This window comes from Staphylococcus sp. EZ-P03 (assembly GCF_003344575.1).
Lineage (GTDB): Bacteria > Bacillota > Bacilli > Staphylococcales > Staphylococcaceae > Staphylococcus > Staphylococcus simulans_B.
This window is the reverse complement of record NZ_QPMO01000001.1, coordinates 231,028-287,331: the sequence shown is the minus strand read 5'-3', so window position 1 is coordinate 287,331 and position 56,304 is coordinate 231,028. Positions and strand designations below refer to the sequence as shown.

Below are 56,304 nucleotides of genomic sequence, written 5' to 3'. Positions count from 1 at the left end.
TTCTTCTACTGATTTGCCGCGTAATTTCGCAACTTCTTCAGCACTTTTTAGATTTTCTAAACCATTGATTGTCGCACGAACCATGTTAATTGGTGTGTTTGAACCTAATGACTTACTTAAGATATCAGTGATACCTGCTAATTCTAATACGGCACGAACTGGTCCACCGGCGATAACACCAGTACCAGGTGCTGCTGGTTTCAATAATACACTTCCTGATCCGAACTGACCAGTAATAGTGTGTGGAGTAGTACCTTCTACACGGTTAACAGATACTAATTCTTTTTTAGCAGCTTCTACTGCTTTTTTGATCGCTTCAGGCACCTCTTGTGCTTTACCTGTACCGAATCCAACACGACCATTTTTGTCTCCAACAACTACTAATGCTGTGAAACGGAAACGACGTCCACCTTTTACAACTTTCGCAACACGGTTAATCGTAACAACGCGTTCTTCAAATTCTTTGTTTTCTTCATCTCTGCGAGCCATTAATTGTCCCTCCTTTTATGATTAAAATTCTAAGCCATTTTCACGTGCTGCATCTGCTAATGCTTTAACACGTCCATGGTATAAGTAACCTCCACGGTCGAAGACGATTGCAGTGATACCTTTATCAACTGCTTTTTTAGCGATTGCTTCGCCCACTTTGGCAGATAATTCAACTTTTGAACCAGTTTCATTTTCGAAATCTTTATCTTGAGTTGATGCTTGAGCTAAAGTTACGCCTTTTGAATCATCAATGATTTGTGCATAGATGTGTTTGTTTGAACGATATACGTTTAAACGAGGTTTTTCAGATGTACCTGATAAGTTCGTACGTACACGTGCATGTCTTTTTAAGCGTACTTTATTTTTATCAATTTTGCTGATCATGCTTTATTCTCCTTTCTTTAGAGAGTTATTTATTATTTACCAGTTTTACCTTCTTTACGACGAACATATTCGCCTTGGTAACGGATACCTTTACCTTTATAAGGTTCTGGTGGTCTTACGGCACGGATTTTAGAAGCTGTAGCACCAACTTGTTCTTTAGAAATACCTTCTACTTTAACTGTTGTGTTTTTCTCAACTGTGAATGTGATTCCTTCTTCTGGAATGAATTCAACTGGGTGAGAGTAACCAACGTTAAGAACTAAGTTTTTACCTTGCAATTGTGCACGGTAACCTACACCGATCATTTCTAAAGTTTTTTCGTAGCCTTTAGAAACACCTTGTACCATATTGTTAATTAACGCACGAGTTGTTCCGTGAACTGTTCTGTCTTTTTGAGAATCAGATGGACGAACAACTTCTAATGTGTTGTCTTCTTGTTTATAAGTCATGCTATCGTCAAAAGTTCTAGTTAATTCACCTTTAGGACCTTTAACTGTAATAACATTACCTTTGATGTCTACTGTTACATCACTAGGAATTTCAATGATTTTCTTACCTACACGGCTCATTTACGGGCACCTCCTTAATTATTTATTACCAAACGTATGCTAGTACTTCTCCGCCTACATTACGTTTTCTTGCTTCTCTGTCAGTTAAAATACCTTCAGAAGTTGATACTAATGCAATACCTAAACCGTTTAATACTTTAGGTACTTCTTCAGCTTTAGCATAAACACGTAAACCTGGTTTAGAAATACGTTTTAAGCCTGTGATAACGCGTTCGTTGTTTTGACCATATTTAAGGAATAAACGTAAAACACCTTGTTTATCGTCTTCTACGAACTCAACGTTTTTGATGAAACCTTCATTTTTAAGGATTTCAGCGATTTGTTTTTTAATATTTGACGCAGGCAACTCGATTTTTTCATGACGCACCATGTTTGCGTTTCTTACACGAGTTAGCATATCTGCGATTGGATCTGACATTGTCATAGATTGTTGCCTCCTTTCAAGACTCTCTTTAATTACCAGCTAGCTTTACGAACGCCAGGGATTTGGCCTTTGTAAGCTAATTCACGGAAACAGATACGGCATAATTTAAATTTGCGGTATACAGAATGTGGACGGCCACAGCGTTCACAGCGAGTATATTCGCGAACTGGGAATTTTTGCTTTTTAGCTTGTTTTGCAACCATTGATTTTTTAGCCACTTAATTAGCCTCCTTTATATTAGAGCTTACTTTTGAAATGGCATACCGAATTGAGTTAACAATTCACGAGCTTCTTCGTCTGTGTTAGCAGTTGTAACAATAACGATATCCATTCCTCTTACTTTACTTACTTTATCATAATCGATTTCTGGGAAAATTAATTGTTCTTTAATACCTAATGTGTAGTTGCCGCGTCCATCAAATGCTTTCTTAGAAACTCCGTGGAAGTCACGTACACGTGGTAATGATACTGAGATCAATTTATCTAGGAATTCATACATTCTTTCACCGCGAAGTGTAACTTTTGCTCCGATTGGCATACCTTCACGTAAACGGAATGTTGCTACTGATTTTTTAGCTTTTGTGATTAATGGTTTTTGACCAGTGATTAAAGTTAACTCTTCAACAGCATTATCTAATACTTTAGAGTTTTGAACTGCGTCACCTACACCCATGTTCACAACGATTTTATCGATTTTAGGTACTTCCATTACTGAACTGTAATTGAATTCTTTCATTAAGTTCTCAGTAACTTCAGTATTGAATTTTTCTTTTAAACGGCTCAAAGTGGATCCTCCTTTCAACTAGTTATTAATTATTAGATTTGATTTCTTCGCCTGATTTTTTAGCGATACGAACTTTTTTACCATCAACAAATTTGTAACCTACACGAGTTGGTTCATTTGTTTTAGGGTCCAATAATTGTACGTTAGAAACATGAATTGCTGCTTCAGTTTCTAAGATTCCACCTTCTGGGTTAAATTGAGTCGGTTTTTGGTGCTTTTTAATGATGTTGACACCTTCCACAACGACACGGTCTTTTTTAGGTTCTGTTGCTTGTACAACACCTGTTTTACCTTTATCTTTACCTGAGATAACGATTACGTTGTCACCTTTCTTGATATGCATGTGGGCACCTCCTTAGATTTTATTATTTAAAATTATAGTACTTCTGGTGCTAATGAAATAATTTTCATGTAGTTGCTATCACGTAATTCACGTGCAACTGGTCCGAAGATACGAGTTCCGCGTGGACTCTTGTCGTCACGAATAACTACACATGCATTTTCATCAAATTTGATGTAAGAACCGTCTTTACGACGTACTCCTGATTTAGTACGTACAACAACAGCTTTAACAACTTCACCTTTTTTAACAACGCCTCCTGGTGTAGCATTTTTAACAGTACACACAATTACGTCGCCGATGTTCGCTGTTTTGCGACCAGATCCGCCTAATACTTTAATTGTAAGAACTTCACGAGCACCTGAGTTGTCAGCTACTTTCAAGCGTGTCTCTTGTTGGATCATGAATTAAACCTCCCTTATCTATTAATGATTAAATAATTACTGATTCTTCAACAATTTCTACTAAACGAAAACGTTTTGTTGCTGATAAAGGACGAGTTTCTTGAATCTTAACGATGTCTCCTAATTTAGCTGAATTGTTTTCATCATGAGTTTTATATTTTTTAGAATATTTTACTCGTTTACCATATAATTTATGAGTTTTGTAAGTCTCTACAAGTACAGTTACAGTTTTGTCCATTTTGTCTGATACGACTCTACCTACATAAACTTTACGATCATTTCTTTCGCTCACTTTTGTAACCTCCTCTTTCAATTATTATTGATTAGCCTTACTTTGTTCAATTTCTCTTTCACGAGCAACAGTTTTTAGACGTGCGATTGTTTTTCTCACTGTACGAATACGTGCAGTTTCCTCTAATTGTCCTGTAGCTAACTGAAAGCGTAGGTTAAAAAGTTCTTCTTTTGAAGATTTGATTTGCTCTTCGATTTCTGAAGTGGTTAAGTCTCTAATTTCCTTAGCTTTCATTTGATTCACCACCCAATTCTTCACGTTTTACAAACTTAGTTTTAACTGGAAGTTTGTGACTTGCTAAACGTAATGCTTCACGTGCAACTTCTTCTGACACGCCTGCAACTTCAAATAAGATTCTACCTGGTTTAACTACTGCGATCCAGCCTTCTACTGCACCTTTACCAGCACCCATACGTACTTCTAAAGGTTTTTTAGTATAAGGTGTATGAGGGAAGATTTTAATCCAAACTTTCCCGCCACGTTTCATATAACGAGTCATCGCAATACGAGCAGATTCGATTTGACGAGATGTGATCCAAGACGTTGTGATTGCTTGTAAACCATACTCACCAAATGTTACAAAGTTACCGCCTTTAGAACGTCCTGTAGTTTTTGGACGATGTTGACGACGATATTTAACGCGTTTTGGTAGCAACATTATTATTTTCCTCCTTCACTATTGTTCTTAGTAGGAAGAACTTCTCCACGATAGATCCATACTTTAACACCAAGTTTACCGTATGTTGTATCAGCTTCAGCATGTGCGTAATCAATGTCAGCACGTAATGTGTGAAGTGGAACAGTTCCTTCTGAATATTGTTCAGCACGAGCGATATCAGCTCCGCCTAAACGACCTGAAACTTGAGTTTTAACACCTAAAGCTCCTAGTTTCATAGCTCTTGTAATAGCTTGTTTTTGTACACGACGGAATGAAGCACGGTTTTCTAATTGACGTGCGATGTTCTCAGCAACTAAGCGAGCATCTAAATCAACTTTTTTGATTTCAATCACGTTAATGTGTACACGTTTGTTTGTTAAATTGTTTAATTTGTTACGAAGTTTTTCAATTTCTGAACCGCCTTTACCAATTACCATACCTGGTTTACCAGTGTGGATTGCGATGTTGATGCGGTTAGCAGCACGTTCGATTTCTACGTGAGAAACTGACGCTTCTTTTAATTCGTTATCGATGAACTTACGGATTCTTAAATCTTCGTGTAGTAAAGTTGAGAAATCTTTCTCAGCATACCATTTTGCATCCCAATCACGGATGACACCAACACGAAGTCCGATTGGATTAATTTTTTGACCCACAATATTCCCTCCTTAAGATAGTTTATTAAGCTTCTTTAGCTTCTTCTTTGCCGTCACTTACGACAATTGTAATGTGGCTTGTACGTTTGTTAATTGCACTTGCACGTCCTTGAGCACGTGGACGGAAACGTTTTAAAGTTGGTCCTTCGTTAGCATATGCTTCTTTAACAACTAATTCATCTGTATTCATGTCATAGTTGTGCTCTGCATTAGCTAAAGCGGACATTAATAATTTTTCAACAACTGGTGATGATGCTTTGTTAGTTAATTTTAAAATGGCAACAGCTTCACCAACGTTTTTGCCTCTGATTAAGTCTAATACTAATCTGACTTTACGAGGTGCGATTCTGATAGTTCTAGCAACCGCTTTTGCTTCCATTTGGTCTTCCTCCTCTACTTATAGAAAGTTATTATCTTCTTGTTTTCTTGTCGTCTACAGCATGTCCTTTGAAAGTACGTGTTGGAGCAAATTCACCTAATTTGTGGCCAACCATATCTTCAGTTACATAAACAGGTACATGTTTACGTCCATCGTATACTGCAAATGTAATACCGATGAAGTTAGGGAAAATAGTTGAACGACGTGACCAAGTTTTAATCACTGTTTTTTTCTGATTACCTTCCTGAGCTTCCACTTTTTTCATCAAGTGATCGTCGACGAAAGGTCCTTTTTTAATACTACGAGCCATTTTGGCGCCTCCCTTCTTATTATGTGCGTGCAGCACTAGGCCGCACACCCAAATAAGTTGTTATTATTTTCTTTTACGTTTACGTACGATAAGTTTATCTGATGATTTTTTACCGCGACGAGTTTTCTTACCAAGCGTAGGTTTACCCCATGGTGACATTGGTGATGGCATACCGATTGGAGCACGACCTTCACCACCGCCGTGAGGGTGATCGTTAGGGTTCATTACAGAACCACGAACTGTTGGACGGATACCTTTCCAACGTGAACGTCCGGCTTTACCAACGTTAACAAGTTCATGTTGAATGTTACCAACTTGACCTACTGTAGCACGGCAAGTTGAAAGAATCATACGAACTTCACCTGAGCGAAGTCTTACTAATACGTATTTACCTTCTTTACCAAGTACTTGTGCACTTGCACCTGCTGAACGAGCGATTTGTCCACCGCGGCCAGGTTTTAATTCGATATTGTGGATAGTTGTACCCACTGGGATATTTGCTAATGGTAAAGCGTTACCTACTTTAATGTCAGCTTCTTCACCATTTTCGATTGTTTGTCCTACAACCAAACCTTTTGGAGCGATGATGTAGCGTTTTTCACCATCTGCATATACTAACAATGCAATGTTAGCTGAACGGTTTGGATCATATTGGATAGAATCAACTTTTGCTGGGATTCCATCTTTGTTACGTTTGAAATCAATAACACGGTATTGACGTTTGTGTCCGCCGCCATGATGGCGTACTGTCAATTTTCCTTGGTTGTTGCGTCCCGCTCTTTTCGGTAGCGGTTGTAATAATGACTTTTCTGGAGTCGTTTTAGTGATTTCAGCGAAATCCAATGAAGTCATATTACGACGACCATTTGTAATTGGCTTATAATGTTTAAGAGCCATTGTCGTTTACCTCCTTATTGGTAATTTTATTTTTTATTAGTTGAATAGATCGATTGATCCTTCTTTTAAAGTTACGATCGCTTTGCGTCGTTTGTTTGTATAGCCTTGGTAACGGCCCATACGTTTTTTCTTAGGTTTATAGTTGATGATGTTAACGTTAGCTACTTTAACATCGAAGATTTCTTCAACTGCAATTTTGACTTGTGTTTTGTTCGCACGAGTATCTACATCAAAAGTGTATTTGTCTTCAGCCATTGCTTCTGAAGATTTTTCTGTGATTACGGGGCGCTTAAGAACGTCTCTTGCTTCCATTATCCGAGCACCTCCTCAACTTTTTTAGCAGCTGCTTCTGTAATTAATACACTGTCAGCGCTAGTGATGTCTAATACGTTTAATCCAGTTACAGTTGTGATTTGAACACCAGGGATGTTACGTGCTGATAATTCAACATTTACATCTTCTGATTCAGTTACAACTAAAACTTTCTTAGGTAATTCTAAGTTTGATAAAACTTTAGTGAATTCTTTTGTTTTTGGAGCTTCGAAACCGAAAGCATCAACAATTTTGAATTCATTTTCTTGTACTTTGAAAGATAATGCAGAACGTAATGCTAAACGACGCATTTTCTTAGGCATTTTGTATGCATAGCTTCTTGGAGTCGGTCCGAATACGATACCGCCGCCACGCCATTGCGGAGCACGGATAGTACCTTGACGCGCACGTCCTGTACCTTTTTGTCTCCATGGTTTGCGTCCACCGCCGCGTACTGCTGAACGATTCTTAACAGAATGAGTACCTTGGCGTAATGAAGCACGTTGTAAGTTAATTGCTTCGAAAAGAACATCTTTGTTTGGTTCAATAGCGAATACAGCATCGCTTAATTCAACTGAACCTGCTTTTGATCCGTCTACTTTTAATACATCATAATTTGCCATTATGCATTTTCCTCCTTTCGTTAATTAATTATTTATTACCTTTTTTAATTGAAGTTTTGATTTCTACTAATCCTTTTTTAGGACCAGGCACATTACCTTTAACTAAGATAACGTTGTTTTCAGCGTCGATTTGTACAACTTCTAAGTTTTGTACAGTCACTGTGTTGCCGCCCATACGACCAGGCATTTTGTGACCTTTAAATACTTTAGATGCGTCAGACGCCATACCTACTGAACCAGGTGCTCTGTGGAAATGAGAACCGTGAGCCATTGGTCCGCGACCATGTCCATGACGTTTAATGTTACCTTGGAAACCTTTACCTTTAGATACTCCAGTTACGTCAATGATGTCGCCAGCTTCAAATGTATCTACTGAGACTTCTTGACCTACTTCGTATTCATCAACATTGATGTTTCTGAATTCACGAATGAAGCGCTTAGGTGCTGTGTCAGCTTTTTTAGCGTGACCTTCAGCTGGTTTGTTCGCATATTTATTAGACTTGCTGTCTTTTTTGTATGCTTGTTTGTCTTCAAAACCTACTTGGATAGCGTTGTAACCGTCTACCTCTTCAGTTTTCTTTTGTAATACTACGTTTTGTCCTGCTTCTACTACAGTTACTGGGATTAAGTCTCCGTTTTCACCGAATACTTGTGTCATCCCGATTTTTCTTCCTAAGATTCCTTTGGTCATCGAAAGTCCACCTCCTATGATTTTCTATTATAATTTAATTTCGATGTCTACACCTGATGGTAAGTTTAAGCCCATAAGAGCGTCAACAGTTTTTGGTGTAGGGTTTACAATGTCGATTAAACGCTTGTGAGTACGTTGTTCGAATTGTTCACGAGAATCTTTGTACTTATGCACCGCACGGATGATAGTGTAAATTGATTTTTCAGTTGGTAATGGAATTGGTCCAGAAACTTCTGCACCAGAACGTTTTGCTGTTTCAACAATTTTCTCAGCTGATTGATCAATTACTCTGTGATCATAAGCTTTTAATCTGATTCTGATTTTTTGTTTTGCCATAATTTTCCCTCCTTATTTCGTCTACATTTAGTGATAGACTTCTCCACGAAAACTATCTCACACAACGCCATGGCAAAGCGGCCGGGTGTGTCAGTAACCTTTCGCTTCATCGCGTATTCAAAGTCCAACATTAGATATGTTACACGAATCGTCGCTCAGTTGCAACCATTTACTGTAACTTTTTTATGAAAGACTTTTTTCTCTAACACATACCAGTATATTTTACTTCAAATGTCTTCTTACTTCAACCCGTATATAGAAATTTTTCACTAAGTCCTCAAATTTTTTCTAATGCCTCTTATCCTATATAATAGTAAACGATAGGTGGTGAAGAAAAATGAAACACAGTATCAGACTTTCATTAATCATTTTAAGTATCATACTCTTGCTTTCTGAATTAGTATACGGTATTCCGTTCTTAGGCGGATCCATTATATTATCATTTGGATGGCAGCCTTTGATTATTAATGCTTTCTTCTATTTATTAATCGTCGTTACTCTGCTTGTCGATAGTCAAAATTCTATTCGTCCAATGGTCATTATTCCATTACTCGGTATCGCTGGGTCATTTATTGCGATTATCCCGTTTGTCGGTATGATTGCACACTGGATTTTATTCTTCTTAATGCTTTTCTTCCTATTAGTAGTAATGAGTACTCCAATCTATGTCGCAAACCGAAGTGCCAGAGCTGTTTATGATGAACATGGCAGAAGAATCAAATAGATGAAAAATCACCGGCTTAACGCCGGTTTTTTCATGCCTTGCAATATTCTATACTTTATCCTTGCTATCGTTTATTATTTTTCTAAAGAGATATAAATAGTATATGACCACTAAATGGAGGGATAGTTATGAAAAATATTGGATTTATTTCTGGAAGTTTGAGAGAAGCTTCATATAACAAGGCAATTATTAATTCCATGTTAGAAGCTGCACCAGAGGATTGGAATACTTACATTATTGATTATAAAGACTTGCCTGTTTATAACTTTGATATTGAAGGTGAAAATGAACCTGAAGCAGTCACAGCATTCAGAGAGAAAATTAGAGAAAGCGACGGCGTCATTATCGTAAGCCCTGAATACAACTCTGGTATTCCCGGCGGTTTGAAAAATGCGATTGATTGGGCATCACGTTCTAGAACACCTGACGAAAAGTCTCCATTAATATGGAAACCTTTCGCTGTAGCTGGAGGTTCACCAGGTTCTATCGGTACTGCGCTCGGCCAAATGCAAATCAGACAATCATTGCTTGCTATGAATGCACATGTTATGACGGGTCCTAAGTTTATAGTCGGAAAAGTACATGAAAAAGTGAACACAGATACAATGCGCTTAGAAGATGAACGTACATTAAAACGTGTTCCTTCCTTCTTAAAGGCTTTTGATACTTGGGTAGATCATTTCAAAAATTAATAAGCGGTAAAACTACTTTATATTAATTTTTTCGTTTGTTTTCAACAATCTACTGCTGGGTATATTTCCATTAGCACGTATAAAAAGTATAGGTGGTGGAATTGTTGGATATACTCATTGCACTGTTGCCTGCATTATTTTGGGGCAGTGTTGTACTGATTAACGTCTTTATCGGTGGCGGTCCCTATAACCAAATCCGAGGTACGACACTGGGTGCGTTAATCGTAGGTATTATCGTATTGTTCACAGGTAATACTTCCTTTAACCCTATTGTTATTTTCGTAGGTATTGTATCTGGTGCCTTTTGGGCATTAGGTCAGGGTAATCAATTAAGATCCGTACAGATTATCGGTGTTTCAAGAACTATGCCTATTTCAACCGGAATGCAATTAGTCGGAACTACTTTGTTCAGTGCCATCTTCCTTGGTGAGTGGAGCACAGGTACACAAGTTGTTTTAGGGCTTATTGCTATGGTGCTGTTAGTAGGCGGTATCGCATTAACATCATTGAAAGCAAAGCACGAAGCAGCGGATAATTCTGGTTCAATCGCTAAAGCATTCCCTATTCTCTTAATTTCTACATTAGGGTATGTCGTTTATGTTGTGATTGCCCAAATTTTTAATGTCAACGGTCTGCAAGCGCTATTCTTCCAATCTATCGGAATGGCAATCGGAGGTTTCTTGCTATCAATGAAACACGAAACTTCTGTGAAGTATACATTATGGAATATCATTCCAGGTGTAGTTTGGGCGATAGGTAATTTATTCCTATTCTATTCACAACCAAAAGTCGGAGTTGCGACCAGCTTCTCCTTCTCACAATTACTCGTTATTGTTTCTACACTCGGCGGAATATTCCTATTGAAAGAGAAGAAAGACAAACGTCAAATGATCGGTATATGGTCTGGTATAGCTTTGATCATTATCGCATCTATTATTCTAGGTCAGCTTAAAGCCTAATCATAATATAGATATAAAGGAGCGCTTTAATATGTATCAAGATTTAGAAAGTAAAGTAGTAATTATCACAGGCAGCGGCAGCGGAATCGGAAAAGCTTACGCTGAAGCATTCGGTAAAGCCAAAGCAAAAGTTGTTTTAAACTATCGTTCATCAAAACATGAACAAGAACTTAAAGAAATGATAAAAGAAATCGAAAACAACGGCGGAAAAGCAATAGCTGTACAAGGTGATGTAGCAGTAGAAGAAGATGTAATTAACCTAGTCAATCAAGCAGTCGAACAATTCGGCACTTTAGATATTATGATTAATAACGCTGGTTTTGAAAAACCGATTCCATCACACGAAATGTCAGTAGATGAGTTCAAAAAAGTCATCGACATTAACTTAACAGGTGCTTTCATCGGTTCAAGAGAAGCCGTGAAATACTTCCTTAAAGAAGATAAAAAAGGTGTTATTTTAAATACTTCAAGTGTTCATGATACCATTCCTTGGCCATATTACGTGAACTATGCAGCAAGTAAAGGCGGCCTTAAGAAAATGATGGAAACGATGTCTATGGAATATGCACAATACGGTATCCGTATTAATAATATTTCACCAGGTGCCATCGTAACTGAACACACGAAAGAGAAATTCTCAGACCCTGAAACACGTGAAGAAACATTAGCAATGATTCCAGCAAAAGAAATCGGCAATACTGATCAAGTCGCAAACGTTGCCCTCTTCTTAGCTTCAGATGTTTCAAGCTATGTTCATGGTACAACAATATATGTTGACGGCGGTATGACAAACTACCCTGCTTTCATGGGCGGTAAAGGTTAATAGCAAATCAACCATTAAGGCACTTGTCTGTTCCAGGCAAGTGCTTTTTGCATGCATAAAAAAAGCAAGCCCATCAAATGAGCTTGCCGCAAAAGGTTTTATCCATGTACAAAGACAAAGTATAAAATGAATAAGACCATTAAAATGTACATAATAGGATGTACTTCTTTATGACGTTTCGTCATTAACATTGTAATAGGATAGAAGATGAAACCGCATGCTATCCCTGTCGCAATAGAATAAGATAAAGGCATCATGATAATTGTGATAAATGCAGGTACTGCAAGTTCGAATTTCTTCCAATCGATTTCAGATAAGTTGCCGGCCATCAGCACACCTACCACAATCAATGCCGGTGCTGTCACAGCACTTGTTACAACTGCCATCAATGGACTGAAGAACAATGCGAGTAAGAAACATATACCTGTCACAATACTAGCAAAACCAGTTCTTGCCCCTACTGCTACACCTGAAGTCGATTCGATATAAGAAGTCGTTGTTGTTGTACCGAAAATAGAACCTACAATTGTCGCAATCGAATCTGAGAATAACGCACGTCCTGCACGCGGTAATTTATTATCTTTCATAATTCCTGCTTGTGATGCTACAGCAACTAATGTACCTGCTGTATCAAAGAAGTCGATGAATAAGAATGTCAGAATTACAATTAAAAATTGAACTGTAAATAACTGACTCGGATCTTTAAATGCTTCAAAGGCTGCACCGAATGTCGGCGCAATACTCGGTACTTTACCTACAACCGCATGTGGCATTTGAATCAACCCTGTAATCAAACCGCCGACAGACGTCAAAATCATACCGATAAAGATCGCACCTGGTATTTTCTTAGCATACAATACTACCGTAACTATAATACCAAAGACAGCTAACAGTACTTTGCCGTCTGTAATATGTCCAAGTGTTACAAGTGTAGAATCATTATTGATAATAATACCTGCACCTTGCAGTCCGACAAAGGTAATAAATAAACCAATACCTGCTGTCACTGCCATCTTCATCTCATAAGGAATCGCATTGATAATGGTTTCCCGGAGTCCGGTTACTGTCAGTATTGCGAAGAAGATACCAGAACAAAGTACGCCGGATAAACCGATTTGCCAAGGAATTCCCATCGTTAATACTACTGTGAAGGCGAAGAAGGCATTAAGCCCCATACCCGGTGCTAATGCAATCGGATATCTGGCAATCAATCCCATGAACAAAGAACCGACAAAAGCAGCTAACGCTGTAGCCACAAAGACAGCACCTTGATCCATTTTCATATCGTCAGGAATACCCTTAACACCTGCTAAACTTAAAATCTGCGGGTTAACAGCTAATATGTAAGCCATAGATAAGAAAGTTGTTAATCCACCTAAAATCTCTCTGCGATAATTCGTTTGATACTTATCAAATTGGAAATATTTTTTCACTTTGCATTCTCCTTAAATGAAATACCTTAATATTCTAATCCCTATATTAAAAAAAGACAATGCGGTTTTAACTAAAATGCATACATTTTATAGAGAAAATTAAAACACACACTTATGTTTGCCTTCTAACGCACTATTTTTAAATATGGCTCGTTAAAATTCATAGTTTCATAAGTGTGTGTGATTTAATTACAGTTTCAAATTCTTCAATGCATCTTGGAATGGATTATTATCTATTTCTTCTTTACCCATATATTTCTTCATTTCACGTTTTGAAACTTTTCCTTTGCCTTTGTTTTTATGTCTTTGATCCATTTGTTCTTGTGTTTCTGAATGACCGCATACACAGCGGTACGTTGCTTTCTTGCCTTTGCCGAACAACGTCATTTTCTTATGACAGTTTGGACAGCGGGCATTGGTTTTGCGCTGTACATTTTTCTTCGTTTTGCATGCTGGATCCTGACATACGAGCATTTGTCCGTTTTTCGTTTTCACTTTAATCATGAATTTACCGCATGTCGGACATTCTGTAGTTGTTAAATTATCATGCTTGTATTTTTGTTCGCTTTGTTTGATTTCATCTACGATAGATTGCGTGAATTGTTTCATCTCTTTGATAAATTGTCTTGAGTCGTATTTACCCTTTTCAATTTGTGTCAGTTTCTCTTCCCATTCTGCAGTTAATAGCGGTGATGTCAGTGCCTTTGGTGCCAATTCTAAAATCTGGCGTCCTTTTGAAGTCACTCTGATGTGGCCGTCTCTTGCTTCAATCGCATTCATATTAAAGAGTTTATCAATAATATCTGCACGTGTTGCTACCGTTCCGATACCGCCTGTTTGTTTTAACGTATTGGAATGTTTCTTATCTTTTAAATCAAAGAATTTTTGAGGGTTCTCCATCGCTTTTAACAATGTACCTTCATTAAAGTATGCAGGCGGTTGTGTTTCATGTGTTTGAATTTGAAAGCGCGAAACTGAAGCGCGTTGACCTTTTTCAAATGCAATACGTTCAGACTGTGCACTCTGTTCATTGCGCAGCTGCTTGAAACCGAGTTGTTTTGCGACTTTATCTTGCAGTTCAAATGTTTTATTGCCGACTTTAGCAACTACTTTTACCGCTTCAAATTCATATGGCGGCAGCAGGTTCTCAACAAATCGTTCTGCAATCATTAAATACAGCTTTTGTTCACGCTGACTTAAATCGTTCATATTCGGTCTGATTTCTGTAGGTATAATCGCATGGTGGTCAGATACTTTCTGATTATTGACGATACCCATTTTCGGACTGAACGTCTTATTGACCAACGGACGTACTGCATCTTTATACTCTGTCGCAAGCAATGCTTGAAGGCGCTCTTTGAAAGTCTCTACCATATCATCTGTTAAATAATTCGAATCCGTTCTTGGATACGTCACTAATTTATGACGTTCATACAAATTCTGCAGCGTATTTAATGTTTCTTTCGCACCCATGCGGTAACGCTGATACGCTTCTTGCTGCAAGTCAGTCAAACTGAACAATTTTGCCGGATACTGTTTCTTATGTTTTGAAGAGACCGATACAATCTCTGCTGTCTCCTCTTTCAGTTTGTCGACAAGTTGTTCCAATTGCTGCTTGTCATGAATACGGCGCTGGCTTTCCAATTTGAATACTTGGCCGTCAATAGTTGCTTCTAATGTGTAATATTCAGAAGGTCTGAAATGCTTGATTTCGTCTTGTCTCATTTGTACAAGCTGAATCGTCGGTGTTTGTACACGCCCTAAAGAAAGCTGCGCATCATATTTAGTCGTTAATGCACGTGTCGCATTAATCCCTACAATCCAATCCGCTTCACTGCGTGCTAAAGCCGCACGATACAGCGGCAAGTATGTTCTGCCGTCTTTTAATTGTTTAAAGCCGTTGCGGATTGCTTTAGCTGTAATCGAACTGATCCAAAGTCTTTTTATCGGTTTCTTATTATGCACTTTATCTAAAATCAAGCGTGCGACTAATTCCCCTTCTCGTCCGGCATCTGTCGCAATAATAATATCTTTGACATTCTCTTTTAACATTAACGCTTTTACAGTATTAAACTGCTTTTTCGTTTTAGGAATCACGATAGTCTTCATGTGTTTAGGAATAATCGGCAATTCCTGCAAATTCCACGTTTTATATTTCGCATCGTATTGTTCCGGTGTCGCATTCGTTACTAAATGACCAAGTGCCCAAGTCACGATATAGTCTTGGCTCTCGAAATAACCATTGCGCTTTTGATTTACATTCAACGCACCGGCAATATCACGTGCAACAGATGGTTTCTCTGCTAGAATTAATGATTTCATATTTACTGTCCTTTCCAAAAAATCGTATATCTATTGTAACACGATTTATTGTCCTTGTTTCCCCACCTTTCCTTTTATCTCACCTCAAAACACAGTATAATAAAGGCAAAGCTGCTGTTTATCAGACAACCAAGGAGGTTCTTATGAAAGCAATTCAGATAGATTCTGCTCAAGACATCCAAAGCTTTATCCACCAAGCCGATACGTCCATGTGTTCGTATATTTACAAGCTGCATCAAAAGAATGTTGCTTTATCGCAAAGTATTGACGCATTAAAACATGATACAGGTGTATATGCCTTAGTTAATGATGCTGATGAGATACAAATGCTGATGGGCGGTTTTTCTTATGATACACAACACTTTAAAATGGTCGGACCTTTTCTCGCTCCAAATTATCAACTCGATGCTCAAGCATTCAAACAGTTATTCGAAACATTGGCCGACGCACAACCAAAAGGTGCACATTTCAACTTTTCATTCGATGTAACAAGCGACTATAAAAGTTCATTGATGAAAGCAATTGATGCACATTATACGTTTACGGATTACTACCTTTCAACTGATCATACGATTGAAACAAGTAATGAAGCACAAAGGCATATTATTCCTTATCACAAAGCCTTTTTCACACATTTCGAACCGTTGCATCATAAAATCTTCAGACGTGAAGCGATGACAGCTTCTGAAATCGTCAATACTATTGATGAGAATAATCAATTGTTCTTCTTCGTTTCTGAAGGCATCTTAAAAGGTTACCTTTATTTGCAAATCAAACCTGATAAACAATCAGCAGAAATCAAATACTTCTCGTCGCATACGGATTACCGCAACGAAGGTATTGCTTTCAACTTGTTAAGTTACGCAATCAACTATGCTTTTAAACGAGATACTATCCGAAAAGTTTATTTCAAAATCCGCAGTAAAAACGATCGCTTAGTGGATCGTTTCAGTGAACTCGGTTTTGACATCCGTTCTGAACGCAAAAAATTCAAATACATTAAAGACTAAAACAAGTTTGCTGAGAGGTGACCCCTTTCAGCAAACTTTTTATTTTCATTTTATTTGCTGATGTTTTATTCTATTTCTAACAAAGGGGAAGTTTAGTATAGAAAGGAAAGAAAACTAAATGGATTTACTTATTGCATTGCTTCCTGCACTCTTTTGGGGCAGCGTTGTCCTGATTAACGTACTTGTTGGAGGCGGACCTTATAATCAAATCCGAGGCACGACACTCGGCGCTTTGATTGTAGGTATTTTATTGCTCCTCACAGGGCATGCCAGCTTTGAACCGAAAGTCGTCATTGTCGGCTTGATTTCCGGTGCATTTTGGGCGCTTGGCCAAGGCTATCAATTACGTTCGGTTCAGTTGATCGGCGTTTCTAAAACAATGCCGATTTCAACAGGTATGCAGTTAGTCGGAACTACACTCTTCAGTGCTGTCTTCTTAGGTGAATGGAGTACAAGTACTCAAGTCATGTTAGGTATTTTTGCTATGATTCTCTTAGTAGCCGGTATTGCATTAACATCGCTGAAAGCGAAACATGAAACTTCAGAAGGTTCTAAATCTCTAGGCAGAGCGATTCCAATCTTGCTGATTTCTACGATAGGCTATGTCGTTTATGTAGTCATCGCACAAATCTTTGGCGTCAATGGTTTAGACGCATTGTTCTTCCAATCAATCGGTATGGCTATCGGCGGATTTTTATTATCTGTCAATCACCAAACTTCAAAACGCTATACCATCCGAAATATTATACCCGGTGTAGTATGGGCTATCGGTAACTTGTTCTTATTCTTTTCACAACCGAAAGTCGGCGTTGCGACAAGTTTCTCATTCTCGCAATTATTAGTCATCGTCTCTACACTCGGCGGTATCTTCTTATTGAAAGAACGTAAAGACAAACGCCAATTAGTCGGAATCGGATTAGGCATCGTCTTAATCGTTGCGGCTGCCTTTGTACTTGGAGGATTGAAAGCTTAATAAGTTTCGATGAGCAAGCATTCAAATGAATATACGTCAGCATCAAGCTTTAATATATGTATTAAAGAAGGGATGGTATAACAGCTGCACCAGTTGTTATACCATCCCTTTCTCTTATACAAAGAACATTTGATAAAAATAAAGAATAAAAATACTGATAATAATAGTCATATTGGTCGTCATACCTATCAAAGGCAACGTTCGATATCTCAATTGAATCGAATATGGAATGACAGCTACACCAATCGGCAAGAGCCAAATTACCATTAATGTTGTTTTAATCATTTGATCTGATACAGGCAGGAAGAAATAGACTAACAGACCTGCAACCAAACCAAAACCATAGTGTATAGTTAAATACTTCAATGCGACGGGCAAGAATTTGCGTTCTACTCTGAAGTTGAGCATTAGACCAAGTAAAATCATGGATAACGGCATGTTGGCTTGAGATACCACATCAAAGAATCGAATCATAGCATCCGGCAAATGAATCTTGCTCATATTTAAGCCGAACATAATCAAATACGTCATGAGCGGAATAGAACGTACCAAATTCAGTAATAGGAACTTCACATTGAAAGTATTACCTTCTGCATTACTGAAATAGTTGCCTACAAAATAAGTCACACCAAACATAATGATGGCACCGCCGATATCTGCCATACCAAAATAAATCATACCGACTTTTGGCCAGATGGCTTGTACTAAAGGATAAGCAAATAATCCTATGTTTAACGATGCCATCATCATACCGATAGTACCGCGCATTTCATTATCATATTTTAAGAAGAAGCTGATTGCGATAATTTTTGCGATTATACCATAAATAATCATCATTAATGGCAGTACTGATAATGAGATATCTAAATCAGCTTTATTCAGATTGACGATGACTAACGCAGGTAATGTAACATTTAGGACTAGCTTGGCTAAGACTTGACTGTCTTCTTCTTTTAATATATTAATTCTTTTTAATACATAGCCGAGTATAATCAACAAGACTATGATTACGAATTTGCCTGTCATAAGTCATCCTTCTTTCTCTTTTTATTTAAATTTCAAACGTCGACTGACAAATGTCATTTTTCTTCAATTACATCTATAAAGTTTCCATGCTATACTATTACTATTGATAATAAAAATCAATAAGGTGGTGTTTCTATTGAATTTGGAAAGTCAATTAGCAGAATTAAAACAAGATTACGTACGCTTGCAAGATGATTTGGAAAAGCGCGAATCTACTGGTCAAGAAGTCGACCCGCTGATTAAACAGCTTGAACAAATTGAACAAGAAATCGCACACGTACGTTCGCAAATAAATCAACAATAGTGCTTTGCACCTTTGATATGCTGAGGCATCCATCAATGTGTGCCCAGAAAGGAAGTTCGCATGATGCAACTGTATATGTTATTATTACCCGTTTTATACCTGTTCGTAAGTTACATCAGTATCTATAAGATGCGCTCTGTTTTCAGCAGTATCTTGCGTATGGTAATGGGTGTTTTGCTGATACTTGTCGCAGCGATGACAAGTTTAACTGTCCCTCCTGCAGCATGGTGGGAATTTGCGGTCATTGTAATGCTTGTCGGCAACGTGGAAATTACAGCCTTCAAGTATACAAAAGGTGATAAAAAAGGTGTATCTATCTTAAATATGATGACCCTTTTCATTTTTGTAATCAGTGTTATTCTAACATTTATCGTTTATTAATAAAGAAAATCCCCTTGACGCTCTTTTTACGGCGTTGAGGGGATTCTCTTTATATTTAATTAACGTGCAACTTTATGTCCTTTTTTATACACTGTCTTCTCGCCTTGCAGCACTTTGATATCTTCTAATGGATTATGGTCTAGTACAATGAAGTCTGCTAATTTGCCTTCCTCTATTGAACCTGTATCCTCACTGATATTCAATAACTCTGCTGCATTGATCGTTGCGGCTTGCAGTGTCTGCAAGTTCGTAGCGCCGGTACGTGTCATCAACTCCATTTCGAAAGTAGAGTGCGTATCAAAGTTATTCATTGCAGTACCTGAATCTGTACCTAAGGCAAGTTTCACACCTGCTTTAGCTGCTTTTCCGATACTTTCAAAATGTGCCGCTTCAATTTCTAATGATTTCTTAACCATGAAATCCGGCAAAATCTCTTGATGCTGATTAATCGCATACGGTGCAATCAATGTCGGAACAATAAATGTATGATGCTCCAAGCATAATTGAATCGCTTCATCATCTAAATATACTGCGTGTTCAATCGAATCCACACCTGCTAATACAGCATTTTTAATGCCTTCTGTACCTTGCGCATGTGCACAAGCGGTTCTGCCTTTATGATGTGCTTCAATTACCGCAGCTTCCATTTCTTCTTTTGACATTTGAACATCATGCGGTGTTTCGCCGCTGAAAGAAACTCCTCCGGTCGCCATCAATTTCAGATTATCTGCGCCCTTTTTCAATAATTTTCTCGCATATTTACGAACTTCATCCACACCATCTACTTCATAACTGCCTTCGCTGAAGTGGCCGCCTGTCATTGTTAATGGACTCCCTGAAGCAACAATGCCTGGTGCAGTGAACTCGCCTTGCTTTTCAAGTTCAGATAATTTCAAGTCAACATCATAAATAGAACCCACATCTCTGATATACGTTACCCCGTCGTTTAAGAGTGCTTTTAAATTCTTTAATGCTGAATACGTTGCTGTGACTGCATCATTTTCTGGAGAACCTAATTGAGAGACTTTCCCTTCAGGATCAGCAACGATATGTGTATGCGCATTGATAAGTCCAGGTACAACGTATTTGCCTTTTAAGTCTATTGTTTCATCCACTGCTTCTGATGGGCTGATAAATCTGCCGCTGTTGGTATCCAGCGCAAATTGTGCGTCTTGTTCCATCGTTTCTCCATTGAATACATGTGCATGTGTAAAAAGTACTTTAGTCACTTTAAATCTACCCTTTCTCTATAGTAATTTTAAGAATATCGATGCGATAATAATCGATGCGACTGATACTGTCGCAAAGCCGCCTACAAGCATCTTAGGCATCATATAATCCAATAAATAAGCACGCTGCTTTTGATCATGAGTTAAGTTATTGACCACTTCTTTCGTTAAGATGTAGTCAGCAGGAAAACCGAATAGTGCAGTAAGCGAAGTCGCAAACGCCATATCTTTGCTGAGCTTTAAAGGTTTGGCTAATAAGAATGAAGCTAAATACATACCCATAATACCTAACACAATCAATACTAAAATTTGAATCATAATACCGCTTAACACTTTAGGTGTGGTCATGCTTAACTGTGAAAATACAAATGCCAGCAAGCCATACATCAGCCAATTAAATACTTTTGCCTTGTTGAGAATTTGTTTTTCTAAGAAGCCGAGCTGATGAAAGATCACGCCGAGTACTAATGCAATCACATTACCATTCACTGCTTTATTAGTAAGTTTCTCAAGTAACACAGCCAAGACTGCTACCACAGCTACTTTTGCAAGCAAGAATGCAGGTGTCTGCAATTTCTCGCTCTTAAATAATGACGGCTGCTTATCTTCACGCTCAAATGTGTCAGATTGTGTCTCCTGTTGTACAGCTGAATGCATATCTGCTTCTTTTAATAACCGTTTCCCTTCTCTCTTTAACACCACTGATGTTAAAGGATAACCGATAATACTGTGAGTAATATACATAGCAACCGGAATGGCTACTAAAGCCGTTAACCCTTCTGCCTTCAAACCATCTGACATCAATGCGACTGAAATCACACCGCCGGTTAATGGCGGAACTGCAGCCACAACAGTATGCCAATCAAATATCAATGTCCCGATAGTTAATGTCAACACCATTGTTCCAAGAGTACCTGACAGTGCGATAACGACAGCTTTCCACTGTGCCAATAATTGTTTTAAATCCATCATTGTTCCTAAATGCACCAATAATAAAGGAATTGCGATTGTCACAAACTCTGTCCCAAATGAGGCATGACTTACCATATCCTTAGGCAAAAATGTCCAAAAGCCGATGGTAAATAAAGCGGCAGTGATAAATACAGAAGGTATGTATGCCTTTGAAAAATTAGACCCCCACTCCCCGATAAAAATAAATACCATTACTACTAAAAACGCGATCAATAACTCCATATGTTACCTCCGTTTCCTTTCTATTTATATTTAAACAATTATAGAACCTTTATAGAGATATGTGAAGATAACATTCAAATTTTTCAGAATTTTTTGAGTTAATTAATCCTTTTCATGTACATCTACTCGAATTCATAAGAAAACGCACACCCTGTTTGAATCTAACAGAATGTGCGCTGCTATTATTCTGCGACTTTCGTCAGCAGTTTATTTAGTGTTTATTTTTATCTTTTGATTGAAACATGCCTGCTAATTTAGCTTTCATTGTAAATAAAATTTCATAAATCACAGGTACTACAATCAGAGTAAGTAATGTTGATGAAACCAATCCGCCGATTACCGTTGCGGCTAGACCTTTTGAAATCAAGATAGAACTATCTTGACCAAACAACATCGGTGCTAAGGCTCCGATTGTCGCAAGTGCTGTCATTAAGATTGGACGAATTCTCGTTCCGCCCGCTTCAAGCAATGCCTCTTTCATCGACATACCGCTATGCTCATTATTGATAACACGGTCGATCAATACAATCGCATTCGTCACAACAATACCTATCAGCATCAGTACCCCGATCATACTAGGTACAGATAATGTCTCGCCGGTTAATACCAGTGCGACGACTACGCCGATTACAATGTATGGTAATGAGAAGAGAATCGTAAACGGTGCTAAACCGCCTTTGAATGTCAATACTAGGACTAAGTACACAATGATGACCGCCGCAAGCATCGCTAAACTTAATTGCGTAATGGCTCTATCAATATCATCAGATGCACCGCCGGAATTGATTTTCACATTCGCAGGTTTATCGATTTTATCCACTTTATCCATCACTTTTTGTGAAATACCGCCGACGTCTTTACCGCTGATTGTTCCTGTAACTGTTGTGGTATAATCGCCGTCTTCTTTAATTAACTTGCTTGGTGTCTGTGTTGCTTTTAAAGTTGCGATTTCATTTAATTTAACTTTTTCGCCTGTTGGTGTCGGAATTTCTAAGTTGTTCAGTTTTTCTTTGGTCCAGTTGGTTTGTTTTTCTTGTTCTACTTTCACGTCGACTTTATGACCCTTTTCATTAATCGTCGTGATTGTTTTCTCTGGAATGTTTTGATTTAGACCCATCGCAAGCTGTCCTGCAGATAAGCCTTTTTTTGTTGCTTCGTTTTTATCTACATCTACAGTGTATTGCTGATAAACTTCTGTTAAATCTGATTTAACGTTGACTAAACCAGATGTCGCTTTCATTTCTTTTTCAATCGCTTTGACTGTTTTTTCCATAGCTTTTGATGAAGGACCGGAGACTTTGACTTCCATTGAGTTGTTTCCGCCGCCAGTACCCATGTCTAAGTATTTCCATTCGCCTTCTTGTTTAAAGCCTGCGATATGTTTTAATACTTTATCTGGTTCTTGATCGAAGTTTTGCGTATCTTTATCGTATTCAATCATCACTGCCATGTTATTCGTACTGCCTGTCGGGTCAATCGGTGAAGGACCGCCGAGCGAGTATTGTACGATTTTCACTTTATCTTTACTATTAAGATATTTTTGTACTTGTTCCGCATTTTTAAGGACTTGTGCTTTCGTTTCGCCCGGTTGCGGTGTATAAGTTAAAGCCATAAACTTGTCTTCCCCAGTCGAAATGAAGCTTGTGCCGATTTTTGCAGCACCTAAAAAGATACTGCCGACTAGTATTAATGTCGTTAATAATAAGACAATCCATTTATGATTTAACGACCATTTCAAGACATGCTTGTAACCTCTGCCTACTGCACCTAACGAACGTTTTTGTTTAGATTTAATACCTTTTTTGAAGAATGATGATGCTAATGCCGGCACAATAGTAATAGAAACCAGCAAGGATGCTAATAAACTAAAGGTAATCGCAAGCGCGAACGGCCTGAACATCTCGCCTACTGAACCTGATACAAATACCAGCGGCAAGAAAACAACAATCGTTACTAAAGTGGACGACATAATCGGTTTGAAGACTTCTGCCGTTGCACTGATAACTAAACTATTGCCTTTTTCGCGTTCATTCGGATCTGACATCCGTCTGTATATATTTTCAATAACAACAATGGAATCATCAATCACACGTCCGATAGCGACGGTTAATGCGCCAAGTGTCAAAATATTTAACGAAACATCAGAAAGTTTCAATGCAACCATCGCAATTAATAATGACATTGGAATTGAAACGATAGAAATAGCTGTTGTTCTGATATTGCGCAAGAATAATAAAATGATAATGATAGCCACAATTGTACCGAGAATTGCTTTTTCTAACATTGTATAGATAGAATCTTCAATCGGTTTTGCTGTATCCATGACTTTCGTATACGAAATGTCTTTGTTATCTTTTGCGAACGCTTTGATTTTATCAATAGTATCTTTTTTAACTTGTACTGTGTTCGCATCTTGTGCTTTTACAATTTGAACATCGACTGCATCTTCACCGTTGGTTCTTGAAATCGATTCACGTTCTTGCCCGATCTTCACATCCGCAATATCTGATAGTTTCACCATCTCATTGCTTTGCGGACCTTGGCTGCTGCTTGGCATGCTGCCTGACATCGCACTGCTTTCTGAACCTTCATCACCTGCTTGTCCTTGGCTGCCTTGTGCAGCACTGACCGGAATCACAAAATTCTTCAAGGCATCCGCTGATTTAAACTCTCCGTTAACCACAATCGATTTTTCTGTTTTACCGAATTGGAATAGACCCAGCGGCGTTTTGCCGGATGCATTTTTAATGTAGTCTTCTACTCCGCTTGCACTCATACCGCGTTCTTGAAGTTCTCGCTGCTTGAATTTAATCGTTGCTTGTCGTGCTGTTTGACCATTTAACTGAACATTTTGCACACCTTCTACCGTTTCTAATTTCGGTATCAGCTGAGATTCAATTGCTTTGGTTGCTTTTTCTAAATCACCATGTTTCTCAGAGAATGAAAAGACAACGACAGGGAATGCATTCATACTATTGCGTGTTAATTCTGGTTCTTGTGCATTCTCAGTAAGTTTAAGCTTATCAATTTCTTTCTTTAATGCTTCTTCTGCTTTATCCATGTCTGTCCCGTCATCATAACTGACTTGTACCATCGACACATTCTCTAAAGATTGTGTCTTAACGGTTTTGACATGCGCCATCCCTCTGACTTGGTTATCTATTTTATCACTGATATCTTCTTGTACTGTTTCAGGTGTTGCTCCTGGTAATACAGTATTGACAGATATCATCGGTTCTTCTACATCAGGCAGTAATTCAAGCCTCATTTTCACACTGGAATAGACACCGCCGAGGATGACTAAAATTACCATTAATAAGACTGCGAATTTATTGCCTAAAGAGAACTTCAGCAAACGATTAATCATGCGTATATCCCCCTATTTTCTACTTACTTTAAATGTAACACAACCAGTTAAAAAGCGTCCCTTTTTTCACTAAATCTCCAAGTTTTTTACACTAAAAAAGATTGAGATCTGAAAAGACCTCAACCTTTTGTATATTGTTTCATGTTGTCTTCTTTTATTATTTTTTGCCTTTAAGTTTGCGTGACGCTTTGATTTTAGCCTTTGTCAACGCTGGTTTTAAATGTTCGATAACATAGAATAATGGTTGGTTGAGCGGATAATCGAACTCACCGATTTTCTCGCTTAAATACGTACCCCATGTTTTCTTGAAGGCCCATAAGCCATAGTGTTCTGAATCTTTATCCGGATCATTGTCTGTGCCGCCGAAGTCATAAGTTGTTGCGCCTTTTTCACGTGCATAACGCATCATTTCAAATTGCATATGGTGGTTCGGCAAGAAGTCACGATAATCATTTGAAGATGCACCATATAAATAGTATGATTTCTGACCGCAGAACATTAACAGTGCGCCTGATAAATAGACACCTTCAGGATGTGTGCTTTCTAGTTCTTTCATTTGATCGATCAATTTTTGGTTGCGTGCAATTTTCGCTTCTGCATCTTTGATTTTATTTAATGTTTTCTTGTCTTGTTTTTTCTGTTTCAAACGTTCGATATCTTGTTCGACTTCCGCATTTTCGCCGTTTAATTCTTTTAATACAGGTGCAGGCTCTAATTTCACTAAGAATAATTCAGCGTCGCCGTCCGGATGCAGCGCATCATAGATATTTTCGAAGTAGCTGATATCACGTGTTAAGAAACCATCGCGTTCACCTGTAATACGCATTAAATCAGCAAAAATTTTCAAATCTTCGCGGCCTTTGCGTTCTACTTTTGTACCGCGTTTCAATGCTAGACGTACCTTTGAACGGTTTCTGCGTTCAAAACTTTGAATCAGTTCTTCATCTGATTTATCAATCGGTGTAATCATTGTCATACGCGGTTGGATGTAATCTTTAGATAAACCTTCTTTAAAGCCTTTATGTTTGAATCCTAATTGTTTCAAGTGTGTTAAAGCTTGTCCTGCTTTATCTACTTCAACATCCGGATCGATTTTTATCGTATATGCTTTTTCGCTTTGTGCTGCAGCTTTTGTATGTTCAAGGAGGGCTTCGATGACTGCTTTATCATCATAATCTGCGACGAACCCTCGAGATACATAACAAAGTGTGAACGGCAATTTCGGTACTTTTTTGAAAAGGAGTTGTGCTACCCCTTTGATTTCACCGTTTTCTCCGACAGCTACACGTCTTGAGTACCACCCTGTCAATTTCTTCGTTTCTGCCCATTGTGTGAGTTGAAGCAAATCACCATTCGGATGAGATTTAACAAATGCATCATGTTCTTGGTTCGTGATATTCATCTTTTCCATAAAATAAAAATCTCCTTTATTTTCCTTACGCTATCTAGTTATTATACAATGAAACCAAACGACTTTCATGTTGTATCCTCACACAGGATCCTTTTAAACATTAAAGACATCGAGGTGAGAAATGTGAGAAATATCTTTTTAGGTATCATGATTGTATTCAACTTCATTGTTATTAGTATAACATTAGCTAACCATGTTCAAATAGATAATTTAAGCTTGCGCGTATTCTTTACTGCATTCTCTGCAGTCATCGCAGTTTATCTTGTCCTCTTGCACAGGTCAAAGCTCGACTTAACATTAGCCGTAATATTATTGGTCGTTGCTTTAACACATGCGGTTATGATTGCAAATGCTGTGTATCATTATATTTATTAATACTTATGGGATAAAGTGGTATTCTCCGCCGCGTGTCACAATATTATAAGGTGTGTCTGTATCGCTGTCTTGAATCACGATTGAATACTTATTTTTGCGGCCTTCTTTAATACAGTATTCAATCTCTTCGCCAGGCAATGCCAAAACAGTCATCCCTTCATCTTCTGAGACCACTTCCATATCAAACCAATCTCGCCATTGATTCACAACGAGTGCTTGTTTCGTTGCTTGAATTTCAATGGCTTTTATTTTGAACTGCGGCTGAAATTTGTTTGCCAGCAGCTCTTCTCTTTGTGATTCGGATTTTTTCCATTCAATAAAGAAAGGCGGTTTTAATTCCGCGTCGGGCTGATTCAAATATAATAAACGCCAAGAAGTTTGTTCTCCCTTTTTATTCTCACGACCCATTTCAATCGGTCCGACAACATCTAATCCTTTTGATTCGAAATCATTCTTTAATTGGTCGATATCATCTGTACGTAAAGCAATGGCTTTAAAGCCTTGAATGAAATTATCCTGTACAATTTTTGCGACGAATGAAACACGGCCTTCATTTGTTTTAATAACACGTTTTAATTTCTCTTCATCATTCACACCGATTAATTCAATATAAGCAAGGTCTGTATAAGCAAGTTTGTTATGTGTACCGTAACGATTATGCAATCCGCCTGGTGAAAGCTTCATCACTTCTCCAGGATATTGGAACTCATCAATGTGTTTAATGTAATGGATGATATGATCAAATTTTAAGTGCGGCATTACAACCATCCTCTCTTATTTTTCTCCATCTTATCAAATAATGTACACGAATGCTTTTTTTAGGAACAAATTCAAAAAAGAACTTGATTTTTACTTTCAGATTCTCTACAATGGAAAAGTAAATTAGTTAGCTAAGCTAACCTTTTATAGATTGTACGAAGTCTTTTCAAACTACCCTGCAAAATAAAATGTTACTTCGTGCGTTAGGAGGTTGTGCCTTTATCGAAAGGTTTGCAACCTCTATCTTAATTTAAGGAGCCGCATCTTATGGAAACCAATCAATTATTCAATAGTTTTACAGAACTTTACAGACCTTATATTAAACAAGTACAACCTTTGCTCGATAAGTATCATTTGCATACTGCACAATTTTTAGTGTTGAAAGATATTTATCTGCACGCACCTACAACGTTAGTTGAAATCTCAAAACGCCGTTCTATTGAGAAACCTTCAACACGCAAATTATTAAAAGTCTTGCACGAATTTGATCTATTAACTGTCACTCCAGGGGAAGATAAGAGACAGAAATTATTAGGACTTACAGACAAAGGCAATACTATCTATCACGAAGTGATGGAACAAGTAACAGCCTTTCAGCAAAACAGCATTAAAGCAGCGGGTATTTCACAAGAAGACATGGAATGTACAATCAAAACACTTCAATCTTTAAAAAACATTTTATAGGGAGGTATCAGCTTGAACCAAAGCCACGCACAACACGCACCGATTTGGACTAAAAGTTTCAATATGAACTTCATGGTCAACTTTTTCGTATATCTTTGTATGTATCTCTTAATCGTCGTGATTGCAGGATACAGTAAAAGCGAATACGGTGTTTCAGATAGTTTATCCGGTCTGGTAACCGGTTTATTCATCGTCGGATCTTTAATCGGACGTTTTATTACGGGGAAATATGTGAACGCTATCGGTCCGAAGCGTACATTGCTCATCGGACTTGTCTTTTTAATTATTACACAAGCACTTTACTTTATCGAAGGTTCGCTTGGTTTTTTAATGTTCACACGACTTATCAACGGTATTGCGACAGCTGTAGCAACCACAGCAACAGGTACGATTGCGGCTTATATCACACCGCCAGAACGTAAAAGCGAAGGCATCAGCATGTTCTCGCTCAGTCTTGTTTTAGGTACAGCTGTAGGACCTTTCTTTGGTTTATTACTTTCAAACCACTTCTCAATCGATGTATTATTCGGTTTATGTCTCGCATTAGGCATCATCGGACTCTTGCTTTCATTCTTGATTCAAATCAATTTCGAAACAACATCAGAGCCAGCACAAACAAAATCTAAAGGCTTCAGCTTGAGTCAATTTATCGCTAAAGATGCCGTACCGATTGCGATAGTTATTTTAATTACAGGTGTGACTTACTCATCTGTACTGACATTCTTGAAGTTCTTTGCGGAAGAACGCAACTTAGTTGCTGTATCTAGTTACTTCTTTATTTTCTATGCTTTGACTTCATTAGTCACACGTCCTGTAACTGGACGCTTAATGGATAACAAAAACGAAAACGTTGTCGTTTATCCATCTTACTTATTCTTATTACTCAGCTTCGTGCTGTTATACTTCTCACATTCAGGCTGGATGTTACTGCTTGCCGGTGCAGCATTAGGTGTCGGCTACGGCAACTTGTCATCACTCATGCAAGCCATTGCCATCAAAGTTACTACACCTGAAAAATACGGACTCGCAACATCCACATTCTTTATCGGTATTGACTTCGGTATCGGATTCGGCCCTTCTGTATTAGGCGCCTTTACTTCAATGATTACGTATGCACAGCTTTATGGTTACATGGCTGTCCTTACAATCATTACCGCAATCGTCTACTACTTCTTACACGGCCATAAAGTAAAATACCTAGAAACAAATTAATATCAACCACTCTGAGAAGTTTGAACAAATAGACTTCTCAAAACCTAGAAAACAGGAAGATTTTCATAGCAAAAAATGAAAATCTTCCTGTTTTTAATTTTTATTGAGGACACAGAAAAAATTAATACTGCATTTAAATAATCCATCCTTTTTCCATGGCTTTCTTCCATGCATCAAAGCGGTTTTCCGTTTCCATTTTATCAATCACATTGGAGATGTAGTTGCGTACAGTGCCATTTGAAAGAAAAAGCTTTTGTGCGATTTCTTTGCTTGAGTAGCCATTGCCGATTTCTTTTAGGATCAGCTGTTCTGAAGGCGTTAACGGATTTTTCTCTTTAAAGAAAGTAGTCATTAAAGATTCGCTGTATTCCTTTTGCCCTTGCATTACGTTATGCATAGTCTTAATCAATTCATCTACAGACCGTTCTTTTAAGACATAAGCATCCACATCATTTGCGACAGCTCTTTCAAAATAACCGGGACGTTTAAACGTCGTCACAATGATGACCTTAGTCTCAAGTTCAGCTTCGCGGATATTACTTAATACTTCAAGGCCTGTTAATCCAGGCATTTCAATATCCAGCACTGCGATATCAGGTGCTTGTGCTTGTATCATTTCCCATGCTTTTGAACCACTCGCAGTATCTCCTGTAATTTGAATCGATGCATCCATCTCAATCAGCTGTACCATCGCTTGTCTCAACATTTCTTGATCTTCAGCTAATACTACAGAAATCATAAGCTTTCACCTCTTGGAATTTCAATCGTTAATGTCACACCATGATGAGACGCGATGTTGAGTGTACCGTTTAATAATGCGACACGTTCTTCAATGCTGTGCAATGTCTGTGTTTCGTTATCTTTCATCCCTAAACCGTTATCACTGATCATTAAAACAATCGCTTGCTTTTCTTCTTTCAGCCATCCTGTAACTTTCGTCGCATGTGCATGCTTGATAATATTATTGACCGCTTCTCTCAATATCATCGACAGTACGGATTGCTGTCCCCTATTCATTGTTCTGGCTTGATCTTCCCCATTAAACTCAAACGCAATATCGGCTTGATCCAGCAAATTGCGTACTGATATCACTTCTTCTTTAAAGTCTTGAAACTTTAATGTTTCGACAATCCCTCTGACCTTATTTAATGCTTCTTTTGATAGTTCGTTGACCATCATCATTTCTTTTTTAGCTTGTTCAGGATGCTGATCCACAAGTTTGACTGCGAGTTCTGATTTGATACTTAAACTCGCAAAGACGTGTCCTAACGTATCATGCAGGTCTTGTCCGATTCTTTGGCGCTCTTGTTCCGCAATTAGTAAATTAATATAGCGGTTTTTCTGCTCTAGCTGTGCTTTTGCTTTACTCGAATCATTGATTCTGAAATTGCTGAATAACGCGATTAATACTACCAAGTCTAAAACAAAAATGATGGGTGAAGCTGCCGGCAACATGTACAATGAAATCCCAGTCGCCACTAACAGTGCAATAAAATAAAGGATGGTCTCAATTGATTTAACAGAACATTGATAGACATAAGGCAGTACAAATGAACCGAAAAAGAAGAACATAATAAACATACTGCCCATTGCCCAGCAAAAATATATCACACCTGCTAAATAAATCAGCCACGCAGCTATACGCCGCACTTTAAAGAGATAAATATCTGATAAGATAATGATAATATAGTTGAGCGAAAACACGACAATCCAAACAATCGCAAGGGCTAATGGTCCGTTAATATCAATATAAAATAAATTGATAATTGGAAATACAAGATAGATAAAACTGCCGACCCCAAATGGATTCTCTTTAACTTTGCGTAATAAATAATCCAATCACACCACATCCGTTTTCTTCTGAATGGCTAAAGCAAGAATTATAAATAGTATACAATAACCAGAAAGAAAACCAAGTGCAGTAAAATTAATCGTTTGATCTTGCACAAACTCCAAACCTAAATGTTTAAGCTGATATGTCGGTGTATAATAAGAAAGTTTATCTAACCATTTCGGAAACAGATCTGTCGGGAACCATAAACCGCCGGTGATTGCTAAACCAATATATAATAAGTTGCCGATACCGCCTGCTTGTTTAATATCAGCACTTTGCGCAATCAATAAACCGATAGATAAAAACAAACTGGATCCGATCCACAATAACAATCCAGAAATCAGCCACTCAGACGCCGGCATTTCAATATCTCTGACTGTTGCGCCTACAATAAAAATCAGCACAATCGTAATGACAAATAAACTCATCATCTTCAACACTTTTGCCAAATAATAATGTGCAGGTGTCATCGGTGTCGCAAACAATTTCTTTTGCCACCCGTTTTGTTTATCCAGCAATAATTCAGTCGGGAAAGTCATGAGCGAGAAACTCGTCAGACTGAAAGTTGTCATATTAAATAATATTTCTTTATAGACTTGGTTTTGCTGCGCTTTTGGGACATCATTAATGGCAGTAAAGAGTAAGAAAAATGCGAGCGGCAAGCCGATTGATAGTAACAAATAGACCTTTTGACGCAAAGTAACGGACCAATCTAGTTTTAAGTAGCTTAAAATCATGCTGAAACCTCCCCTTCCCCTTCAAATACATAGTCTTCAATCGAACCTTTCTTGATTTCGATTTCGTTCAAATCAAGCTTTAACCCCATCAAGATTACTAGTACAGCTTGCACATTATCCGCAACGATTCTCAGTTCTCCTTGATGTTTCTGATAAGCTAACGTTGTATGCTGTTTAATTTGCGGTTCATAAATTTCAGGCATGCAGATTGTTGAAGCTCTGTTTTCATGTCTGAGTTTCGAAGGCGTTGTATCATTAATGACCTGTCCTTTTCTCAACACAACCACTCTATCAGCCACACGTTCTACTTCTTCTAAGTAATGCGTCGTATAAAGAATTGTTTTGCCTTCTGTTTTCAACGTTTCGATCAAAGACCAGAAATAACGTCTTGTCTTCGCATCCATCGCAGAAGTCGGCTCATCTAAGATAATCAGCTGCGGTTTGCCGACCATTACGAGCGCAAAATCTAATAAACGCTGCTGACCGCCGGATAATTTATTCGCATATTGATTCATCTGCTGCTTGCTGAATTGTGTCATCTTTTGGAATGCATCAAACGTTAACGGGTCTTTATAAAATGAAGCATATAACCGATAAAGCTCTTTTACTTTTACAAAATCATTAAATACAGTCTTTTGGAAAAGCACACCGATTTGGCTGGATTTGAAACCATCCATATCGATGGTTCCGCTGTCAGGGTGCAGATTGCCTAAAATCAAATCAATCAATGTAGATTTCCCAGCACCATTTACACCGATGAGTGCCGTACAATTGCTTTGTGCGATGTCTAAAGTCACATGATCTACTGCTTTTGTGCGTTTAAAACTTTTTGTTAACTGATTTATCTTTATCATAAGCCCACCTCATTTCAATTTATATTAATTGTATATCTTGAAATAATTCGGCTCTAGTAACGTCTGTCACTTCTTGTTTATGACATTTGTCATATTTATTTCATATCTGAAGATTGCATGATTTGTGAACCTATCACTCAAATTATTCAATCTTTCGTCATAATGTCCATGATATCTCACTAATTTTACTATTATAGTAAACGAAACATAATAGATTTAACTTGAAAAACGTTATATAATATAATAAGTTATTCTATTAATATTCCCAGGGGAGTACAACAACGAAGAACAGAAGGAGGAATATCTATGACTCAAACAATTGACCAATTTATCGATACCGAATGCAAGCTCAGCCAAATTAAATACTGGCTGAAGTCCGAGTATCATCTGTCCATGGAAGAATTCATTATTTTATATCGTTTCTTTGGTACAGACAAAATTACCGGTAAAGTGTTAAGAGATTCATTACATTATGACATGAAATGGAATACGAGTAAGATTGATGTATTAATTCGCAAGCTTTACAAAAGAGAGCTCATTGCTAAAGAACGCTCTGAAACTGATGAGCGTCAAGTTTTTTATTTACTTAATGATGCACAACGTCTGTTTGTGGCACAAGTGATTAAAGAATTCAAAGTAAATGCGAAGTAATAAAACATGAAAAAGCGTGTATTTTCAAAATGAAATTGAAAATACACGCTTTTTTAATTTAACCGCCGATATAATTCATGTTGATTTTCTTGCGTCGGCGGTTTGCGACAGTTTGTTCTGTACGCTCATCAGAATAGCGATCGTCTCGAATATTCCAAAGTTCTTCAAATTTTGCTTGAAGCTGTTCATCTGTTTTGCCTGAACGCATAAACTCTTTGACATTAAAGCCGTCGACTGTACTGAATAAACAGCCGTAGAACTTGCCGTCTGATGACAAACGCGCTCTGGTACATGTAGAACAGAATGATTGAGAAACACTGGTAATCAATCCGAACTGTGCACCGTTATCTTTATGACGATAATATTTTGCGACTTCCCCATAATATTTTGGTTCGACTGCTTCAATATCGAACTCATCTTCAATCATCGTCAACATCTCATCTTTAGTTACGACTTTGCTGAAATCCCAGCCGTTATCATTGCCGACATCCATAAATTCAATAAAACGTACTTCAATATCTTTATCTTTGAAGTATTGAATCATCGGAATAATCTGGTCATCATTAACACCTTTTTGCACCACTACATTGATTTTTACTTTAAAGCCGATAGATACAGCATAATCAATTTGTTCAAGGATGGTTTGTGCCTTGATATTGCGGTTATTAATGGATTGGAAGAGTTTATCATCTATCGCATCCAAACTGACGTTAATACGTCGCAAGCCGGCATCATATAAATTCTGACCATGCTTTTTCAGCAATAAGCCGTTCGTTGTTAAACCGATATCTTCTACGCCTTCTATTTTGTTTAAGGCCGCAATTAATTTATATAAATCTCTGCGCATTAAAGGTTCTCCGCCTGTGATACGGATTTTCTTCACACCTAGTCGTGTATATACGCGAGCAATTCTTTCCATTTCACTGAAAGTCAATAATTCATCTTTGGGTAAAAAGACAAAGTCATCGCCGAAAATTTCTTTAGGCATACAGTAATCGCACCTGAAATTACAGCGATCTGTCACGGATAATCTTAAGTCGCGAATCGGACGACCGAGTTTATCTGTTATTTGTTTTACCATCTTTTGACCCCCTTCTCTTTCTCTGATTACGCTTGATGCTTTACATCAAAGCGAATGATTTTCAACACTTGCTAAATCTTGGGGATAGTTGATATTTTTATACCAATTCGGTTGTGTTTCTGCCTCATGCACATCTAACCAGTCTGAAGCTACTTGGTTATATACATGCTTCATACTGTAATCATCAGATTCTAATGCACGTGCAATTACCGGCAGACATGTCGGACTGTAAAATGCGATAGTCGGTATCGGGAATCCGTCTTCCTTATACCCTGCAATATCCAATTGATCCTCAATCAGATGTTCAACTAGGAACCGGTATAATGCACTGATGGCTTTTTCAGTGACAAGCGGTGTGTCGACTGAAATCACAAAGAAGAGTTCCGCTTCATAATCTTGTTTCATCACTGAATAGATCCCTGAAAGCGGCCCTTTATCTTTATGCTGAGGATCATCTACAATCACTTTCACATTTTCAAAACAATCTGCCAGTTCCGCATTGGAACTGACAATAATTTCACTGAACATATTTGTTGCTTCTATCGCATCTATGATGTGCTGATAGAACATTTTGTTATTAATTTGTGCAAATGCCTTTGGGGCGCCGAAACGTTCTGAACGCCCGCCTGCTAATATAATTGCTTTCACTTTCTGTTAACCTCCGCTTACCGGTGGAATCAAAGCAACCACATCTGAAGGCTGAATCATTTCGTGATTCGGCACAAATTCTTCATTCAGTGCAACTTGAAATTGTTTCCCGTTGATTTCAGGATACTTATCAAATAAATAGTCTTTGAATGCTTCCACTGTCATTTCATCGTTGATTTGAAATTGATCATTGTCTTTTTGCAAAATTTCTTTGATTTCCGCAAAATAAAGGACTTTCATTCTGTTTGCCCCCTTTCAATTGCATCATCATGATAACCGCGTTGATGGCCGATCCATTCAGCGCCATCTTCCCAAATTTCTTTTTTCCAAATCGGTACGACCTCTTTGATGCGGTCAATCGCATATTCATTGGCCGCATAAGCATCTTTTCGATGCGGTGAAGATACTGCAATCAAGACTGCAATATCAGAAATATGAAGCGGTCCGATACGGTGTACGATACTGACAATCGTACCCGGCCATTGTTCATTGATTTCATCGCCGATTTGAGCTAATTTCTTCTCTGCCATCGGGATGTAAGCTTCATATTCAAGGTGTTCTGTACGAATCCCTTTTGTCCATTCGCGCACATGTCCTGTAAATACTACAACTGCCCCTTGGTGCGGTGTCAAGGTGAAGTCGCGGTATTGTTCTGTTTGAATCGGATCAGTGACAACTTCGAATTGTTTCATTTTGACTCATCCTTTTTTCTATCGATAAAAGATATCAGCCATTCTTTTAAATGGCTTAAATCTGAAGTATTTTGAAACGGTAACTTATATTGTACATGACTCAGCGCTGATAAAGAAGAGTATTCCTCAGAGTTTTTATAAATAATGATTTTATCGTAGTCTGCTTGTTTGAATCCTTCAACCAGCACAATGTCATAGTCAATCGTTACAGCTTTGGCAATAATGCGGGATAAATCAGATTCGGCAGTACGTGTTAACGTTTCGCGCAATTGATGTCCTTGCACAATACTTTGGTCAGCACCTGCATTAAAATGTTTCATATGATCGACTTCAGCATCAGGCAATGCAATATCTTCAGCACCATGCCCATGATGCTTAATCGTAACCACACGATAGCCTTGTGCTTTCAAAAATCCAACCAGTGCTTGCATCACTGTGGTTTTGCCGGAATCTTTATATCCCACAATCTGTAAAATCATAATGACAGTTCCTCTTCGAATGTATCTGTTTCAGTTAAGATAACATCTACAGTATGGCCTTTTTCAAAGCCGCGAGTTCCGCTCGGCAGCATAATCATCGCATTGCTGTGGGCAATTGCTACAACGGCACCTGATTTGTTAAAACCTGAAGGTACTACTGTTGCTTGCATACCATTTAATGTTGCTTTAGCACGAATGAAACGTGTAAATGGATTAGCTTTCTTGAAGTCTTCCATTAAAGTTGCTTTAACGACTTGCGGGAATCTCTCATTTGCGCCCATCATATTCAATACTGCCGGTTTCACAAATAACTCGAAACCTGTATAGCAAGCAGATGGATTGCCTGATAAGCCGAATAAATAATGGCCGTCTGCGACCGCAACAGTTGTTACACTGCCTGGACGCATTTGCACTTTATTGAATAATACTTCAGCACCCAACGCTTTATAGATAGATGGCAGATAATCAAAGTCCCCGACAGATACGCCGCCTGTAGTAATGACCATATCATGTGTTGATAAAGCTTCTTTTACAACAGCCAAGCTGCTTTCGAAGTCATCTTCTTGAATTTTATAAACTTCTCCAGTTAAACCGAACTGTTTCAATAATCCTTGAATCATCGGTCCGTTGGAATTACGGATTTTGCCTGGTTCTAATTCATCATCGACATCTAAGAGTTCGCTGCCTGTTGCGATAATCGCAGCAGAAGGCAATCTTTTCACCGGTACTTCTGTATAGCCGAATGTCGCAAGTACCGCAATTGCACCGGCATTGATACGCTGACCTTGTTTCAATACGACATCTCCGACTTCTGTTTCTTCGCCTTTTAAAGATACGTTTTCATTCGGTTCGAATGGCTTGCGGATAGTAAATGAATGCTCGCCTTCTCGCGTTTGTTCCAACATGACTACAGCGTCTGCACCTGCAGGCATTTCTGCACCTGTCATGATGCGCACTGCTTGATTCGGACCTACTGTTTTATCAGAAACACTGCCTGCGCCGATGTGATCAATCACTTCGAATTCGATACGGTTGTCGCCGCTTGCCCCTTGTGTATCTTCACTGCGCAGCGCAAAACCATCGAAAGGCGATTTATCAAAGCGCGGAATTTCATATGTTGCTACAATATCTTCTGAAAGAATATAACCTAAACTGTCATTTAAAGGTACGTTTTGACCTCGCATGCGAATATCTTGTTCTACCACACGTTTAATGGCTTCTTTCACCGCAATCGGATTTCTCTTTTCAACTGGCATATACTATCTACTCCTATCATTCAATTTATTTCATGCTATAATGTCTTAGCGAGGAGGAATAACATGTCTGAATTTACTCATATTAATGCACAAGGGAATGCGAAAATGGTCGACGTTTCAGATAAATCGATTACGAAACGTACTGCAGTTGCACATTCCAGCATTACAGTTAACGAAGCAATTTACAAACAAATTATCGAACATACAAATAAGAAAGGTAATGTGCTGAATACTGCCCAAATCGCGGGAATCATGGCAGCTAAAAATACCTCTACGATTATTCCTATGTGTCATCCGCTCTCACTGACAGGTATCGATATTGCATTCGAATGGGATACAACATCGTCTTATACACTTAATATTGAAGCAACCGTCTCTACTTCAGGCAAGACCGGCGTAGAAATGGAAGCTCTCACAGCTGCTTCAGCAACAGCTTTGACCGTTTACGATATGACCAAAGCACTCGATAAAGGCATGGTCATCGGTGAAACTTACCTTATCTCAAAATCCGGAGGCAAATCCGGCGATTACCAGAGAGCCTCTGACTAATCTGCTTATTTTAATGCAATACCCGTTTTTTGAGTAAAACAATAAAACAGCACAATAACGCGAAATGATGCATAGCGATTGTATAGCTACGATTGCTTTGAAGTCATTTCGCTTTTTTCATGTTAAGCCTATTATATAATGCATAAAGCCTATATGAAATAGGCTGAATGGATGAAAAATGATGCTAAGAAGCGGTTAGACTTCTACCAAAGTAAAAACTAACCGCTTAATCTTGCCTTTATTTTGTTAATTCATGAATTAAATGGTTCAATTCTGGTTTAATCAGTTTTTCCAATGCAAGTTTCACGGCACCTGAAGAACCTGGTAATGAGAAGATCAATTGTTCGCCCACTGTACCGCCGACAGCACGTGATAATAACGCACGTGTTCCGACATCTTCTGCATAGCTTAAATATCTGAACAATTCTCCGAAACCTTCAATTTCTTTTGTCAGTAATGGTGTAACTGCTTCGATTGTCACATCACGTTGTGCAATACCTGTTCCTCCTGTTGTAATAATGACATCTACACCGTCATTCAACCACAGCTGAACTTGTTCAGTAATCGCTTGTTTGTCATCTTTGACAATTGTGTAGTGCTCATCTGTAATTTCCACATTAAGTTCAGATAATAATTCTTTAGCCAGTTTGCCGCCTTTATCTGTTTCTTTTGTTCTTGTATCAGACACGGTTAATACCGCCGCATTAATCGTTCTATCTAATTTGACATTAACATGTTCATTCTTCATTCAAATCGGCCTCCAATTTCAAAGATTTATCCTAATAATTGATTCATAAGCTTGATAGCTTCTTCAGGTCGTGTCATGCCGTGAATCAGCATCCGTCCGCCTGAGAAGCTCACAATACGATGATTGTTGAATTCAAAACGGATCATATAAGGATTCGCATGATATTGAATATGATGCGTATCTAAATATGCTCTGAGCATTTCCTGGGTAATATCTTCATTGTTGTACTGCACAGTATCTCTGCCGCATAATGTCGCAAACTGCAAATCTGTATGATTTAAATGCGGATAAGTCGGTGCTTTGCCGCACGTATGACATTCTGGATTGAACATCCGGCTGAAACCGAACGTATAATGCGTACCTTCCCAAATATCGCCGTACGTCAATTTAGGCGTAAAGGGTGTTTCGGTTAGAATTTTCAACGCATCTCGGATTTGAAGACTTGTCGTCATCGTCACCGCCGGCTGAATTACCCCTACTGTATCACAAGTCATATTAATTACCGGCAGCTGCGGCATCAAACAGTTGAAACAAGGTGTCTGTCCCGGAATAAAAGCAGCTTCAATGTATGTACTTTGTACTACACCGCCATATATCCAAGGTATCTCGTATTTGTACGCAAAGTCATTGACTAATAAACGCGTATCAAAGTTGTCTGTCGCATCTAATATTAAATCTGCAGACTGTCCGTAATCCTCGAGAAACTGAGGATTTACTTGTGCAATATGCGCATCAATCACTACATCGCTGCGAATAGCTTGCAGCTTTTCTTTAGCCGCAATGACTTTCGGCATCGCATCGATCGCATCCTTTTCTGTATACAGCATTTGTCTTTGCAGATTACTGAATTCGATATAATCTCTATCCACTATCGTCAACTGACGAATGCCTGCTCTGACTAATCCGTCAGCGATATGTGTTCCTAATGCACCCATACCGATAATCAGGACATGCTTTTGCGTTATTTTCTGTTGTCCCTCTGCTCCGATATTCTTAAATAATATTTGTCTGGAATAACGTTCTGACATCTTTCTATCCCTTCCTAAAAGTGCATTGTCTTTATTATAAGATGAAATGCTGTACGATACAATTGTTCCAATTATTTATCAAAAATACAACCCGGTTTCGCATACTTCATGCAAAACCGGGCTGTCATGCAACTATGTTGTTTTCAAGTGGCCGATAGTAATGATTTCATCAGCTAATTGCTCTGCTTCATAATGAGAATGTGTCACAAAAATAATCGGAATCTGCCATTGTTCAAACAATTGATGCACCAGACGCATACTTTCATCTTTCGTCGCATCATCTAAACTCGAGAATGGTTCATCCAGCATCAATAAATCCGGTCGTGTACTTAATGCTCTCGCTAAAGCAACCCGTTGTGCTTCCCCGCCTGATAATCTTGCTGGATATTGTTTGGTCAGATGACTGATATTCAGTTGATGCATCAGTGTCTTTATATGTTCAGACGGTTGTGCCATAAACGTAATATTTTGATACACCGTCATATTCGGAAAGAGCTGATAATCTTGAAATAAATATCCTAATTGACGCTCTTGGATTTTAACTTGAATCCCTTGTTTTGTATCGGTTAAAACATGGTCATTGACTTTAATAAAGGCTGTGTCAGCTTCACGCAAACCTGCAATCATATTTAAGATGGTCGTTTTGCCGATGCCGGAAGGCCCGCGTATTGCATAAATTTTAGGCACTTCATCTTCAATAGCTAATTTCAGCTTTTCGCCTTTCAACTCATGTTCAATTTGGATGGCAAGCATCTTAATCCACCTCCAAATAGCGATCTCGATTTATCATATTGATAGTACCTATGACCGTTACCGCAAAGGCTACCAAGACGAGTACCCATAACCAAGCTTGGTTCTCTTTGCCTTGTTCGACTAAGAAATAAATTTCAAGCGGCAAGGTATTGGTTTTATTCGGAATATAACCAGCGACCATCAATGTCGCACCGAATTCTCCGATTGCACGGGCAAACGCCATCATTACACCAGAAAGTATGGCACGTTTTGACAGCGGCAATATCAATCTATAGAAGATTTTATTTTCACTTGCGCCCATTGTTCTCGCTGTGTTGAGCATTTTATGATTGATGCCTCTGAAGCCTTGGATGGTGTGCTGATACATGAGCGGAAAACTGACGACAACTGACGCTATGATTGCACCTGTGATTGAAAAGACGACCGGCAGATGCAAGACGTTCGTCATAAACGCTCCAACCGGACTTCTCGGAGAGAAGATAATCAGTAGTAAGAACCCCATCACCGTCGGCGGTAAAACGATCGGCAGAATAATAATACTTTCTAGAAGCGTTACGATGCGGCCGCGACGATGATATAACAGTCTGGCTGCTAAAATGCCAAGCAGTGTCACAATGATCGTGCTGATCACCGCCACTTCAATCGATATCCAAAATGGCGTTAAATCAGGCATATGTACTCCTCCTACGCTTCAAAATGATATGCTCTCAAAATCTTTTTAGCTTCATCTGATTTCAGAAACTCAATCCATGCTTTGCCGAGTTGATTATCAGATGTTGTCCCTGCTTCGTATACAATCGGTTCTTTTAATTGTACTTGCTGAATTGCTTTCACTTTATCATCTTTAGTTTTATTTTGATATAAATCCGTTTGATACACAAAGCCGAGCTGTGCATTGCCTTTTGCTACATAATTCAAGACTTGGCGCACATCTTTCGCAAAGACCAGTTGATCTTGTACCCCATTATATAAGCTGTTTGCTTTTAAATAACTTTCTGCGTACTTGCCAGCAGGTACTGATTTCACTTCGCCGATGGCTAATTTATCACCAGGCTTCAAGTCTTTGACTGATTTTGCTTTAGTGCCTTTTTCACCAATCAATACTAAATTATTTTTGGCATAATCATAAACATGATCCGCTTGTTTTTTATCCTTTAATGCTTGCACATCTTTTTTATTTGCGGACATCAAGACATCTACAGGTGCCCCTTTTTCAATTTGCTGTCTTAAAGCACCTGAACCGCCGTAATTAAATGTAACCTTTGCATCTGGATGCTGCTTCTTAAAAGCTTGCTCCAAATCTTTCGTTACATCTGTTAAACTTGCAGCCGCAGCCACATGCAGTGTCTGTTCTTTTGATTTGCTGTCGGATTGCTTTTGATTCGAGCATCCTGCCAGCACCAAGCCGATAATGAACAGCATGGCTGCGATAGATTTCAATTTCATTGCCAGGTCCTCCTAAAAGATAGATACACCTTCGATTATACGCTTAAATTTCATAAATTCCAGTTTGAATTTGTTCTCAATACATTTCATTATTTCAACATTTGCCTATAAAAAAAGACCAACGCAAAGGTTGGTCTTAAGCACTTTATAATGTTGAGACAAAACGTTGAAAGGCTTTAAAGCCTTCTTCTGTACGTTTAAAGACGCCGGCATCTTCTAACACACGTTTGAACTTCTGACCCATCGCATCATGAATAATACTTTCCGCATTTTCTTTTGTAAATGTATGTTCTGCTTTTAAGTCCTCAGCCCATTGCTGATGCACACCTAAATCTATGGATGTGTCTCCTAATACATAGCGTGCAACGTCTTGTAATTCTTGTTTGAGACGTGCCGGTAAAATCGCTGTTCCCATCACTTCGATTAAGCCGATATTTTCTTTCTTAATATGCTGAACATCTTGATGCGGGTGGAAGATACCATCCGGATATTGTTCAGATGTTTGATTGTCTCTCAATACTAAATCTAGTTCATACTGCCCTGTTGCTTGTCGGAATCTCGCAATCGGTGTCACAGTATGATGACGTTCACCGTCTTCACTGTATGCTTTCACACTTACTGATTCATCGCTGTATGCATTCCATTCATTAAAGATATGTTCTGCCGCATCGACTAACTGTGCTTGGTCTGTACCTTTCAAACGAATCACACTCATCGGCCAGTCTAACAGCGCTGCGTTTACATTCGGATAATTATCTAACGTAAACGTATCGATTTCTTCCGCATTATCCATCGGGAACGTATGACGTCCTGTTTGATAATGGTTATGCGATAAAATAGACCCTCCGACTATCGGCAAGTCCGCATTAGATCCTGCAAAGTAATGCGGGAACTGCTGCACAAATGAAAGTAAATTGATAAATGTTTGGCGTTCAATCTTCATCGGTACATGATGCTCTGATAATACAATACTGTGCTCAGGGAAATAAGCATATGGTGAAAATTGGAAGCCCCAGTTCGCACCGTCTAATGTAATTCGGATAATACGGTGATTACGACGAGCAGCTTGTGTTACTGAACCTTCATAACCTTCATTTTCCATACATAAAGCACATAACGGATAGCTTGTTTGTTTCGCTTGTTTAGCAGCCGCAATCTCTTTGGCGTCTTTTTCAGGTTTCGACATATTGATCGTAATTTCTAAATCACCATAATGTGTCGGTGTATAGTAATGAATATTTTGTGCAATGGCATCTGCTTTTATATAGTGATTGCGTGCACAGATATCATAAAAATATTGCGTCGCTTTTTGCGGGTCTTCTTGATACAGTGCTTTAAAGTTTCGATTAATCGTAGAAGGTTTCGGTGTAATTAAATCAAGCAATTTTGTTTCTATGATTTCTTTTTGATACACCGCATCTTCGATCAAACCATGTTCAATCATTTGATTGATCCAATATTGCGCAATTTGGTTCGGTGTATCAAGCTCTGATAAATCAGCTTCTGTCTGTGTCTCTAAATCTTCTGCTTTAGTAATTTCTAAAATAAGATTCTGAACGTAAAAATTGTCCTCTGTTTCAAAATCTCCATATTCTATCGCATACTGAATGAAGCGTTGTACCAGTTGTTGATTCAACTTCATCTCAATAGCCTCCTCGTTTATTTATCGTCGTAGCCGTTTGGATGTGCGCGGTGCCAATTCCAAGCTGTTGCAATGATTTCTTCTATGTCGTCATGTTTAGGTTCCCAGCCTAAAACTTTGCGTGCTTTATCGCTGGATGCAATCAATTTGCTAGGATCGCCTGCACGGCGTTCTCCGATTTCAGATTTAATCGTTTCGCCTGTTGCTTTGCGTGCAGCTTCTACAATTTCAATTACTGAGTAGCCTTGGCTGCTGCCTAAGTTGAATGCACCGCTTTCGCCGCCGTTTTTAAGATATTGATAAGCTAAGATATGCGCATCAATCAAGTCTGTGACATGCAGATAATCTCTGACACAAGAACCATCTTCTGTATCATAATCGACACCGAAAATTGTAATCGCATCTCTTTGGCCTAAAGCCGCTTCAAGCACGATAGGAATCAAATGTGTCTCAGGGTTATGATCTTCCCCGATTGTGCCGTCTTCTCGTGCACCCGCTACGTTGAAGTAGCGCAATGCTGTATAGTTCACACCATAAGCGTTATGACACCAATGCATCATTTTTTCCATCATTAACTTGCTTTCGCCGTAAGGGTTTGTCGGTGCTTTTTGCACATCTTCTTGAATCGGTACAACTTCTGGTTCGCCGTATACCGCTGCTGTTGATGAAAAGACAATTTCATTCACATCATGTGCTTTCATTACTTCTAACAGTACTTGCATACCATAAACATTATTGTTGAAATATTCGAGTGGTTTTTGAACTGATTCTCCGACTAAAGAGTAAGCGCAGAAATGAAACACACCTTCTACCGCTTCTTTTTCAAAGACTTGATTCAAGAATGCTTTGTCTCGAATATCGCCTTCATAAAAACGTACTGCTTCTGGCACTGCATCTCTGTGTCCTGTACCTAAATTATCTACCACTGCGACATCATAACCTTCATCTAATAATTGATGTACAGCATGACTGCCGATATAACCTGCGCCGCCTAATACTAAAACTGACATAAAAAGTCCTCCTTAAAGTTCGATTGATTTAACACCGTCACCGATATTGACATGATAAAACGAAGGGGCATAACCAATCTTTTCTGTGTAGTTGCGTGTGACTTCTTCTTCTAATGCTTTGATTTTTGATTGATGTACCAATGCAATCGCACATCCTGCAAAGCCTGCACCTGTCATACGGGCACCTAATACACCGTCAACTTGTTGTGCAGATTCTGCTAAAGTATCCAATTCAACACCTGTTACTTCATAATCATCTTTTAATGATGCATGACTTTCATTCAGCAATTGACCGAAGCGTTCAAAATCAGAATGTTCTAATGCATCATATGCTGCTTTGACACGTGCATTTTCAGTTACTGCATGACGTGCACGTTTTAATAGCACCGGATCATCAATCAGATGTGCATGTGCTTCGAATGTTGCTTCATCAATATGTCCTAATGCTTCAACATCTAATTCTTGTTGTAAAAGTGCTAAAGCCTTTTGGCATTCTTCTAAACGTTCATTATATTTAGATTCTGCTAATTCGCGGCGTTTATTGGTATTCATAATTGAAATAGTATAATCGCCGAATTCTGTCGGTACATAGTGATACTCTAAGCTTGAAGTATCTAACAAAATCGCTTGGTCTTTTTGACCCATGCCGACAATAAATTGGTCCATAATACCGGAATTTACACCGATAAAGTGATTTTCAACTTTGCGTCCTAATTGAATCAATTCTAAACGTTCTACGTCTAAATTGAACAATGACTTCATCAACCATCCCGTCAGCATTTCTATAGATGCTGAAGATGAAAGACTTGCGCCGTTCGGAATATTGCCTTCTACAATTACATCAAATCCGTTTTCAATGTTATAACCCGCTTCAATTAAAAACTTCACCATTCCTTTTGGATAGTTGGCCCAGCTGTCTGCTTTGTCATAGTCTAAGTCATCTAATGAAAATGTAATGACGCCGGCTTCTTCAAAGTTTAATGAATAAAAGCGGATTGTACGGTCATCTCTTTTACGCGCTAAACCGTACGTCCCTAATTCAATTGCGGCAGGGAATACATAACCGCCGTTATAATCCGTATGCTCTCCGATTAAATTGATGCGTCCAGGCGCAAAAGCTGCGACCTCTGGTTGTGCATCAAACTGCTTTTCAAATTGCTCTTTCATCGCTGTCAACATAGAATAACTCCTCTCTCAAGGTAAATTTTATTAGTAAACACAATTAAAGTTTATTTGTTTACTAAATGTTTTGTCAATGTATTTATTGCTGCTTTTTCAAAGAAAATGATTGGCGCTCAATCAAGCGTGTCTGCACGACAATATGCAATGCTGCTTCGCGTGTACGCTGAATACGTTCTTTCGCCATCAATACTGCACTCTTCCCGAATTGTTCAATATCTATACGCACACTCGTTAAAGAAGGTGTGACATATTGATTCACATCCAAGTCGTTAAAACCGATAACTGCCGCATCTTTAGGAATTACTTTCCCCATCTCTTGCAGACCTTGAATCAAACCGATTGCTACCATATCATTGCCGGCAATCAGTACATCTGGTACCGTTTCTAAATCTTTAATTGCTTGTTGTCCTGCTTCTCGGTCCCAACCGATTAAATGTGCATTCGGTGTTTTTTGATGCTGCTCGTACCAATCTGCATAAGCTTGGTAGCGTGCATCTTTTTCAGCACTCTCAGTTTCACGCAAATCACGTTCTTCTCTCATCCCTCCGAAATAAGCAATATCTGCTGTCTTATTATCATTGGAGATTTTATCCAGCAAGCGATGCATAGACTGTCCTAAATCTGAATACACTGCGTCCATATATTCAGGTACATGTTTATTATTAATGACCACGATATTTTGATTATATTCATACAATGTCTCTAATACATGATATGAAAAGTTGCCGATGACTAGTACTGCACCTGCTTTTTTAACATCTTGCCAATCTTGCTTTTTAAAGCCTGTTTCAATTCTCAATGTCTTCTTCAGTGTTAAATTCAATCGTTTGATTTCTGCTTCGATGGCTAATCGCAGTTCACGATGAAACGGGTCTGCCATCTCGCGTCTGCGTGAAGCATACGTAATAATCTGAACTTGCCGATTGACACGTTCTGCTTTATGGTATGCCATTGACTTTGCTGTTTCTAAAATCCGTGTTCTTGTGGATTCAGCTACAGATAATGTAGGATCTTCATTCAAGACTCTTGAAACTGTTCCCGGACTGACACCTGCTGCTTTTGCTATATCTCTAATACTTGCCATCCCTAACACCTCTCTTTTTGTTTACCTTAAGTTTACTATTAATTTTTTGATGAAACAACTTTACTTTCATCATTGTTTTGAAACAGGCAATCTTTTTTTGAAAATAAACCAGATATAGTATACTGTTGAATTAAGGAGTTATGCCTATGAATAATAAAGATATAGATGTATTAACCAATCAGACAATCGTCCGTTACGAAGGCGGAGAATTGTTTGAAACTACAGATAGTTACGTTACCGAATTTCCCTTAACAATTATGGTCAATGGCGTGGAATTTGCGACCGTTATCTGCAGTCCAGACCATATGGAAGAGTTGGTACTGGGCTTTTTAGCGTCTGAAGGCGCGATTTTAAAACGCGATGAATTAAAATCCATTCAAATCGATGACAGTAAAGGCTTTGCTCATGTAGAACTGACAAAAGACTTAGGCGATCGTTTTGAATATTCGACAAAACGTATGATTGCATCTTGCTGCGGTAAAAGCCGCGAGTTCTATTTCCAAAACGATGCTGCGATTGCGAAAACATCTATGTCGCATATTACATTGACGCCGAAACAAGTCATTAATATGATGACAAGACTGCAGACAGCCAGTACATTATTCAAACGTACCGGCGGCCTGCATAATGCAGCCATCAGCGACGGTGAAGCTTTCTTTGAACATCGTCAAGATATCGGGCGTCATAATGCCTTAGATAAATTGTATGGATTTTGTATAGAACGTCATATTCCAGTACGAGATAAGGTATTGATTTTCAGCGGACGTATTTCATCTGAAATCTTAATCAAAGCTGCTAAAATCGGGGTTGGTGTCATCTTGTCTAAATCCGCACCGACTACCCTTGCGGTCACACTCGCAAATGACTTGAATATTACAGCCATCGGATTTATCAGAGACGGCAACTTTAATATTTATAGTCATCCAGAACGTATAAAAGCTGTGTCCTCACAAGACTGACTTGTGTGAACACAGCTTTTTATTTTATATATTCTCTTTCACAACGTTATAACTGTAACTGATATACGTATACCCTTGCTTGATATACATATCTTTAGCAGTATCCTCGCCGTCTGCTAGTAAAATAATCGGTTTCTTTTTTGCATAGTTTGCGACAAAGGCCTGCATCGCACGGCCGACACCTTGTCTTCTCATTTCTTTAATGACCCCGAAACTATCGATTTCAATCGCTGCGTCTGACTCAATGATATCCAGCGTACCGATAGGTTTGCCTTCATGATAAGCGATAACTCGTTTTACATGCGTTGAACCTTCAAATTGCTCGCGCAATGTTTTCACCATTTCATCCGCAAAGTCTCGGCCATAGTCTAAAGAGAAATAGCGGCATATCTTTAAATAATCCTCTAAATGATAAATATCAACCCAGCGAATATCCAAATGCTCCGGCAGTTCAGCTTGCAGCGCTTCTGCTTCAATCGCATACATTTCTAATAACCCGACTTCAAAACCTTCTTTATCAAAGTAATCTGTGAAGACTTCTGGCAAAGATGTATCTTCAGGAAATGAAAATGCAAGATGATGACTGCCTTGCTGATGATGCTGCTTCAGCTGTGCTTGTGCATCTTCTAACCAATCCTCAAACTCCGGCATTTGATGATACACCCATTTATTAGTGTAATAAGTCAAAGGCTCTGACGGTGTTAAATAGATTGTTTTTTCATCATCTTGATAAGCTATAGTGCCTGGCTGATCAATCAGTCGCATGGATAGTGGCCGCATATTTCTCCCTCTTTCTTTAATCAAAAGCGCATCAATTGTTTGAATCTTGTATGATTTAATAAAGCTGCACCGATTAAACAAGCAATAACAGCTTTAACCACATCTCCAGGCATAAAGACAAAAGATAGGAAGAAAGCTTTAGATAACGGCATGTTTGTAATAACACCCATCACTAAAGTACCTATGATATCTAAAAGCAATACTCCAGCAATCAATACAGGAATGAAGAGACGTACAAAGTTGATACGTTCGATAAATTTATCGCGTGCGAGCCCGATTAAGAACGCCACTACCGGATATAAGAATAAGAAACCTGCTGAAGGACCGGCAAATACCCCTATTCCGCCGCGGCCGCCCGATAATACAGGCACACCGCACGCTGCTAAAATTAAAAATACAATTACGCTTAATGTACCATATTTCTTACCTAAAAGAATACCTGCGAGGAAGATTCCTACGTTTTGCAACACGATAGGAACAGGCATAAACGGTAAAGGTATCGGCGGTACCAAACCTAGTAAAGCAATGATTGCGGTCATAATCGCTGTGAATGTAATATGTTTTGTTGTCATAGTCTGACCTCCTTGGTATGATTCCAAGGAAAATTATAGCACATATGTTAACTAAAATTTACAGATAGTTTACATTTATTTGTGTAACTTTTACACTCGCTTACTGCTGAACTTTGGCAGCTAATTGTGTCATATATTCAAAGAAAGCTTCGCGATTCACATCATCCACCACATGTACCAGTCTTCCGCCTTCATGTACGCGTTTTGTACGGCCTTGACTTGGACCATGTGTGATAACTTCAGTCATGACATCTTGGACATGCACTAAATCAGGTTTGCCGACTGAAGCGGTTGTTAAGACATCCCATAAGAAATACGTTGAGTTCGTAACGAAGTGTGTTAACGGCGGTACACCTGCATAACAAACACCTAAGAAATCGACACCTAAGTTATCTCTTTGGTCTGCCCACATTTGGCGTACATCTAACGTTAACGGTACTTTATTAGTACTTTCGAGTGCGACCATATCTATTTCAACATCTGTCTCGAATACTTTTGCGACCGCTTCAGGATCCCAAAATGCATTCCATTCTGCTGTACCGTCATGCTCAGGTTCTTCCACATTTCCTTTTGTTAAGAAAGTGCCGCCCATCCAGACTAAGCGTTCAATCTTCTCTGTAATTTCCGGTTTTATTTCTAATGCTTTTGCAAGGTCAGTTAACGGACCTGTAAATAAGAGCGTTACCGGTACATCGCTTTGTGTTAATTTTTCAATGATATCTTCATAAGCTTCTAAGTGCGACACTTCTGAACGCTTTGTCGTTCTGCTTTCGTTCAAGACAGGTAAAGCATCTACAAAGAAAGCATGCATGCGCCAATCTTTAGGGAATGGATTCTTCCCTCTTTCATAAGATGGAGCAACGTTTAAGTCGCGGTTTGAGAAGCGGTTGATAATCTTTACAGAAGCACTCACTGCAGGTTCTACATAACTGTCTGCGCCGATTGCACTGACCCCGATTAATTCTGTGTCTTCCATTTGAAGCAATAAGAACAACGACACTAAGTCATCCACGCCGCCATCATGATTAAAATATATCTTTTTCATTTTCTACCTCCAACTTGTTCTATCACTCTCTATTTAATTGTATTTCCTAAATAATGTAAAGCATCTGTGTATGTCTGTATTAAGCGGTGCACTGAATGTTTTTCTGCCGATATGAATTTCGATTCTTATCACGAAAAACTTCCAACTCTTTATTCCGAGTGATACACTAAACTTAATACACTTATCAACGCGAGGAGGAAACGTCTTGTTAGAATCAGGATTAATACACTCAGACATACAACGAAAATGGTTAAAGAAATTACAAGCTGTCAAAGCAGACTTTCAGGCACATGCAGAACATAACGACCTCAACAGCCGCTTCCCTTATGAAAATATTGAATGGCTGAAACAAGAAGGCTATACCTTATTAACATTGCCTAAAGCCTATGGCGGCGAAGGTGCAACAGTAGAAGATATGGTGATCTTACAGACCTATTTAGGTGCGATTGACGGCGCAACTGCTCTATCAATCGGATGGCATTTAAGCGTTGTCGGACAGCTCTATGAAGAAAAGAAATGGGATGACGACTTACTAAATCAGTTTGCAAAAGCGGTTAAAGAAGGCGCATTGATTAATCGTGCGGTCAGCGAAGCAGATACCGGCAGTCCGACACGCGGAGGAAAACCTTCAACACATGCGGTTAAAGAAGGTGACAGCTACATCTTAAACGGTGTTAAAACTTTCACTTCAATGAGCCCTGCACTGACACATTTCCTAGTAAGCGGCTACAACGAAGCAACAGATCAGTACGGTTTCTTCTTAGTTGAAGAAGGTACGCCAGGCTTATCGATTGCACAAACATGGAATGTCCTAGGCATGCGTGCTACTGAAAGCCATGATTTAGTGTTGGAAAATGTTAAAATCCCGACTGAAAATTTCGTAGAAATCGCAGGCGGTCCTAAAAGTCCGAATGGATGGATCTTGCACATTCCAAGTGTTTATTTAGGTATTGCACAAGCAGCAGCGGATTATGCGAAAGACTTTGCGAAAACACATCAGCCGAACAGTATCGATCAATCTATTGCCCATCTCCCTACCGTTCAGCAATCTGTCGGAGAGATGGAATCATTATTGCTGTCATCACGCGCATTCTTATGGTCAACTGCACGTATGTATCATGAATCTCCGGATGCACCTGTATGGAACGAAACGTCAGCGAGCAAAGTCTTGGTTATGAACCAAGGTCTGCAAGTGATTGATATTGCAATGCGTATCGTCGGTGCTAAAAGTTTAGAAATGGAACGTCCGCTTCAACGTTATTACCGTGATATGCGTGCCGGTCTTCATAACCCGCCGATGCAAGATGCTGCTTATACGAACATTGCAAAATCTGAACTTGACCTATTTTAAAACGACAGTACTGTGTTCTTTTCCAAAGAGCATGGTACTTTTTCTTTCTTCAAATAACTCAATTCAAAAATTTTTTACAAAATTATATTGTGCTTTTCGCAAAATACGATTATAATTCTAGAGTAATGATAATCGTTTTCAATTAGGAGGAAAATACAGATGAAGAAATTATTGATTCCTATGATTATTTTAGTATTCGTACTTGCCGCTTGCGGTAAACAATCAAATGATCAAAAAGATTCAAAGCAAGAAATGCGTTCATATACAATGGATAATGGAAAGAAAGTAAAAATACCGAAAGACCCTAAACGTATTGCAGTAGTTGCACCTACATATGCGGGCGGTATTAAAAAATTAGGCGGCAACATTGTCGCAGTCAACAGTCAAGTCGATGACAGCCCTATTTTAAAAGAAAAATTCAAAGGCGTTGAAAAAATCGGCGCAACTGGCAGTGAAGATGTAGAAAAAGTTATCAAACAAAAACCAGATTTAATTATCGTTTACTCAACTGATAAAAACATCAAGAAATATCAAAAAGCAGCACCTACAGTAGTCTTTGACTATGCTAAACATAAATACCTTGATCAGCAAATTGAATTAGGTAAATTATTAGGCAAAGAAGACCAAGCGAAAAAATGGACAGAAGAATGGAAAAAACAAACTTCTAAAGACGGCAAAGCTATTAAAAATAAAATCGGTGAAGATGCGACTGTTTCTTTATTAGACGAATTTGATAAAAAACTTTATACGTACGGTCCTAACTGGGGTCGCGGCGGCGAAGTAATTTATCAAGCATTCGGTTTGAAAATGCCTGAAAAACAAAAAGAACTTGTTGAAAAAGAAGGCTGGGCAGAAATCAAACAAGAAAAAATCCCTGAATATGCAGGCGATTACATCGTATCAACACGTGCAGGCAAAGCAGCACCTTCATACACAGAAACAAATCTATGGAAAAACTTGCCGGCAGTTAAAAATAATCACGTAATTAAAGTTGATGCTAAAACTTATTGGTACAATGACCCGTATACACTAGAGTTTATGCGTAAAGATCTTAAAGAGAAATTCATGAAGTAATAATTCGAATGAAAAAGCGGAATGTTCCCTGCAAATCAGGGCAGCATTCCGCTTCTCTTATGTTATTGATTTTTATCTTTATATTTTATACTTGCGTTTCTTTTTTAGACTTTGCATACGCAGATTTGCCCGCCAGCAGCATAATCCATGTTGCGACAATAAACGGCAAGGTAAATACCGGAAGACCGAAAGGTTTCAGCCATGTGACTAAGCCTGCATGCATAACTACGGTAATAATGATTCCAAACAACATACTTAAGTATTTGTTAAAGACAGATGCCTCTTTAAATGTCACACCTAAAGCTAAAATCACAAGGACAACATTATAACCATAAAGGCCGGCATTGATTTCATCATGGTTGGCACCGAACATCATAACCACAACCACGCCGATGATATTGGCCGCAATTGAGTAAATGCCTGCTTTTTTTGAAGCTATAAAAATACCTATCAGTATCAATAAGCCGCCGAGTACACTTTTGACTAAGAAGATTTCACTGAAGCCGTCTAAGAATGTCATCATTACATTGATTGTGTGATGAGAGAATGTGATTTCTCGGACAGTTGACGGTAAAATATTAACACCAGCATTAACATGTTCGAATTGGAAAGACATGAATAAGAACATCCAACTGATAAATACATAAGGCATTGTCAGCATCGGCAATTCAAAACGTGCTAACAATGCACGAAATGCTGCGCCGAGCGGCATGGTCAAAATAACCGCAAGCAAGGTCATCCCGATGCCTTTTAAATCTTGAACTAAGAAAATCGTCAGTGCAACCCCTGTTAAGACTGGGTTAAACCCAGCTAGTCCATGACGGATCTCCTCTTTAGAATAATTTGTATAAGGTGCCGTTATGTAAGCAACAATACTTGAAAGCAAAGCAGCCAGCCCTACTTTCCAATCCCCTGCAAATAATCCTGCTAGAATGAATAACCCTGTCCATGCATTTTCTAATAACAGCACTTGAGAGATATTCTTTAATACAACGTCGATAAAATGACGCATGGTCGTTCACCTGATTTCTAATAAATTAAGCAATAATGATTTTAACAAAATACTATAGGGAATGAAACCTACTGTTATTCATTTTTATTGTTATCAAATAAAAAAAGGCTCTTTTGTTTGAAAATGTACAAAAAATGGTAAAACTCCCTTAGGTAAATTAAAGTGTAGTTTACAGGGTTAACTTGTTAATTTTCATTTTAATTTTAGGAAATAAATATATAATTCTTGTATATTGACATTAGGCGTCTTACAATGGATTAGTATTTACTTAACATACATGAAAGAAGGGATTATTTTGCATTTTACTCAACGTGAACAAGACAAACTAATGTTAGTGATAGCGAATGATTTAGCACGCAGACGTCAAAAACGCGGCTTAAAACTTAACTATCCTGAAGCAGTTGCTATCATTAGTTATGAATTGTTAGAAGGTGCAAGAGACGGTAAGAGTGTTGCTGAACTTATGAGTTACGGCAGACAAATTTTAAATAAGGATGATGTTATGGAAGGTGTGTCAGATATTATTACTGACCTTGAAATTGAAGCCACTTTCCCAGACGGTACGAAATTGATTACAGTTCATCATCCGATTGTTTAAGGGGGATTTAAATAATGAAACCTGGTGAAATTATAGTAAAGCGTACTGAAATAGAGATTAACAGAAATACAGATAACGCTGAAACAGTAATAAAAGTTAAAAATATCGGAGATCGTCCGATTCAAGTAGGCTCTCATTATCACTTCTTTGAAGTCAATGACGGCTTAAAATTCGATAGAGAGAAAGCATACGGCAAACATCTAGATATTCCAGCAGGTGCCGCGGTTCGTTTTGAACCTGGGGACGAAAAGAAAGTACAACTTGTTGAATATCAAGGTAATCGCCGTATTTTTGGTTTCCGAGGAATGGTTAACGGAGAAATCGATGAAGACCGCGTCTTCCGAGTAGATAACGACCACCCTAATGCGGGTGTTAAAGACGACGAAGGTCAAAAAAATGCGAACAAAGAAAGTGGGTATAATCGATGAGCTTTAAAATGACACAATCACAATATACAAGCTTGTACGGCCCTACTGTCGGAGATGCGATCCGCTTGGCTGATACAAACTTGTTTGCACGTGTAGAAAAAGATTTTGCGACTTATGGGGATGAAGCAACATTCGGCGGCGGCAAATCTATTCGTGACGGTATGGCACAAAACCCTAACGTAACACGCGATGACCGCAATGTTGCGGATACAGTTATCACAAACGCAGTAATTATCGACTACGATAAAGTTTATAAAGCTGACTTAGGTATTAAGAACGGCTATATCATGGGATACGGCAAAGCCGGCAACCCAGATATCATGGATAACGTTAATATCGTTATCGGCGCAAACACTGATATTATCTCAGGTGAAGGCAGAATCGTGACTGCAGGCGGTATCGACACACACGTTCACTTTATCAACCCAGAACAATCATGGGTAGCACTTGAAAGCGGTGTGACAACACATATCGGCGGCGGTACAGGCGCATCTGAAGGTGCGAAAGCTACAACTGTAACACCTGGTCCTTGGCACATGCACCGCATGTTAGAAGCAGCGGAAGCTTTACCGATTAACGTCGGCTTTACAGGCAAAGGACAAGCACATAATAATACAGCTTTAATTGAACAAGTTCACGCTGGGGCAATTGGATTAAAAGTCCATGAAGACTGGGGTGCAACACCTTCTGCATTAGACCACTCATTACAAGTTGCGGATGATTATGATGTTCAAGTCGCATTACACGCAGATACACTTAACGAAGCTGGCTTCATGGAAGATACTATGAAAGCGATTAAAGATCGTGTTATTCATATGTATCACACTGAAGGTGCCGGCGGCGGACATGCGCCTGACTTAATCAAATCAGCAAGCTATCCTAACGTTCTTCCTTCATCAACGAACCCGACACTTCCTTATACTAAAAATACAATCGACGAGCATTTAGATATGGTTATGATTACACACCACTTAAATGCATCTATTCCTGAAGACGTAGCATTTGCGGATTCTCGTATCCGTAAAGAAACAATTGCGGCTGAAGATGTGCTGCAAGACATGGGTGTCTTCAGTATGGTCAGCTCTGACTCTCAAGCAATGGGACGTGTAGGTGAAGTCATTTCACGTACATGGCAAGTTGCACACCGCATGAAAGAACAACGCGGACCTTTAGAAGGAGACAAAGAGTATGATGATAACAACCGTATCAAACGTTATATCGCGAAATACACAATCAACCCTGCGATTACACATGGTATTTCTGAATATGTAGGTTCAATCGAAAAAGGCAAATTAGCTGATATTGTCATTTGGGATCCTGCATTCTTCGGTGTTAAACCTGAAATGATTATCAAAGGCGGTATGATTAATACAGCGATTAACGGT

At 38.6% G+C, this 56,304-nt stretch carries 69 protein-coding genes (2 of these 69 cut by a window edge); 19 read left to right on the top strand and 50 right to left on the bottom strand.

The window, feature by feature from the left end; all coding sequences use genetic code 11:
• The 19 genes from rpsE to rpsJ all read right to left on the bottom strand — a co-directional run.
• Positions 1-489 carry the 5' portion of a 30S ribosomal protein S5 gene (gene rpsE / locus DVJ99_RS01425; protein WP_105993324.1) on the bottom strand. 12 nt of this gene lie to the left of the window's left edge, so 489 of the gene's 501 nt are visible here — the first part of the coding sequence; its start codon is at positions 487-489; its stop codon lies off the left edge, out of view.
• 21 nt (positions 490-510) lie between these two features.
• Positions 511-873 (bottom strand): 50S ribosomal protein L18, encoded by a 363-nt coding sequence (gene rplR / locus DVJ99_RS01420; protein WP_105993323.1) that lies wholly within the window; start codon positions 871-873, stop codon positions 511-513.
• 32 nt (positions 874-905) lie between these two features.
• A complete protein-coding gene (rplF, locus tag DVJ99_RS01415) occupies positions 906-1,442 on the bottom strand; it encodes a 50S ribosomal protein L6 (RefSeq protein ID WP_105993322.1) in 537 nt (178 codons plus the stop codon).
• A gap of 25 nt (positions 1,443-1,467) precedes the next feature.
• On the bottom strand, positions 1,468-1,866 hold the full coding sequence (gene rpsH / locus DVJ99_RS01410; RefSeq protein ID WP_105993321.1) for a 30S ribosomal protein S8: 399 nt from the start codon (positions 1,864-1,866) through the stop codon (positions 1,468-1,470).
• Between the two features lie 32 nt (positions 1,867-1,898).
• A complete protein-coding gene (locus DVJ99_RS01405) occupies positions 1,899-2,084 on the bottom strand; it encodes a type Z 30S ribosomal protein S14 (RefSeq protein WP_105993320.1) in 186 nt (61 codons plus the stop codon).
• A gap of 26 nt (positions 2,085-2,110) precedes the next feature.
• Positions 2,111-2,650, bottom strand: coding sequence for a 50S ribosomal protein L5 (gene rplE / locus DVJ99_RS01400; RefSeq protein WP_114602863.1), 540 nt, complete (start codon positions 2,648-2,650; stop codon positions 2,111-2,113).
• A 25-nt stretch (positions 2,651-2,675) separates the two neighbouring features.
• On the bottom strand, positions 2,676-2,993 hold the full coding sequence (gene rplX / locus DVJ99_RS01395; RefSeq protein WP_002479562.1) for a 50S ribosomal protein L24: 318 nt from the start codon (positions 2,991-2,993) through the stop codon (positions 2,676-2,678).
• A gap of 32 nt (positions 2,994-3,025) precedes the next feature.
• A complete protein-coding gene (rplN, locus tag DVJ99_RS01390) occupies positions 3,026-3,394 on the bottom strand; it encodes a 50S ribosomal protein L14 (protein ID WP_002479563.1) in 369 nt (122 codons plus the stop codon).
• Between the two features lie 28 nt (positions 3,395-3,422).
• Entirely contained in the window at positions 3,423-3,686 is a 264-nt protein-coding gene (gene rpsQ, locus DVJ99_RS01385) for a 30S ribosomal protein S17 (protein ID WP_001829723.1), read from the bottom strand.
• Positions 3,687-3,710: 24 nt separating this feature from the next.
• Complete coding sequence (rpmC, locus tag DVJ99_RS01380; protein WP_000644737.1) at positions 3,711-3,920, bottom strand: 50S ribosomal protein L29; 210 nt, start codon at positions 3,918-3,920, stop codon at positions 3,711-3,713.
• Positions 3,910-4,344, bottom strand: a complete 435-nt coding sequence (rplP, locus tag DVJ99_RS01375; protein WP_015900970.1) for a 50S ribosomal protein L16 — start codon at positions 4,342-4,344, stop codon at positions 3,910-3,912. Before rplP ends, rpmC begins: the two co-directional genes overlap by 11 nt.
• A 2-nt stretch (positions 4,345-4,346) precedes the next feature.
• A complete protein-coding gene (gene rpsC / locus DVJ99_RS01370) occupies positions 4,347-5,000 on the bottom strand; it encodes a 30S ribosomal protein S3 (protein ID WP_105993318.1) in 654 nt (217 codons plus the stop codon).
• Between the two features lie 25 nt (positions 5,001-5,025).
• Positions 5,026-5,379: a 50S ribosomal protein L22 gene (gene rplV, locus DVJ99_RS01365; protein ID WP_002479566.1), complete on the bottom strand. Its 354-nt coding sequence runs from the start codon at positions 5,377-5,379 to the stop codon at positions 5,026-5,028.
• A gap of 31 nt (positions 5,380-5,410) precedes the next feature.
• On the bottom strand, positions 5,411-5,689 hold the full coding sequence (rpsS, locus tag DVJ99_RS01360; protein WP_105993317.1) for a 30S ribosomal protein S19: 279 nt from the start codon (positions 5,687-5,689) through the stop codon (positions 5,411-5,413).
• A gap of 63 nt (positions 5,690-5,752) precedes the next feature.
• Positions 5,753-6,586, bottom strand: a complete 834-nt coding sequence (gene rplB / locus DVJ99_RS01355; RefSeq protein ID WP_105993316.1) for a 50S ribosomal protein L2 — start codon at positions 6,584-6,586, stop codon at positions 5,753-5,755.
• A gap of 36 nt (positions 6,587-6,622) precedes the next feature.
• A complete protein-coding gene (gene rplW / locus DVJ99_RS01350; protein WP_011275127.1) occupies positions 6,623-6,898 on the bottom strand; it encodes a 50S ribosomal protein L23 in 276 nt (91 codons plus the stop codon).
• On the bottom strand, positions 6,898-7,521 hold the full coding sequence (gene rplD, locus DVJ99_RS01345; protein ID WP_114602862.1) for a 50S ribosomal protein L4: 624 nt from the start codon (positions 7,519-7,521) through the stop codon (positions 6,898-6,900). Before rplD ends, rplW begins: the two co-directional genes overlap by 1 nt.
• 28 nt (positions 7,522-7,549) lie before the next feature.
• Positions 7,550-8,212, bottom strand: coding sequence for a 50S ribosomal protein L3 (gene rplC, locus DVJ99_RS01340; protein WP_114602861.1), 663 nt, complete (start codon positions 8,210-8,212; stop codon positions 7,550-7,552).
• Positions 8,213-8,239: 27 nt separating this feature from the next.
• Entirely contained in the window at positions 8,240-8,548 is a 309-nt protein-coding gene (gene rpsJ, locus DVJ99_RS01335) for a 30S ribosomal protein S10 (protein WP_002479572.1), read from the bottom strand.
• A 337-nt stretch (positions 8,549-8,885) separates the two neighbouring features.
• Between rpsJ and DVJ99_RS01330 the strand changes: the two genes are divergently transcribed.
• The 4 genes from DVJ99_RS01330 (at position 8,886) to DVJ99_RS01315 (ending at position 11,746) form a co-directional block, all read left to right on the top strand.
• Positions 8,886-9,272 (top strand): hypothetical protein, encoded by a 387-nt coding sequence (locus DVJ99_RS01330; protein WP_114602860.1) that lies wholly within the window; start codon positions 8,886-8,888, stop codon positions 9,270-9,272.
• A 128-nt stretch (positions 9,273-9,400) separates the two neighbouring features.
• Positions 9,401-9,964 carry an NADPH-dependent FMN reductase gene (locus DVJ99_RS01325; RefSeq protein ID WP_114602859.1) on the top strand — a complete coding sequence of 188 codons (564 nt, stop codon included), beginning with the start codon at positions 9,401-9,403 and terminating at the stop codon, positions 9,962-9,964.
• A gap of 95 nt (positions 9,965-10,059) precedes the next feature.
• Positions 10,060-10,923, top strand: a complete 864-nt coding sequence (locus tag DVJ99_RS01320; RefSeq protein WP_240430799.1) for a GRP family sugar transporter — start codon at positions 10,060-10,062, stop codon at positions 10,921-10,923.
• Between the two features lie 31 nt (positions 10,924-10,954).
• The gene (locus DVJ99_RS01315) at positions 10,955-11,746 is read left to right on the top strand and encodes a glucose 1-dehydrogenase (RefSeq protein ID WP_114602857.1); all 792 of its coding nucleotides are present in this window, start codon (positions 10,955-10,957) and stop codon (positions 11,744-11,746) included.
• A 98-nt stretch (positions 11,747-11,844) separates the two neighbouring features.
• Here DVJ99_RS01315 and DVJ99_RS01310 read toward each other — a convergent pair whose 3' ends face one another.
• Both DVJ99_RS01310 and DVJ99_RS01305 read right to left on the bottom strand, forming a co-directional pair.
• The gene (locus DVJ99_RS01310; protein ID WP_105993310.1) at positions 11,845-13,179 is read right to left on the bottom strand and encodes an NCS2 family permease; all 1,335 of its coding nucleotides are present in this window, start codon (positions 13,177-13,179) and stop codon (positions 11,845-11,847) included.
• Positions 13,180-13,368: 189 nt separating this feature from the next.
• Positions 13,369-15,501, bottom strand: coding sequence for a DNA topoisomerase III (locus tag DVJ99_RS01305; protein WP_114602856.1), 2,133 nt, complete (start codon positions 15,499-15,501; stop codon positions 13,369-13,371).
• A gap of 143 nt (positions 15,502-15,644) precedes the next feature.
• Here DVJ99_RS01305 and DVJ99_RS01300 point away from each other — a divergent pair, with 143 nt between their 5' ends.
• The gene (locus DVJ99_RS01300; protein WP_114602855.1) at positions 15,645-16,511 is read left to right on the top strand and encodes a GNAT family N-acetyltransferase; all 867 of its coding nucleotides are present in this window, start codon (positions 15,645-15,647) and stop codon (positions 16,509-16,511) included.
• Between the two features lie 118 nt (positions 16,512-16,629).
• Positions 16,630-17,484, top strand: a complete 855-nt coding sequence (locus DVJ99_RS01295; RefSeq protein WP_114602854.1) for a GRP family sugar transporter — start codon at positions 16,630-16,632, stop codon at positions 17,482-17,484.
• Between the two features lie 114 nt (positions 17,485-17,598).
• On the opposite strand, the gene DVJ99_RS01290 is transcribed toward DVJ99_RS01295, so the two are convergent.
• On the bottom strand, positions 17,599-18,510 hold the full coding sequence (locus DVJ99_RS01290) for an AEC family transporter (protein ID WP_114602853.1): 912 nt from the start codon (positions 18,508-18,510) through the stop codon (positions 17,599-17,601).
• A 136-nt stretch (positions 18,511-18,646) separates the two neighbouring features.
• Here DVJ99_RS01290 and DVJ99_RS13060 point away from each other — a divergent pair, with 136 nt between their 5' ends.
• Together DVJ99_RS13060 and mspA are read left to right on the top strand one after the other, a co-directional pair.
• Entirely contained in the window at positions 18,647-18,814 is a 168-nt protein-coding gene (locus DVJ99_RS13060; RefSeq protein ID WP_162912119.1) for an SE1832 family protein, read from the top strand.
• Between the two features lie 63 nt (positions 18,815-18,877).
• On the top strand, positions 18,878-19,195 hold the full coding sequence (mspA, locus tag DVJ99_RS01285) for a membrane stabilizing protein MspA (protein ID WP_114602852.1): 318 nt from the start codon (positions 18,878-18,880) through the stop codon (positions 19,193-19,195).
• A gap of 59 nt (positions 19,196-19,254) precedes the next feature.
• Here mspA and DVJ99_RS01280 read toward each other — a convergent pair whose 3' ends face one another.
• The 4 genes from DVJ99_RS01280 to DVJ99_RS01265 form a co-directional block, all read right to left on the bottom strand.
• Positions 19,255-20,424 (bottom strand): metal-dependent hydrolase family protein, encoded by a 1,170-nt coding sequence (locus DVJ99_RS01280; protein WP_114602851.1) that lies wholly within the window; start codon positions 20,422-20,424, stop codon positions 19,255-19,257.
• A gap of 18 nt (positions 20,425-20,442) precedes the next feature.
• On the bottom strand, positions 20,443-21,618 hold the full coding sequence (locus DVJ99_RS01275) for a hypothetical protein (protein WP_114602850.1): 1,176 nt from the start codon (positions 21,616-21,618) through the stop codon (positions 20,443-20,445).
• A gap of 211 nt (positions 21,619-21,829) precedes the next feature.
• Positions 21,830-24,985, bottom strand: coding sequence for an efflux RND transporter permease subunit (locus tag DVJ99_RS01270; protein ID WP_114602849.1), 3,156 nt, complete (start codon positions 24,983-24,985; stop codon positions 21,830-21,832).
• Between the two features lie 157 nt (positions 24,986-25,142).
• Entirely contained in the window at positions 25,143-26,396 is a 1,254-nt protein-coding gene (locus DVJ99_RS01265) for a lipid II:glycine glycyltransferase FemX (protein ID WP_114602848.1), read from the bottom strand.
• A gap of 114 nt (positions 26,397-26,510) precedes the next feature.
• Between DVJ99_RS01265 and DVJ99_RS01260 the strand changes: the two genes are divergently transcribed.
• Complete coding sequence (locus DVJ99_RS01260; protein WP_240430798.1) at positions 26,511-26,771, top strand: hypothetical protein; 261 nt, start codon at positions 26,511-26,513, stop codon at positions 26,769-26,771.
• Positions 26,772-26,774: 3 nt separating this feature from the next.
• On the opposite strand, the gene DVJ99_RS01255 is transcribed toward DVJ99_RS01260, so the two are convergent.
• Entirely contained in the window at positions 26,775-27,530 is a 756-nt protein-coding gene (locus DVJ99_RS01255) for a VOC family protein (protein ID WP_114602846.1), read from the bottom strand.
• A 267-nt stretch (positions 27,531-27,797) separates the two neighbouring features.
• On the opposite strand from DVJ99_RS01255, the gene DVJ99_RS01250 reads away from it, so the two are divergent.
• Entirely contained in the window at positions 27,798-28,214 is a 417-nt protein-coding gene (locus DVJ99_RS01250; RefSeq protein ID WP_114602845.1) for a MarR family winged helix-turn-helix transcriptional regulator, read from the top strand.
• A 12-nt stretch (positions 28,215-28,226) separates the two neighbouring features.
• Positions 28,227-29,426 carry an MFS transporter gene (locus tag DVJ99_RS01245; protein ID WP_481900528.1) on the top strand — a complete coding sequence of 400 codons (1,200 nt, stop codon included), beginning with the start codon at positions 28,227-28,229 and terminating at the stop codon, positions 29,424-29,426.
• A 133-nt stretch (positions 29,427-29,559) separates the two neighbouring features.
• Here the strand turns inward: DVJ99_RS01245 and DVJ99_RS01240 are convergent, their stop codons facing one another.
• From DVJ99_RS01240 to DVJ99_RS01225, 4 genes are read right to left on the bottom strand one after another with little or no spacing between them, the layout of a single operon-like run.
• A complete protein-coding gene (locus DVJ99_RS01240) occupies positions 29,560-30,165 on the bottom strand; it encodes a response regulator transcription factor (protein WP_114602844.1) in 606 nt (201 codons plus the stop codon).
• A complete protein-coding gene (locus DVJ99_RS01235) occupies positions 30,162-31,265 on the bottom strand; it encodes a sensor histidine kinase (protein ID WP_114602843.1) in 1,104 nt (367 codons plus the stop codon). The genes DVJ99_RS01240 and DVJ99_RS01235 overlap by 4 nt, the downstream gene beginning before the upstream one ends.
• The gene (locus tag DVJ99_RS01230; RefSeq protein WP_114602842.1) at positions 31,266-31,997 is read right to left on the bottom strand and encodes an ABC transporter permease; all 732 of its coding nucleotides are present in this window, start codon (positions 31,995-31,997) and stop codon (positions 31,266-31,268) included.
• Positions 31,994-32,851, bottom strand: coding sequence for an ABC transporter ATP-binding protein (locus DVJ99_RS01225; RefSeq protein ID WP_114602841.1), 858 nt, complete (start codon positions 32,849-32,851; stop codon positions 31,994-31,996). Before DVJ99_RS01225 ends, DVJ99_RS01230 begins: the two co-directional genes overlap by 4 nt.
• A gap of 306 nt (positions 32,852-33,157) precedes the next feature.
• Here DVJ99_RS01225 and DVJ99_RS01220 point away from each other — a divergent pair, with 306 nt between their 5' ends.
• Positions 33,158-33,502, top strand: a complete 345-nt coding sequence (locus DVJ99_RS01220; protein ID WP_105993294.1) for a transcriptional regulator, SarA/Rot family — start codon at positions 33,158-33,160, stop codon at positions 33,500-33,502.
• 58 nt (positions 33,503-33,560) lie between these two features.
• On the opposite strand, the gene moaA is transcribed toward DVJ99_RS01220, so the two are convergent.
• The 6 genes from moaA to DVJ99_RS01190 are packed head-to-tail and all read right to left on the bottom strand — an operon-like array spanning position 33,561 to position 37,658.
• Positions 33,561-34,583 (bottom strand): GTP 3',8-cyclase MoaA, encoded by a 1,023-nt coding sequence (gene moaA, locus DVJ99_RS01215; RefSeq protein WP_105993293.1) that lies wholly within the window; start codon positions 34,581-34,583, stop codon positions 33,561-33,563.
• A gap of 45 nt (positions 34,584-34,628) precedes the next feature.
• Positions 34,629-35,231 carry a molybdenum cofactor guanylyltransferase MobA gene (mobA, locus tag DVJ99_RS01210; RefSeq protein ID WP_114602840.1) on the bottom strand — a complete coding sequence of 201 codons (603 nt, stop codon included), beginning with the start codon at positions 35,229-35,231 and terminating at the stop codon, positions 34,629-34,631.
• 6 nt (positions 35,232-35,237) lie between these two features.
• The gene (gene moaD / locus DVJ99_RS01205; protein WP_105993291.1) at positions 35,238-35,471 is read right to left on the bottom strand and encodes a molybdopterin converting factor subunit 1; all 234 of its coding nucleotides are present in this window, start codon (positions 35,469-35,471) and stop codon (positions 35,238-35,240) included.
• Positions 35,468-35,923 carry a molybdenum cofactor biosynthesis protein MoaE gene (locus DVJ99_RS01200; protein WP_105993290.1) on the bottom strand — a complete coding sequence of 152 codons (456 nt, stop codon included), beginning with the start codon at positions 35,921-35,923 and terminating at the stop codon, positions 35,468-35,470. Before DVJ99_RS01200 ends, moaD begins: the two co-directional genes overlap by 4 nt.
• Positions 35,920-36,402, bottom strand: coding sequence for a molybdopterin-guanine dinucleotide biosynthesis protein B (mobB, locus tag DVJ99_RS01195; RefSeq protein ID WP_114602839.1), 483 nt, complete (start codon positions 36,400-36,402; stop codon positions 35,920-35,922). Before mobB ends, DVJ99_RS01200 begins: the two co-directional genes overlap by 4 nt.
• A complete protein-coding gene (locus tag DVJ99_RS01190) occupies positions 36,399-37,658 on the bottom strand; it encodes a molybdopterin molybdotransferase MoeA (RefSeq protein WP_114602838.1) in 1,260 nt (419 codons plus the stop codon). The genes mobB and DVJ99_RS01190 overlap by 4 nt, the downstream gene beginning before the upstream one ends.
• A gap of 63 nt (positions 37,659-37,721) precedes the next feature.
• On the opposite strand from DVJ99_RS01190, the gene moaC reads away from it, so the two are divergent.
• Complete coding sequence (moaC, locus tag DVJ99_RS01185) at positions 37,722-38,207, top strand: cyclic pyranopterin monophosphate synthase MoaC (protein WP_114602837.1); 486 nt, start codon at positions 37,722-37,724, stop codon at positions 38,205-38,207.
• A gap of 238 nt (positions 38,208-38,445) precedes the next feature.
• Here moaC and DVJ99_RS01180 read toward each other — a convergent pair whose 3' ends face one another.
• The 9 genes from DVJ99_RS01180 to DVJ99_RS01140 all read right to left on the bottom strand — a co-directional run bounded on the left by DVJ99_RS01180 (position 38,446) and on the right by DVJ99_RS01140 (position 47,100).
• The gene (locus DVJ99_RS01180; protein ID WP_105993286.1) at positions 38,446-38,955 is read right to left on the bottom strand and encodes a MogA/MoaB family molybdenum cofactor biosynthesis protein; all 510 of its coding nucleotides are present in this window, start codon (positions 38,953-38,955) and stop codon (positions 38,446-38,448) included.
• 26 nt (positions 38,956-38,981) lie between these two features.
• Positions 38,982-39,983: a ThiF family adenylyltransferase gene (locus tag DVJ99_RS01175; RefSeq protein WP_114602836.1), complete on the bottom strand. Its 1,002-nt coding sequence runs from the start codon at positions 39,981-39,983 to the stop codon at positions 38,982-38,984.
• A 132-nt stretch (positions 39,984-40,115) separates the two neighbouring features.
• Positions 40,116-40,736 (bottom strand): ATP-binding cassette domain-containing protein, encoded by a 621-nt coding sequence (locus DVJ99_RS01170; protein WP_114602835.1) that lies wholly within the window; start codon positions 40,734-40,736, stop codon positions 40,116-40,118.
• 1 nt (position 40,737) lies between these two features.
• Positions 40,738-41,409 (bottom strand): molybdate ABC transporter permease subunit, encoded by a 672-nt coding sequence (gene modB / locus DVJ99_RS01165; protein WP_105993283.1) that lies wholly within the window; start codon positions 41,407-41,409, stop codon positions 40,738-40,740.
• 11 nt (positions 41,410-41,420) lie between these two features.
• Positions 41,421-42,182 (bottom strand): molybdate ABC transporter substrate-binding protein, encoded by a 762-nt coding sequence (gene modA, locus DVJ99_RS01160; protein ID WP_114602834.1) that lies wholly within the window; start codon positions 42,180-42,182, stop codon positions 41,421-41,423.
• Between the two features lie 145 nt (positions 42,183-42,327).
• Entirely contained in the window at positions 42,328-43,824 is a 1,497-nt protein-coding gene (gene galT / locus DVJ99_RS01155; protein ID WP_114602833.1) for a UDP-glucose--hexose-1-phosphate uridylyltransferase, read from the bottom strand.
• A 17-nt stretch (positions 43,825-43,841) separates the two neighbouring features.
• Positions 43,842-44,834 carry a UDP-glucose 4-epimerase GalE gene (gene galE, locus DVJ99_RS01150; protein WP_105993280.1) on the bottom strand — a complete coding sequence of 331 codons (993 nt, stop codon included), beginning with the start codon at positions 44,832-44,834 and terminating at the stop codon, positions 43,842-43,844.
• A gap of 12 nt (positions 44,835-44,846) precedes the next feature.
• Positions 44,847-46,013 (bottom strand): galactokinase, encoded by a 1,167-nt coding sequence (locus tag DVJ99_RS01145; RefSeq protein WP_114602832.1) that lies wholly within the window; start codon positions 46,011-46,013, stop codon positions 44,847-44,849.
• A gap of 82 nt (positions 46,014-46,095) precedes the next feature.
• On the bottom strand, positions 46,096-47,100 hold the full coding sequence (locus tag DVJ99_RS01140; protein WP_114602831.1) for a LacI family DNA-binding transcriptional regulator: 1,005 nt from the start codon (positions 47,098-47,100) through the stop codon (positions 46,096-46,098).
• Positions 47,101-47,246: 146 nt separating this feature from the next.
• Here DVJ99_RS01140 and fdhD point away from each other — a divergent pair, with 146 nt between their 5' ends.
• Positions 47,247-48,059 (top strand): formate dehydrogenase accessory sulfurtransferase FdhD, encoded by an 813-nt coding sequence (fdhD, locus tag DVJ99_RS01135; RefSeq protein ID WP_114602830.1) that lies wholly within the window; start codon positions 47,247-47,249, stop codon positions 48,057-48,059.
• A gap of 24 nt (positions 48,060-48,083) precedes the next feature.
• Here the strand turns inward: fdhD and DVJ99_RS01130 are convergent, their stop codons facing one another.
• The 3 genes from DVJ99_RS01130 to DVJ99_RS01120 form a co-directional block, all read right to left on the bottom strand.
• On the bottom strand, positions 48,084-48,839 hold the full coding sequence (locus DVJ99_RS01130; protein ID WP_114602829.1) for a GNAT family N-acetyltransferase: 756 nt from the start codon (positions 48,837-48,839) through the stop codon (positions 48,084-48,086).
• A gap of 20 nt (positions 48,840-48,859) precedes the next feature.
• Positions 48,860-49,411, bottom strand: coding sequence for a biotin transporter BioY (locus DVJ99_RS01125; protein ID WP_114602828.1), 552 nt, complete (start codon positions 49,409-49,411; stop codon positions 48,860-48,862).
• A gap of 100 nt (positions 49,412-49,511) precedes the next feature.
• Positions 49,512-50,456 (bottom strand): nucleoside hydrolase, encoded by a 945-nt coding sequence (locus tag DVJ99_RS01120; protein WP_114602827.1) that lies wholly within the window; start codon positions 50,454-50,456, stop codon positions 49,512-49,514.
• 205 nt (positions 50,457-50,661) lie between these two features.
• Between DVJ99_RS01120 and DVJ99_RS01115 the strand changes: the two genes are divergently transcribed.
• Both DVJ99_RS01115 and DVJ99_RS01110 read left to right on the top strand, forming a co-directional pair.
• On the top strand, positions 50,662-51,807 hold the full coding sequence (locus DVJ99_RS01115; RefSeq protein ID WP_114602826.1) for an acyl-CoA dehydrogenase family protein: 1,146 nt from the start codon (positions 50,662-50,664) through the stop codon (positions 51,805-51,807).
• Positions 51,808-51,966: 159 nt separating this feature from the next.
• The gene (locus DVJ99_RS01110; RefSeq protein WP_114602825.1) at positions 51,967-52,881 is read left to right on the top strand and encodes an iron-hydroxamate ABC transporter substrate-binding protein; all 915 of its coding nucleotides are present in this window, start codon (positions 51,967-51,969) and stop codon (positions 52,879-52,881) included.
• Between the two features lie 85 nt (positions 52,882-52,966).
• On the opposite strand, the gene yut is transcribed toward DVJ99_RS01110, so the two are convergent.
• Positions 52,967-53,893 carry an urea transporter gene (yut, locus tag DVJ99_RS01105; protein WP_114602824.1) on the bottom strand — a complete coding sequence of 309 codons (927 nt, stop codon included), beginning with the start codon at positions 53,891-53,893 and terminating at the stop codon, positions 52,967-52,969.
• A gap of 295 nt (positions 53,894-54,188) precedes the next feature.
• Here yut and DVJ99_RS01100 point away from each other — a divergent pair, with 295 nt between their 5' ends.
• The 3 genes in view from DVJ99_RS01100 to ureC are tightly spaced (at most 14 nt apart) and all read left to right on the top strand, a layout consistent with a single transcriptional unit that may run on beyond the window.
• Positions 54,189-54,491, top strand: a complete 303-nt coding sequence (locus DVJ99_RS01100) for an urease subunit gamma (RefSeq protein WP_105993270.1) — start codon at positions 54,189-54,191, stop codon at positions 54,489-54,491.
• A 14-nt stretch (positions 54,492-54,505) separates the two neighbouring features.
• Positions 54,506-54,919, top strand: a complete 414-nt coding sequence (locus tag DVJ99_RS01095) for an urease subunit beta (protein WP_114602823.1) — start codon at positions 54,506-54,508, stop codon at positions 54,917-54,919.
• A protein-coding gene (ureC, locus tag DVJ99_RS01090) for an urease subunit alpha (protein ID WP_114602822.1) crosses the window boundary here: on the top strand, positions 54,916-56,304 show its 5' portion. The gene runs 327 nt beyond the window's last position; 1,389 of the gene's 1,716 nt are visible here — the first part of the coding sequence; it begins with the start codon at positions 54,916-54,918; its stop codon lies beyond the right edge, outside the window. Before DVJ99_RS01095 ends, ureC begins: the two co-directional genes overlap by 4 nt.

Bases quoted from the DNA above. Each gene is read 5' to 3' on its own strand.
- rplR (WP_105993323.1), bottom strand. From the start codon at position 873: ATGATCAGCAAAATTGATAAAAATAAAGTACGCTTAAAAAGACATGCA.
- rplF (WP_105993322.1), bottom strand. From the start codon at position 1,442: ATGAGCCGTGTAGGTAAGAAAATCATTGAAATTCCTAGTGATGTAACA.
- rpsH (WP_105993321.1), bottom strand. From the start codon at position 1,866: ATGACAATGTCAGATCCAATCGCAGATATGCTAACTCGTGTAAGAAAC.
- rplX (WP_002479562.1), bottom strand. From the start codon at position 2,993: ATGCATATCAAGAAAGGTGACAACGTAATCGTTATCTCAGGTAAAGAT.
- rplN (WP_002479563.1), bottom strand. From the start codon at position 3,394: ATGATCCAACAAGAGACACGCTTGAAAGTAGCTGACAACTCAGGTGCT.
- rpmC (WP_000644737.1), bottom strand. From the start codon at position 3,920: ATGAAAGCTAAGGAAATTAGAGACTTAACCACTTCAGAAATCGAAGAG.
- rplP (WP_015900970.1), bottom strand. From the start codon at position 4,344: ATGTTGCTACCAAAACGCGTTAAATATCGTCGTCAACATCGTCCAAAA.
- rplV (WP_002479566.1), bottom strand. From the start codon at position 5,379: ATGGAAGCAAAAGCGGTTGCTAGAACTATCAGAATCGCACCTCGTAAA.
- rpsS (WP_105993317.1), bottom strand. From the start codon at position 5,689: ATGGCTCGTAGTATTAAAAAAGGACCTTTCGTCGACGATCACTTGATG.
- rplB (WP_105993316.1), bottom strand. From the start codon at position 6,586: ATGGCTCTTAAACATTATAAGCCAATTACAAATGGTCGTCGTAATATG.
- rplW (WP_011275127.1), bottom strand. From the start codon at position 6,898: ATGGAAGCAAGAGACGTTCTTAAGCGCCCCGTAATCACAGAAAAATCT.
- rplD (WP_114602862.1), bottom strand. From the start codon at position 7,521: ATGGCAAATTATGATGTATTAAAAGTAGACGGATCAAAAGCAGGTTCA.
- rplC (WP_114602861.1), bottom strand. From the start codon at position 8,212: ATGACCAAAGGAATCTTAGGAAGAAAAATCGGGATGACACAAGTATTC.
- rpsJ (WP_002479572.1), bottom strand. From the start codon at position 8,548: ATGGCAAAACAAAAAATCAGAATCAGATTAAAAGCTTATGATCACAGA.
- DVJ99_RS01330 (WP_114602860.1), top strand. From the start codon at position 8,886: ATGAAACACAGTATCAGACTTTCATTAATCATTTTAAGTATCATACTC.
- DVJ99_RS01325 (WP_114602859.1), top strand. From the start codon at position 9,401: ATGAAAAATATTGGATTTATTTCTGGAAGTTTGAGAGAAGCTTCATAT.
- DVJ99_RS01315 (WP_114602857.1), top strand. From the start codon at position 10,955: ATGTATCAAGATTTAGAAAGTAAAGTAGTAATTATCACAGGCAGCGGC.
- DVJ99_RS01305 (WP_114602856.1), bottom strand. From the start codon at position 15,501: ATGAAATCATTAATTCTAGCAGAGAAACCATCTGTTGCACGTGATATT.
- DVJ99_RS01300 (WP_114602855.1), top strand. From the start codon at position 15,645: ATGAAAGCAATTCAGATAGATTCTGCTCAAGACATCCAAAGCTTTATC.
- DVJ99_RS01295 (WP_114602854.1), top strand. From the start codon at position 16,630: ATGGATTTACTTATTGCATTGCTTCCTGCACTCTTTTGGGGCAGCGTT.
- DVJ99_RS01290 (WP_114602853.1), bottom strand. From the start codon at position 18,510: ATGACAGGCAAATTCGTAATCATAGTCTTGTTGATTATACTCGGCTAT.
- mspA (WP_114602852.1), top strand. From the start codon at position 18,878: ATGCAACTGTATATGTTATTATTACCCGTTTTATACCTGTTCGTAAGT.
- DVJ99_RS01275 (WP_114602850.1), bottom strand. From the start codon at position 21,618: ATGGAGTTATTGATCGCGTTTTTAGTAGTAATGGTATTTATTTTTATC.
- DVJ99_RS01270 (WP_114602849.1), bottom strand. From the start codon at position 24,985: ATGATTAATCGTTTGCTGAAGTTCTCTTTAGGCAATAAATTCGCAGTC.
- DVJ99_RS01265 (WP_114602848.1), bottom strand. From the start codon at position 26,396: ATGGAAAAGATGAATATCACGAACCAAGAACATGATGCATTTGTTAAA.
- DVJ99_RS01255 (WP_114602846.1), bottom strand. From the start codon at position 27,530: ATGCCGCACTTAAAATTTGATCATATCATCCATTACATTAAACACATT.
- DVJ99_RS01250 (WP_114602845.1), top strand. From the start codon at position 27,798: ATGGAAACCAATCAATTATTCAATAGTTTTACAGAACTTTACAGACCT.
- DVJ99_RS01240 (WP_114602844.1), bottom strand. From the start codon at position 30,165: ATGATTTCTGTAGTATTAGCTGAAGATCAAGAAATGTTGAGACAAGCG.
- DVJ99_RS01230 (WP_114602842.1), bottom strand. From the start codon at position 31,997: ATGATTTTAAGCTACTTAAAACTAGATTGGTCCGTTACTTTGCGTCAA.
- DVJ99_RS01225 (WP_114602841.1), bottom strand. From the start codon at position 32,851: ATGATAAAGATAAATCAGTTAACAAAAAGTTTTAAACGCACAAAAGCA.
- DVJ99_RS01220 (WP_105993294.1), top strand. From the start codon at position 33,158: ATGACTCAAACAATTGACCAATTTATCGATACCGAATGCAAGCTCAGC.
- moaA (WP_105993293.1), bottom strand. From the start codon at position 34,583: ATGGTAAAACAAATAACAGATAAACTCGGTCGTCCGATTCGCGACTTA.
- moaD (WP_105993291.1), bottom strand. From the start codon at position 35,471: ATGAAAGTCCTTTATTTTGCGGAAATCAAAGAAATTTTGCAAAAAGAC.
- DVJ99_RS01200 (WP_105993290.1), bottom strand. From the start codon at position 35,923: ATGAAACAATTCGAAGTTGTCACTGATCCGATTCAAACAGAACAATAC.
- mobB (WP_114602839.1), bottom strand. From the start codon at position 36,402: ATGATTTTACAGATTGTGGGATATAAAGATTCCGGCAAAACCACAGTG.
- DVJ99_RS01190 (WP_114602838.1), bottom strand. From the start codon at position 37,658: ATGCCAGTTGAAAAGAGAAATCCGATTGCGGTGAAAGAAGCCATTAAA.
- moaC (WP_114602837.1), top strand. From the start codon at position 37,722: ATGTCTGAATTTACTCATATTAATGCACAAGGGAATGCGAAAATGGTC.
- DVJ99_RS01180 (WP_105993286.1), bottom strand. From the start codon at position 38,955: ATGAAGAATGAACATGTTAATGTCAAATTAGATAGAACGATTAATGCG.
- DVJ99_RS01175 (WP_114602836.1), bottom strand. From the start codon at position 39,983: ATGTCAGAACGTTATTCCAGACAAATATTATTTAAGAATATCGGAGCA.
- DVJ99_RS01170 (WP_114602835.1), bottom strand. From the start codon at position 40,736: ATGCTTGCCATCCAAATTGAACATGAGTTGAAAGGCGAAAAGCTGAAA.
- modB (WP_105993283.1), bottom strand. From the start codon at position 41,409: ATGCCTGATTTAACGCCATTTTGGATATCGATTGAAGTGGCGGTGATC.
- modA (WP_114602834.1), bottom strand. From the start codon at position 42,182: ATGAAATTGAAATCTATCGCAGCCATGCTGTTCATTATCGGCTTGGTG.
- galT (WP_114602833.1), bottom strand. From the start codon at position 43,824: ATGAAGTTGAATCAACAACTGGTACAACGCTTCATTCAGTATGCGATA.
- galE (WP_105993280.1), bottom strand. From the start codon at position 44,834: ATGTCAGTTTTAGTATTAGGCGGCGCAGGTTATATCGGCAGTCATGCT.
- DVJ99_RS01145 (WP_114602832.1), bottom strand. From the start codon at position 46,013: ATGTTGACAGCGATGAAAGAGCAATTTGAAAAGCAGTTTGATGCACAA.
- DVJ99_RS01140 (WP_114602831.1), bottom strand. From the start codon at position 47,100: ATGGCAAGTATTAGAGATATAGCAAAAGCAGCAGGTGTCAGTCCGGGA.
- fdhD (WP_114602830.1), top strand. From the start codon at position 47,247: ATGAATAATAAAGATATAGATGTATTAACCAATCAGACAATCGTCCGT.
- DVJ99_RS01130 (WP_114602829.1), bottom strand. From the start codon at position 48,839: ATGCGGCCACTATCCATGCGACTGATTGATCAGCCAGGCACTATAGCT.
- DVJ99_RS01125 (WP_114602828.1), bottom strand. From the start codon at position 49,411: ATGACAACAAAACATATTACATTCACAGCGATTATGACCGCAATCATT.
- DVJ99_RS01120 (WP_114602827.1), bottom strand. From the start codon at position 50,456: ATGAAAAAGATATATTTTAATCATGATGGCGGCGTGGATGACTTAGTG.
- DVJ99_RS01110 (WP_114602825.1), top strand. From the start codon at position 51,967: ATGAAGAAATTATTGATTCCTATGATTATTTTAGTATTCGTACTTGCC.
- yut (WP_114602824.1), bottom strand. From the start codon at position 53,893: ATGCGTCATTTTATCGACGTTGTATTAAAGAATATCTCTCAAGTGCTG.
- DVJ99_RS01095 (WP_114602823.1), top strand. From the start codon at position 54,506: ATGAAACCTGGTGAAATTATAGTAAAGCGTACTGAAATAGAGATTAAC.